The sequence below is a fragment of the Nonomuraea pusilla genome (assembly GCF_900109355.1).
Lineage (GTDB): Bacteria > Actinomycetota > Actinomycetes > Streptosporangiales > Streptosporangiaceae > Nonomuraea > Nonomuraea pusilla.
This window is the reverse complement of sequence record NZ_FOBF01000002.1, coordinates 400751-455444: the sequence shown is the minus strand read 5'-3', so window position 1 is coordinate 455444 and position 54694 is coordinate 400751. Positions and strand designations below refer to the sequence as shown.

The window sequence follows — 54694 nt, the reverse complement described above, 5'->3', positions numbered from 1 at the left end:
CCACCCCCAGCCGCGGCTCCCGCCGCTCGGAGGCCGCGCCGGCCTCGGGGGCCGCGAATGCGGTGAATGTGGTGAGCAGGGTTGCCGAAATCGCGGTGACGACAATGGGCCGGGCGAATCCTAAAAGTTTCATCTGAGCTCTTCCCCTTGAGTTCCGATGCTCAGATCATAAACGTTCCCTCTCGTTCACAAATGGTTTACGACCCGCTTTCTCGACCTTTGATCAAGGAGAGTCCTCACCGTTGCGCGACGCGGAGGCATATAGTAAGTGAGGTGACTGACTCGAAGGGTTCCCGGGCGAGGACGGCGAGCGAGAAGCGGGAGCGGCTGATGGCCGCCGCCGCCCGGGTCGTCCATCAGCAGGGGGCCGAGCGCACCACCATCGCCGACATCGCGCGCGCCGCCGACGTCCCCGTCGGCAACGTCTACTACTACTTCAAGACCAAGGACGAACTCGTCGCCGCCGCGCTCGGCGAGCACGCCCGGCAGCTGCAGCTCCTCACCGGCCGCCTCGACCTGCTGCCCGACCCGAGGGAACGGCTCAAGGGGCTGGTGGAGGCGTGGGTCTCGCAGCGCGACCTGGCCGCCCGCTACGGCTGCCCCACGGGGACGCTCGCCGCCGAGCTGGACAAGCGCGACGACGGCGGGCTCGACGTCGAGGCGGGCAGGGTCATCAGGCTGCTGCTCGACTGGGTGGAGCGGCAGTTCGCCGCGCTCGGCATGCCGGGGGCCGACGGGCTCGCCATCACCCTGGTGGGCGCCTACCAGGGGATGTCCCTGCTCGCCAACGCCCTGCGCGACCCGGCCGTCATGACCCGCGAAGGCGACCGCCTGACCGCCTGGCTCGACTCCCTCACCCCGCCCGCCGCCACGGCGTAGGAGCGGGTGTCGCGGCGGCGATCGGGGGCAGGCCCAGGGTGTCCCGAACGCAATCGGTCGTGGCTGGGAGAATCATGGGCGACATCGCGACGCTGTACCGGCGCTGGCTCGGCGAGGTCTGGCAGGGTGACCTGGACGTGCTCGGAGAGCTGCTGGCCCCCGGCTTCGTCGGGCACTGGCCCGACCGCGAGGTGCGCGGCCTCGACGAGACCGCCGAGCAGATCAGGCAGTCGTTCGCGCTGTTCGGCGACGTGCGCACGGCCGTGGACGTGGGGCCGGTCGTCGACGGCGACACGGTGGCCGCGCGCTGGACGTTCACCGGCGCCTACCGCGGCGGCCTGCCGGGGGCGACGGCCGCGCCCGGCACGACGGTGTCGTTCTCCGGCATGGACATCATGCGCGCCGAGGACGGCAGGTTCGCCGAGTACTGGGTGGTCTCCGACGCGCTCGGCCTCATGACCCGCCTGGGGGCGCTGCCGGGGTGACGGGGCACGCCGTCGACGGACCCGTACCTCGCTTGCGGCTCCAGCAGGGGGAGGCGGGAGGCTTGGGCGCATGGACGGCGAGACGCTTCACCCCATCGGCGAGCTGGCGCGGCGCACCGGGCTGACGGTCAAGACCATCAGGTTCTACTCCGACCGCGGCCTCGTCCCGCCCGCCGGGCGCAGCGCCGCCGGCCACCGGCTGTACGGCCCGGACGCCGTCGCCCGCCTGCGCCTGGTGCGCACACTGCGCGCCCTCGGGCTGGACCTGCCGACGATCGGCAGGGTCGTGCGCAGGGAGGCGACGCTGCCCGAGGTCGCCGCCGCGCACGCCGCCGCGCTGGAGGTGCGGATCCGCACGCTGCGGTCGCGGCAGGCGGTGCTCGCGATGGCCGCCAGGCGCGGTTCGACCCCGGAGGAGATGGATCTCATGCACGAACTGGCCGAGCTCTCGGAGGACGCCCGCCACCGCCTGGTCGCCGGCTTCCTCGACGCCGCCCTCGGCGGCCTGGACCTGGCCCTGGACGGCGTCGGCCGCTCGCTCACGCCCTGCCTGCCGGACGACCCCGCCCCCGAGCAGGTGGAGGCGTGGGTGGAGCTGGCCGGGCTGCTCCAGGACGACGACTTCCGCGCCGCCCTGCGCCGCACCGCCGAGCGGTTCACGCAGGAGCGCCGCGCCTCGGGCGGCGGCCCGCCCCGCCGCCACCTCGCCGCGACGGCACGCGACGTGCTCGCCCCCGTCCTGGCCGCGGGCACCGCTCCCGGCTCGCCCGAGGCGGGGCCGGTCGTCGCGGAGCTGATCGCCCGCTACGCCGCGGCCTTCGGGCGGCCTGACGGCCCCGGGCTGGAGGACGAGCTGCTGGACTGGGTGGAGACGGTCAACGACCCGCGCCGGGAGCGCTACCTGCGGCTGCTCGCCGTCGTCAACGGCTGGACGCCGCCGGACACCGACCCGGCCCCCGCCCTCACCTGGCTCACCCGGGCACTACGCCGAGGCGGGAGGCCAGATAGCATCCATGAAGCGATGCTTCCTCCATCTCTCGCGTGAGCGCTTGGGAAGGGGCTCGGCCTGACCGGCATGCGGGTGCGTACGGAAGAGGGTGAACGGCAGGTGGAGCATCGAGGCGACGCCGCCGCTGTGATCCGCGTCGTCCTGGCCGACGACGAGCAGCTGATCCGTTCGGGATGGACGGCCATGCTCGCCCTGCACGACGACATCGAGGTCGTGGGCGAGGCGGCCGACGGCCGCGAGGCCGTCGAGGCCGGCACGGGCGCGGACGTCGTGCTGATGGACATCCGCATGCCCCGGCTGAACGGCTTGGCCGCCACTCAGGAGCTGGCCCGCCGTTCCCCGGCGACGCGGGTCATCGTGGTGACGACGTTCGAGAACGACCAGCTCGTCTGGGGCGCTCTGCGCGCCGGTGCCGCGGGTTACGTGCTGAAGCGGGCGCCCCTGGACGAACTGGTGGAGGCGGTCCGGCTCGTGCACTCCCGCAGCGCGGTGCTCTTCCCCGACGCGCTGCGCCGCATCGCCGGCCCGCACCACGGCAGGTCGAAGCCACGCGTGCCGGTGGAGCTGACTCCGCGCGAGCACGACGTGCTGCGGCAGATCGCGCTCGGGCGGAACAACGCGGAGATCGCGGCGACCCTGTACGTGTCCGTCGAGACGGTCAAGACGCACGTCCGTCACGTGCTGGACAAGCTGGACGCTCGCGACCGCACGCAGGCGGCGGTCATCGCCTACGAGCTCGGTCTCCTGTTTCCCGGTGCGGAGGAGCCTCTCATGAGAGCGGGCCCTTGTCCTTGAGGACGTAGCCGCCCCGGGTCAGCGGCGCGTCGGCGGCGGGGGCCATGCACTTGGTCAGCGGCGGCTGTCCCGGCGCTGTCGCCCCCGACAACCCGATCCGGCTGGGACCCTTGCCCTTGCCCTTGCCGGCGACGTAGAAGCTCACGCCCATGCGGACCTTCCGCTTCACCAGATCCTCCCACGGGCCGCCCGGGCTGGCCCGGACGAGGATTCCTGTGACGGTCGCCGTCGGGCCGCCGGTGGTCAGGCAGTCGACCTCGAGCTCTCCCCAGTTCACCAGCTGAGGCTTCCCTGGTTCGTCGACGGCGTGATAGATGCGCAGGCTACCCCAGGCGCGGGTGGGGAAGGCGGGGCTCTGCGCGGAGTACTCACCATGCGCGTCGACGGTGACCTGGACGTCGTTTCCCGGCGCCGGGAAGTACATCCGCGCCCATCCCTTGATGGAGGCGGTGGTGGTCGGGGCGGCTGGGACGTTCTCGGCCGGTGCGGCGGCGGCGGGGGCGACGGGGGCGACGCCCGTCGCGACCGTGGCGGCGGCCAGCAGCAGGGCTCCCGCCGCGCGATGCCAAGGGTTGATCATAGGAATCCCCCAACTGATGATTGTCTGAACCGATGCCACGACTGTCGTGGATGGCCGGGCTTCTCACCTCACTCGCCCGAGGGAGATCCGCGCGCCAACGTGGACGCGGCGCTCGAAGGGGGTCGGCTGCTGTGCATGCTGCGCGTCGGCCCGACGAGGATCCCGAGGATCCGGACGTCATCCAGTCCTGGCCCGAGGAACCGTGGCTGCGGGCGGCGGTGAGGGAACGTCCTGACGACACGCCCCTCCTGCCGATCCCACCCTGCAGCTGTACTGCGGCGGCGAGGCAGAGGAGGTCATCAAGCTCGAAGGCGTCGCCGACCTGGGCGCCGTGACGATCCCGGGCTGATCAGCCGGGGGAGTTCTCGGCCGGTGAGGCCCCCGCCGGCTGGCCGGGGGCCGGTGGTCCGCCGCCTTCAGGAGGGGCGGGTTCAGGCGGCGGGAGCGCTCTTCTCCTCGTCACGGGGGAAGAAGGGGAGCTCGACGCGGACGCGGTCGGCGGCCGCGAGGATCTTCTCCGCGTCGTCGACCGGCGGGTGGATCGCCTGGTTGATCCGCGTCTTGATCTCCTTGCCGTCGGCGCCGGAGGCCATCACCCTTCGGTCCCAGCCCCGGGTGAAGATCCCGCCGGCGCCGCCCAGGTCCAGGCAGGTGACGTACGGGCCGGGGGTGAAGTCGCGCAGTGGCACGCCGAGCAGGTCGGCCGCCGCGTTGTACCCGGCGACCTTGCCGAGCGGGGTGGCGTGCTGGCACGCCTGCATGACCGTGTGCTCGGCGTCGAACGCCGCCGCGGCGGTGTCCCCGGCGGCGAACACCTCGGGAAGGGCGCGCAGCCGCCGATCCACCGGTATCCGGCCGAGATGGTCGAGCTCGCCGCAGATCTGCCGGGTGAGCTCGCTGGCCCGCATCCCCACCGACCAGACCACCGCGTCCGCTTCGACCTCGGTGCCGTCGGACAGGACGGCGCGCCTTTCGCCGACCTCGGTCACCGTCGTCCCGAGACGGCGTTCGACGCCCAGCTCGTCCAGTGCCGCTTCGATCTCCTCCCGCGGGCCCGGGCCGAGCTGGTCCGCGACCACCTGCGACCGGTCCACCAGCAGCACCCGCCCCCGGGCGGCCAGCGCGGTCGCGGCCTCCAGCCCGGTGAACCCGGCGCCGACGACCACGGCCGTGTAGTTCTCCCGGCCGCGCAGACGGTCGGTGAGCCGCCGGGCCCCGTCGAGGGTGTCGATGTCGTAGAGCCTTTCGACGCCGGGCAGGTCGCGGGGCCGAACGAGCCGGCTGCCGGACGCCAGCACCAGGCGGTCGTAGCCGATCTCCTCACCGTCGGCCACCACGATGCGGCGGTCGGCGTCGATCGTGCTCACCGAGGCACGCAGGTGCCGGGCGCCGATCGGCCCGAGGATCCTGCGCAGCTCCACCTTGGCCAGGTCCGGCTCCGGCTCGTACAGGCGCGGCCGCAGGACCAGGTGCTCGTCCGGCGCGATGAGCGTGATGCGCAGGTCCGCGTCTCCGTCCGCCCGCTCGCGTGCCAGCGCCGCGCCCGCCGCGCTCCACACGCCCGCGAAACCGCCTCCGATGATCACAACGTGTGCCATCGTCTCGTCCTCCCTCAGCCTCACCCCGGGGGATCCGGGGGCGGCAGGGAGACAAGACAGCGGGCTCAGATGTGACCGATGTGGGCGAACTTCTCGGGATTGGCCAGTCTCCGCCACGTCGTGATCCGCCCGTCGGCGATCTCCACGGTGTCGAGCCAGACCAGCTCACCACCGCGGTAGGTCGCCAGGGCCGGCTGCCCGTTCACCTCGATGATCTGGAACGCGTCGGGGCGCCTGAGCTCGATCTGCCTGACCGCCAGCAGGGCGATCGGCTCGGCGCCCCGGACCGGCCTGCGCGCGGCGGTCACCTTGCCGCCGCCGTCGGCGACATAGACGGCCTCGGGATGCAGCAGCTCGACGAGCTCAGCCATGTCTCCCGCATCGGCGGCCGCTTTGAACGCCTTCAGCAGGCGTTCGGTCTCGGCCCTGGACGCCCGGGGCCGCTCCTTGACCGCGGCGACCCGCGCCCGCGCGCGGGAGGCGAGCTTGCGGCCCGCGGCGGGCGTGCCGCCGAGCACCCCGGCGATCCGGTCGAACGGGAAGTCGAAGACGTCGTGCAGCACCAACGCGACGCGCTCGGCCGGGGTGAGCGTCTGCATGACCACCAGCATCGCGGTGCTCACCGACTCGTCCATGAGCACCTGGGCGGCGGCGTCGGGCCCGGTCAGCAGCGGTTCGGGCAGCCAGGGCCCGACGTAGGACTCCCGCCGGACACGCGCCGACTTGAGCACGTTGTAGGACGCCCGGGCGGCCAGGGTCACCAGCCAGGCCCGCACATCGCGCACCTCGGACAAGTCCGCGGCGGCGGCGCGCAACCAGACCTCCTGCGCCACGTCCTCGGCCTCGGCCACACTGCCGAGGATCCGGTAGGCGGCCCCGAACACGGCGGGGCGATGCGATCGCCAGTCGGCCTCCGCCAACGGACCGGTCGCCTCCACCCCTCGGCCTCCCGCCCTTCTCGCATCAGCGCTCGACCGCCGATTCTAGACGCGTGGGCCCGAAGTGATCAGCGGAGATGATCCATCACGTACCGGGCACGTTCCTCCACGGTCACGCGGGGAAGTCGCACCAGCTCGTAGCCGTACTCGGCGTAGGTGGCGACCATGGACTCGTAGGTTCGTTCTGCCTCGGCGAGTGACTGCTTGCGTTCGGAGTCCTGCCGGTAGATCTCCGGCCAGGGCGGGGCGATGAACACGCGCGGATGGTAGCGGAACGTGCGGGCGGCGGTCTGAAGGTGGGCGGGGACAGGCCGGCCCTCAAGACGGAGGTAGCCCACGATGTCGGGGATGCCCCGGTCGAAGAAGACGGGCGCCGCCCGCGCCGCCGCGCTGCGGTACGAGCGCAGTTCCCAGCAGAGCATCAGCTCGGCGAACAGATCGGGATCGTTCCACGGCAGCGCGCGTCCTCCGATGGCCGTCTGGTCCTGGATGACGCCCCGCCCCGCTTCGTACGACCGTGAGAAACCCGCTTCCTCCAGGTGATCGATCAAGGTGGTCTTCCCGGACCCCGGCCCTCCGGTGATCAGGATGAAACGTTCCGCGTCCGCCGGCATGACGGGTGCAGCCCTCCTCGGATTCATGGGATCGACGTCCCGGAGGACGAAGGACGCGGCTCGGGTCTTCAGCGCTGACGACGGGCTGGTCACAGCCGGGCGGCCCACTCGTCGCCCGTGAGGACGTCGGCGCCCCTGGCCGGGAAGACGCGGTTGACGAGGAAGTCGTGCACGTCCGGTTCCCCGTCGGCGCAGGCGTCGCTGAGCACGGTCAGGCGGTAGTCGCGGTCGGCGGCGTCGTAGAAGGTCGCGGCGACCATCGCCCCGGTCGCGACACCGGTCAGCACGATCGAGTCGATGCCCTGGGCGCGCAGGAGCCGGTCGAGGTCGGTCCCCGAGAACGCGCTGGCGCGGCGCTTGAGGACGACGGGCTCACCCGGCAACGGCTCGATGCGCGGGTGCACGAGCGTCTCGGGGGTTTCCTCGTGGAACAGCGTCCCCGCCCCGTGCAAGGTGCTGATCAGCTGGTTTCCCGCTGGAATGTCGAGGCCTGAGGCACGGAGCCCGAACCGAATGAAGATCACCGGGATTCCGGCGGCTCTGGCCGCGGGGAGAACCCTTTCCACAACGGGGAGCACGCCGGCAGCGAAGGGGTAGTTGTCCACGATGCCCGTCTGCATGTCGCCGACGATGAGCGCGGTGGTGGTCATACGGACTCCTTGACTGTACGGCGTGCCATCGGCGATCTTCGCGGTCGCACCCTTGGCGCTGTTGTCGATCTCGTACGACGATAGTGGGGCAGATCCACATGGAGGACATCAGCCGCCTCGCAGGCGGCCGGAACCCCTGTGCGACGCCCGCGACAGGCGCCGGGTCAGCGCCCGGTCGAGCCGTCGATCAGTTCGCGGAGGATGTCGGCGTGCCCGGCGTGACGGCCGGTCTCCTCGATCATGTGGGTGAGCGCCCAGCGGACGCTGGGAGCGGGCCGTCCGTGCCGCGGCCGGGGGACCGGCGCGCCGAGCTCGACGCACCCGTCGAGCACGTCGTTCGCGCGCTCGACCGTCTCCCGGTAGCGGGCCACGACGTCGGCCACGCTGTCCGCAGGAGCGGCCTGGAACGTCGCCTGCCAGTCGGGGACGTCGTCGCCGAGGAAGATCGCGCGTTCGACGGACGTCAGGTGGTTGAGCAGGCCGAGCAGGTTCGTTCCCGACGGCACCGCGGCCGTCCGCGCCTGCGGTTCGGGTGCGCCCTCGACCTTGGCGGCGACCGAGGTTCGGAGGTAGTCGAGGAATCCGCGCAGGGTCTCGGTCTCGCCGCTCCCGGTCCGGGGCGGCGGGGTGTCGCCGCGGCGGTCGCGGCGCGGGATGCTGGGCACGGTGGGCTCCTTGCTTCGGCGGTCGCGGCGCGGGCCGCCGGGTCAGGCGGTGCGGCGGATCAGGAGGACGTGGTCGGTGACCTCGGCGGTGCGCCCGCCCGGTCCGGTCGCGACGCGGCGGGGCGCGTCGGCCCGCTCGACCGTCCAGGCCGTCGGGTCAAGACCGACACCGGCGGCGACCTCGTACGGGCCCGGGTACCTGACGTCGGGACCCTGGTTCCACGACCACGGCGCGGACGAGCCGTGGTCGACGACCAGCAGCCGCCCACCCGGGCGCAGCGCGTGCGCGGCGGAGCGCAGGACGGCCGCCCTGTCCAGGTCGAAGGGGGTGTGCAGGTAGTGGGCGCTGACCAGGTCGAACTCGCCAGGTGGGAAGGACTCCCGCAGGTCGTGCCGTACGGCGACGACCCGGTCGTCCAGGCCGCGTGCGCGGGCGAGGGCGGCGAGCCGCTCGACCGCCACGGCCGAGATGTCAGTGGCGGTGACGTGCCACCCCTGCCGGGCGAGCCACAGCGCGTCGCCGCCGTCGCCGCAGCCGAGGTCCAACGCGTCGCCGGGCGGCAGGTCCGTGATCGTCTCGGCGAGGCGGGCGTTCGGTCGCGGGTCGGCCGCCGCCGGCCGGGCCGCGTGGACGCCGTCCCAGAACGTGACCGCATCGGTGGTGCTCATCAAGACTCCTCCGCAGGTGTCGGTACGCGCTCAGTCTTGCCGGCCACGCCGAGATTTGGCACGGAAACTTGCGGTTCTGGCAAGATGGCCCCATGGACCGCAAGCCGGACGACGACATCCTCGAAGCGGTGGGGCCGCGGCTTCGCGCGCTGCGTCGCGACCGCGGCATCACCCTCGCCGACCTCGCGGCGACGACCGGCGTGTCGGAGAGCACGCTGTCCCGGCTGGAGAGCGGGCAGCGCCGGGCGACCCTGGAGCTGCTGCTGCCGCTGGCTCGTACGTACGACGTCCCGCTGGACGACCTCGTCGGAGCCCCGCGCACCGGCGACCCCCGGATCCACCTCAAGCCGATCAGGCGGTCCGGGATGATCTTCGTGCCGCTGTCCCGGCGACCGGGCGGGGTGCACGCGTTCAAGATGATCATTCCCGCCCGGCCGGAACCGCTCGAACCGACCCCGCAAACACACGAAGGCTTCGAATGGCTCTACGTGCTCGACGGCCGCCTGCGGCTCGTCGTCGGCGAGCGCGACCTGACGTTGCCGCCCGGCGAGGCAGCCGAGTTCGACACGTCCCTGCCGCACTGGCTGGGCACCGCCGACGGCGGCGCGGTGGAGCTGCTCATCCTGTTCGGCCAGCAAGGGCTGCGTTCGCACGTACGCACCGACCGGCCGTCCTGGCACGCCAGTGACGCTTCGCGATCTTGAGGGATCAAGGTCACATGGCGACGGCCACCGCCTGATCATCCGGAGTTTGTGAAGACAACCAAGGATCGTGCAGTGGCCGGCCGGTTCGGCCGCGTCGGACCACGTCGCGCCCGCCGGTGCGTACGTGCAGGGGCTGCTGCCACGCTGGACGCCGATCAGGTACGCGACGACGTCCGGGACTTCGTTGTCGACCAGTTCGGCCTGGACGCCGTGCTGATCGCAACTTCATGGCGGCCGGCCACATCTGTCACTGCAGGCAGCCGTGTCAGCCATCGGCGGGCGTTCGTGTTACTGGTTGTCCTCGAGGAGCTGCCGTGTGCGGGCGAGGAATGCCTGGCGGACCTCTTCTGGGTGCAGTATCTGGAGTGGTCGGCCGAGGCTGAGCAGGTAGCGGGCCAGGCCGTCGGCGTCTGGCCCGCCGATGTCGATGATCGTGGCGTCGTCGCCGTCCGGCTGGTGGACGCCGACCGTCAGTGGTACCAGCCTGCGGGCCTCATCGGCCGGTACGGCCAGGCGGATGGTCACCCGCACCGGGTAGGGCCTCAGCGCGACGCCCGTGCTGACCATCTGTGCCGGATCCGGCGGGTCGGGCAGGGCAGTGGCCTGCCCGGTGGCCGTGGCATCGATGATGCGATCCGTGCGGAAGGTGCGCCAGTCCTGCCGCGTCAGGTCGTAGGCGAGGAGATACCAGCGGCGGCCGGTGTAGATCAGCCGGTAGGGGTCCACTCGGCGGGTGGACGTCGTTCCGGCCCGGTCGCGGTAGGTCAACCGGGTGCTTTCGCCTCGCCGGCACGCGGTGGCCAGGTCGAGCAGCAGCGCGGGGGAGATCTGGCTGTCCTCGGGTCGTGCGGTGTGGGTGAACGCGGCGTCCAGCTCGCCGAGCCGGTCGGCGATCCTGGCCGGCAGCACCTGGCGTAGTTTCAGCAGCGCCGACAGGGCTGCCTGGTCGCTGCCGGAGACTCCGCTGAAGGCGGCGGTGCGCAGCCCGACAGCGACCGCGAGCGCCTCCTCCTCGTCAAGGATCAGTGGCGGAATGCTGGTTCCAGGCCCGAGGTGGTAGCCGCCCCATGGGCCCATCTCCGATTCGATGCCGTAGCCGAGTTCACGTAGCCGGGCGATGTCCCGGCGAACCGTCCGTTCGGCGACCTCCAGCTGGACGGAAAGATCAGCGCACGTCCAGGACCGCCGCGTTGACAGCAAAGACAGCAGCCGTAGCAGCCGTGCCGAGGTGTTGACCACGGCCAACAGTCTGCTCGATGACCAGGACCGTTTCTGACCGGGTCATCCCGTAACGTCGCCGGCACGGCCGAGAACTCCTCGGCCGAGAAGTCCATGACGACGACGATGACCTCCGCCAAGGTGCGTCAGATGACGGGCCCGGATGGTCGCACGTAACCGACGAGGGGCAGGACCCATGGAAGCACGCATGAAGAGCGTGGCGAATCCCGACGTGATCACAGCGATCCAGCATCTCCAGAAGGCGATTCACGCAGGTGGCGTCGACCCGCTCGTGCTTGAGCTGGTCCATCTGCGGGCCAGCCAGATCAACGGCTGCAGCCCGTGTGTGTTCGCCGGCGTCCAGTCGGCGAAGAAGCATGGGGAGACCGAGGATCGACTGCACAACGTGGTCACCTGGCGCGAGACCCCGTTCTTCACCGAGGCGGAGCGGGCGGCGCTCGCGCTGACCGAGGCCGCCACCCGGATCCAGGACGGCGCTCCGGGCGTGACCGACGAGATCTGGGACGCTGCTGCCACCCACTTCGACGAGAAGCAGATGTCCGCGATCATCCTGAACATCGCAATCACCAACTTCTTCAACCGGATCAACCACACGATCCGGGAGCAGGCCGGCAAGACCCGGTGAAGGCGGGCGGGCGTCATCCTCTCCAGAGGCAGCGGTGGCGAAGGACCTGATCGGCCGGCTCCACCGCTGACCGATCCAGCGCCACTTCCGGAGAGCCCCGTCCGGGGCTCCCACCTTCGGGTAACCGCCGACCACCATCCCTTCGGTGATCATCAGGGGCACATGACGATGAGCGACGAACTACTGGAACTGACCGTTACCGATGCCCGAGCCTGGCGGGAGTGGCTCAGCAGGCACCACGACAACTCGGCAGGGGTGTGGCTGGTCCTCGCCAAGCAGAACACGACCCGGCCCACCAGCCTGACCTATGACCAGGCGCTCGACGAAGCCCTGTGCCACGGCTGGATCGACGGTCGGCTACGACGGCGGGATGAGATCACCTTCTGCCGGCGCTTCACCCCTCGCGGAAGGCGAAGTGCCTGGTCAGCGCGGAACGTCTCCATCGTCACCCGCCTGATCAGCGAGGGCCGGATGCGTCCGGCCGGAATGACCGAGGTCGAACGCGCCAAGGCCGACGGCCGCTGGGACACGGCCTACGCGGGACAGACCGGCATCGAGGTACCAGCCGACCTGGCCGCCGCATTGGCCGCGAACCCCCAGGCGCAAGCCATGTTCGACATCCTCACCTCCCAGAACCGCTACGCCGTTCTCTATCGGATCGCGAACGCCAAACGCGCCGACACCCGAGCCCGCCGTATCACCCAGTTCGTTGACATGCTCGCCCGCGGCGAGGCGATCCACCCGCAGAAGCGCGCCCTCGGCAGTTGAATGCGGGCCCCTCCGATCCCACAGCTCAAGAACCCGTCATGGGCGCAGGCTCGGCTCACCAGCGGCAGTGCAAGAACAACGGCGGAGTTCACCGCGCCGCGGTCGAGTTCGAGGTCGTTGGCGAGGCCGTGCAGGTGGGGCACGGGTCAGGCAGCGCCACTACCTCGCCGCCACCGACTCCTCATCGGGCTGCATCTTCGCGCCGAGGCCCCCTGGACGCGTCGGCAGAGTGCCGCGCGACGAAATCTCAGAACCGGGTGCACAGGGCCGTGTCGAGCGCCCTCTCGACGTGCTCGTGGGCGGGCAGCGTGGCGGGCAGGTGGGTGACGGCGATGGCGGCGGCGCGCCCGTCCTCCGTCACCCCGTTGGAGGTGTAGTAGCCGGGGATGGCGCCGCCATGGCCCCACGCGGTGCCGCCGCAGGTCAGCTTGATGCTGCTCAGGCCGAGACCGTACCGGCTGCCGGCGCCGAGCTGCGGGGTGTCGACGGTGGTCCGCATCTGCTTGAGCTGCTGCGGCTTGAGCAGTTTGCCGTCGAGAAGCGCGGCGAAGAAGCGGTTGAGGTCGCTGGGGGTGGAGATCATCTGCCCGGCGGTCCACGCCTGGGACGGGTCGAACGTGGTGACGTCGGTCATCGGCTTGGCCGGGTCGTCGCGATGGTAGCCATTGGCGTGCGGCGCGGGAACGCCCTGGTCGCCGACATTCGGAAAGAAGGTGTGGCGCAGGCCGATGCGGTCGATCGTACGCTTGGTGATCTCCTCGACGGCCGGACGGCCGGTGACCTTCTCGATGAGCAGGCCGGCCACGATGTAGTTGGTGTTGGTGTACTGCCACTTGGCGCCGGGGGCGAACTGCGCCTTCTTCTTCAGCGCCATGTCCAGCAGGTCGCGGGGCTGGAAGTAGGTGTGCTGGAAGGGGAGGAAACCTTCGGCCATGAAGTCGGTGTACTCGGGCAGGCCGCTGGTGTGCTGCAGGAGCTGCCGAACGGTGATGCGCCGCCCGTCGATGCCTTCCCCGCGGAGCAGACCGGGCAGATACGTCTCGACCGGCTCGTCCAGCTTGACCTTGCCCTCGCCGACCAGTTGCAGGACGGTCACGGCGGTGAAGGTCTTGGTGTTGCTGCCGATGCGCACGTACCCGTCGGCCGGCGCCTTCTCCTTGCTCTCCAGGTCGGCGACCCCCGCGGCGTAGTCGTCCGCACGCCCGTCGCGGTCGCGCACGGACGCCAGCGCGGCCGGGAACTTGTCCTCGCTCACCAGTTTGTTCAGGGTGAGCTGGACGGGGTCCGGGCCCGGCGCCGCCTGCGCGGCCGGAGCTCCGAGGACGGTGGCGGCGACGGCGAGGGTGAGCACGGAAACGCCGGTCCGCCGACGGGAACGCGAAGTCATCATGCGGTAACGCTATGGGTCCTCATGGGGCCGCATCGATCCCGTAGGCCGCCGTTCCCCGATAGGGCCAGCACTACCGTGGACCCTCCGGCCGGCAGGCGCCGACTGCCGGGAACGGCTCACCCTCATCCGCGTCACGCATCCGCCGCAGGGCCCGGCGGCCATGAGCATGAGGGCCGGTGCCCGTCGGCACGTCTGATCTCGGCCAGTACGACGTGGGGCAGCCGCGTTTCGCGGACGTCGTCGCCCAGGGGGCCCGCATGATGGTCTCCGCGGGTCTCGATCGCTTGGTCGACGCATCCCAGGTACGCCAGCCGCAGGCCGATGCCAGGGCACGGCCGCTCACCCATGCCCAGGGTGAGCTCCAGGGCCGCAGCGCACTCGGCGATCGCGTCGTCCAAGCGGCCGGCGTCTCGCAGGACATGAGCGAGGGAGGCGCCCTGCAGGTCGGCGAAGGGCCGCCTGTGCCGGGAAACGCTCCCTTACGGCACGCGCCACCGGCACGACCAGCGTGATCGTGCCGGCACCGCCGGTGCCGGTCATGACCGTGAGCGCCCGCCCGGCTCGGGCCGTCAACGTGTCCGCCAGGCCGGCGACCAGTTCGACACGGCCGGTGGAGTCGGCCGGGCCGGGCGGCGACTGCGCCGGGACCTGCGTCAGCAGTGTCCGCAACCGCCACAAATAGCCCGAGTCAGAACGAGCGAGCGTAGCGGGTGGAACCGACAAGGCTCGCACCACGCAAGGATCTACGCTCGGGGCAGGCGCACTACCGCCCGTCCAACCCATCCGCGCCGAGATCGACGCCTTGTTCACCTGAGGCCGTGACCTGGCCGATGTCATCGAAGACCCTGCCCGGCCAGGCGCCCGCCTGATCGTCCGGACCGCCGTCGAAGCCGACGCGGACGCCTTCCTCTGCCGGGCCCCCTACCAGCGCTGCCAGTTGACGCAGGACAGCCGAAGCGAGTGCTGCGTCGAGCGCGCCGACACCGGTGAGATCCGCGACCGTGATCGCCCCAGCCGGCCGATCGACGGGCTTTTCGAGCAGGAGGCCCGCAGGCGTGTCGCCGGTGCCGGCGACGGACCCGGCGCGCACGGCGTGGCCGAAGTCCCCGTGGTCCAAGCACTGCTGGTGGTCGTCTGTCGCGATCAGTGCCGCGCGGGCGAAGAGCGCCGGTGGCAGCTCGTTCTTGTGCGGCATGTCGGTGCCGATGCCGGTCACGTGCGCGCCCTCGCGGACCTGGTCGGCCTGCAGGACCGGGACCGTGGCCGGCGTGGTGGTGATGACCATGTCAGCCGCGGCCGCCTCGGCGGCCGAGGCGGGCCGGGCGTGATGCCCGAGTGCCGTGAACTTCTCGCACAGCGACCGGGCCCTGTCCCGGCTGCGGCCGTGGACGAGCACCCTGTCGACGGGACGGAGCCTGGCCAGCCATTCGACCTGGAGGCGGGCCTGTTCGCCAGTGCCGAAGACGGCCAGGGTGGCGGCATCGGGCCGGGCCATGGCATGGGTGACCAGCGCGCCCGCTGCGGCGGTGCGCCAGGCGGTCAGCAGGCCCCGGTCGTCGAGGACCGCGCGGATCTGGCCGGTGCGGGCGCTGACGACGCAGACCAAGCCGTGGTTGGTGGGCAGGCCGGCTGCGGTGTTGCGGTAGAAGCCGGTGGCGACCTTGACGGTGAAGTCGGGCGCGCCGGTGACCCAGCCGGCCTTGACGTGGCAGTCACCGTCGTCGTCGGGGAACTGCAGGTGCAACGGTGGTGGCACCGTGGTGCGGCCGTAGGCGTGGGCGATCAGCGCGTCGCGGACGGCGGTGAGGACCAGTTCCGGGGTGGCGGCGCGCCTGATCGCGGCGGTGCCGAGGACGGGTGGGGTCATCGGCCCGCTCGCAGCCACCGGGCGAAGGCGTCCAGGCCCGCTTCGGGGTCGGCGCGGCCGACGCCGATACGGAACCGGTCGGTGGGGGTGAGGGTCAGCTCGGAGCGGTAGATGCCGGCGGGCAGCAGCAGGACGCCGGCCTCCTCGACCAGGCGGACGCAGAACTCCTCCACCCCTTCGGGGCCGAGGTAACGGGGGTAGGCGACGCAGCCGCCGTCCGGGGCCTGCCACTCGAAGAGACCGGCGAATTCGGCGAAGAACGCGTCGAACAGCGGCAGGTTGGCCGCGATGAGTGCCCGGTTGCGGTCCAGGATCGTCGCGCGTGCCTTGAGTGCGATGCGGGCCAGGACCTCGCTGGGGGCGGCGTTGCAGATGGTGGTGTAGTGCTTGGCCCGCTCCAGCCGGGACAGCAGTTCCCGGTCTCGGCAGGTGATCCAGCCGATCCGCAGGCCCGGCAGGCCGAGCGCCTTGGAGGTGACGTTCAGTGACAGGGCGCGCTCGGACAGGTCGGCGGCCTGCGGCAGAGTGCGGGCCGGGTCGCGTTCCAGGCCGCGGTAGACCTCGTCGCTGAACAGGTGGATGCCGCGCTCGTCGCACATGCGCGCCAGCTCGGTGAAGTCAGCCGCGTCGATGACCTTGCCCGTGGGATTGTTGGGAAAGTTCACCGAGACGACTCGGGTGTTGGGGCGGATCGCCGCTTTCACCTGGTCGAGGTCGAGGGCCCAGTCGCGGTCGGGGTCAAGGGCGACGCCGGTTACCTCGCACAGGGCGAGCGGCACGGTCTCGGCCGACTGGTAGTTCGGGGTCACCACCACCGCGTGGTCGCCCGTGTCCAGCAGGACGTTCATCGCAAGGTACAGGGCCTCCTCGGCGCCGGCGAAGCAGATCACGTCGGCCGCGTCCGCCCGCTCGTACATCCCGGAGATCACCTCGCGCAGGGCCGGGTCGCCGAAGGTCTCGGTGTAGCCCAGCGACAGGTTCTCGAACGCGGCGCGGTCCTCGTCGCCGGCCAGGGCGAGCAGTTCGCCGAGGGACATGGTCTGGACGTCGGAGGCGGTCATGTGGTGGCGCGCGGTGAACTCCCACCGGGAGAAGTAGGTCTCCAGGCGGAAGTCGGGCAGTCGGGTCATGCTGTGTGGTCCTTTGCGCTGGGTGCTCTGAGTTCGGCCAGCAGGCCGTAGAGAGTGGATCGGGAGATCCGCAGCGCGCCGGCGACGGCGGGGGCGGCGCGGCGCACGGCGAAGACCCTGGCCTCGTCCAGCCGGGCGAGGACGGCCAGGCGATCGGCGCGGGTGAGCCGCTCGACGGGACGGCCGCACTCGCGTACGTACGCGCCGACGATGTGCTGGACGCGCTCGTTCCAGTCCTGCTCGAACAGCGGCTCCGGCCGGGGCGTGGTCGGGGCGCCGAACGCGGACAGCACGGCTGCGGCCTGCTCCAGCGGCGTGCGGTCGAGATTGACGCACAGCACCGCGGTGGCCTTGCCGTCCGGGTCGCGCAGGACGGCGCTGACCGACGACAGGCGACGGCCGTCGGCGAGCAGTTTCTCGTAGGGCCCGAACACGTCTCGCGCCGATGGGTCCAGCGCGTCCAGTTCGCCCAGCAGCGAGGGATCTCCTGGACCGCGCGAGCCCATCGGATTCCAGATCGCCAGGATCCGGTCGGCGTCCGGGTCATGCAGCACCACCTCGGCGTAGGGGCCGAGCAGCAGTGCGACGGCCTGGCCGACGGGCCCCCACGTCCGCACCCTCGGATCCACGCTCTCTTCGACATCCTCCACGCCGTGGACTATATGTCCATTCTGGACCAAGAGTCCACGGCGGCACCCTCACGAACGTACAGTTGCGAGAGAATCCGGGCATGGACCATGGGCCTGCGCCACGACGCCGGACTGAAGGACCGCACCGCGTCCACGCCGGTCCCTTCAGGCGCCTCACCACCGGGGCGAACCGGTGACCGCCGGCGGCGCCCCTGACCGCACCTCGGTGCCGGCGCTGGTGTTCGTCGCGTTGGTCGTCGCGGTCGTCGGCAGTCTCGGGGCGCCGCTGATCACCTCGGTGGCGGGCGCGTTCGACGTCTCGCTGGCGGCTGCCCAGTGGACGCTCACGGCCCCGCTGCTGGTCGGCGCGGTAGCGACGCCGGTGCTGGGTCGCCTGGGCACGGGCCCGCGCCGCCGCCGGGTCGTCCTGGCCACTCTGACGGTCGTGGTGGCGGGCAGCCTGCTGACGGTGGCGCCGCTGCCGTTCGGCTGGCTGCTGGCCGGGCGGGTGGCCCAGGGTGCGGGGCTGGGGCTGATGGCGCTGCTGATGGGCGTGGCCCGCGACCACCTGCCGCCGGTGCGCTCCGGCCCGGCCATCGCGTCGCTGTCGGTGGCCTCCATCGCCGGCGTCGGCGTCGGGTACCCGCTCGCCGGGCTGCTGACGGACGTGGCGGGGCTGCGCGCGGCGTACGGGCTCGGCCTGCTGATCACCGTGGCCGCGCTGGCCGCCGCCTGGTGGTCGGTGCCGCAGCCGCCGCCCGGCCGCTCGGCGGCGGTCGACGTGCCGGGGGCGGTGCTGCTGGGCACCGGTCTGGCCGCCCTGCTCCTGGCGATCAGCCAGACCTCGGTGTGGACCCGCCGTCCCGAGCTTGCCGTGGCGCTCCTGGCGGCCGCGGCCGTGCTGGTCGCCGCCTGGGTGCGCCGCGAACGCCGATGCGCGGCCCCGCTGGTGGATCTGGCTCTGCTGCGGGATCCCGCCGTGGCGGGCGCGAACGCCGTCATGCTGCTCGGCGGCGTCGGCATGTACCTGCTGCTCACCCTGGTCACCCGGTACGTGCAGACGCCCGGGTCGGCGGGTCACGGGTTCGGCGTCGACGTGTTCGTCGCGGGCCTGGTGCTGGTGCCGTTCTCGGCACTGGGCTTCGTCGGCGGCAAGCTGGTGCGTCCGCTGCGCCGTCGGCTGACCGCGGCGGCGGTGCTGGCGTGCGGCGGCACGGCGGTGCTGGCGGCGCTGGCGCTGTTCGCGCTGGCCCGCGGCCAGCTGTGGCTGTCGTTCGCGGTGATGGGCATGCTCGGGCTGGGCGTCGGCGTCTTCTCCGCGGCCATGCCCGCCGTGATCCTCGCCGCCACCCCGGCGGAGGAGACCTCCAGCGTGATGAGCTTCAACCAGGTGGTCCGCAGCGTCGGATTCTCGATCGGCAGCGCTCTGGGCGGCCTGACCCTGGCCGCGAACACCCCGGCCGGCTCGGTGTTCCCCACCGACGCCGGATACACGGCGGCCTCCTGGCTGGGTGCGGCGGCGATGGCCGTCACCGTCGCCGCCGCGCTCGCCCTCAGCGGCGTCAGGAGCTCGTGAGGATGACGAGTCGCTGGGTCGCGCGGGTCATCGCGACGTAGCGGTCCACCGCTCCTTCGACGCCGTCGCCGAACGCCTCCGGGTCGACGAGGACGACCAGGTCGAACTCGAGCCCCTTCGACAGCTCAGGAGTCAGTGACCGCACGCGGGACGTCGGCCGGAACGTCGGATCGCCGATGACGCAGGCCACGCCGTCGGCGTGCTCGGAGAGCCAGGCGTCGAGGACGGCGTCCAGGTCGGAGGCGGGCCGGTGCGCGACGGGTACGCCGCCTCGGCGGATGGAGGTCGGCACGTTGGCGTCCGGGAGCACGGCCCGGATGACCGGCTCGGCCTCCGCCATGATCTCTTCGGGTGTCCGGTAGTTGATGGTCAGGGACGCGAGGGTGATCCGGTCGAGCCCGATGCGTTCGAGCCGTTCCTGCCACGACTCGGTGAACCCGTGCCTGGCCTGGGCGCGGTCCCCGACGATGGTGAAGCTCCGTGACGGGCAGCGGTGCAGCAGCATCTGCCACTCCGCGTCGGTGAGCTCCTGGGCCTCGTCCACGACGATGTGCGCGAACGGGCCGGCGAGCAGGTCCGGGTCGGCGGCGGGCAGCGCGGTCTCGTCCACGAGGGAGTCGCGCAGGTCCTGCCCGCGCAGCATCGTCACCAGGCCCTCGCCGTCGTCGTCGGCTTGGAGCAGGTTGTCGACGACCCGCGTCATGTCCTCGCGCTGGGCGGCGAGGGAGGCCTCGCGCCGGCGACGGGCCCGCGACGCCTCCGGGTCGCCGAGCCGCCGGCGGGCCGCGTCCAGGAGCGGCAGGTCGGACACCGTCCAGGCCTGGGCGTCCGCGCGCTGCAGCTTCCTGACGTCGTCGGGGCCGAGCCAGGGCGCGCACATCCGCAGGTACGCGGGCACCGACCACAGGTCTCCGACGAGGTCCGCCGCCTCGATCAGCGGCCACGCGCGGTTCAGGGCCGTGAGCAGTTCCCTGTCGCGCAGCAGCGACGTGCGGAGCAGGTCGGCCGGGACGTCCTCGTCGTGCTTGTCCCGCAGGATCGCGACCAGTTCGTCCAGGATCCGGTCGCGTGCCTCGTTGTGCGGGGTGCCGGGCTCCGGCGCCTCGAACGCCTCGGCCCAGTCGTCGGCGCTCAGCCAGACGTCGGACCAGGGGGTCGTGACCGTCATGCCCTCGGCGGGCGGGTTCTCGTAGAACCTGACGGCCGGCTCGATCGCCTTCACCAGGTCGGCGGACGCCTTCAGGCGGGCCACGTCCGGGTCGGTCTCCGTCGCCGCCGTGGCTCCTTCCTGGACGAGGTCGCGCAGAGTGCAGGTGCGCACGCCCTCCTCACCGAGGCTGGGCAGGACGTCGGCGACGTAGGCCAGGTAGGGCTGGTGGGGGCCCACGAACAGCACGCCGCCCCGGCCCCGGCCGACGCGGGGGTCGGAGTAGAGGAGGTAGGCGGAGCGGTGCAGGGCGACGACGGTCTTCCCCGTGCCGGGGCCGCCGTCGACGACGAGGGCGCCGCGCGACCCCGCGCGGATGACGGCGTCCTGGTCGGCCTGGATGGTGGCGAGCACGTCCCGCATCCGGGGCGAGCGGCTGCCGCCCAGGGTGGCGATGAAGGCGGACTGGTCGTCGAGCGCCGCGTGCCCCTCGAACCCGTCCGGGGTGAACACCTCGTCCCAGTAGTCGCTGATCCGGCCGCGGGTCCAGCGGTACCTGCGGCGGCTCGCCAGGCCCATCGGGTTGGCGTGGGTCGCGCCGAAGAACGGCTCGGCCGCGGGGGAGCGCCAGTCGAGCAGCAGCCGGCGGCCCGCGCCGTCCGTGAGGCCGAGCCGGCCGACGTACACGGGTTCGGGGTCGTCCGCGAGGACCATCCGTCCGAGACACAGGTCCAGGCCGAAGCGGCGCAGCGCGCGCAGCCGGCCGGACAGCCGGTGGATCTCCAGGTCCCGCTCCAGCGCCTGCCGGCCCGCGCCGCCGGGCGCCCTGCGTTCGGCGTCGAGGCGGGCGGACAGCTCGGCGATCGTCTGTTCGAGACTCTCCGCGACGGCCGTGAAGTGGCCCTCGTCCCCGGCGATCAGCGCCGGGTCGGCCTTGGGGGAAAGACGTTCGGGAAGGTCGAACGCGCTGGTGGTCAGGGGGTTCATGTGATCAGCTCCGATATGGGGTCGCTCGCGACCCGTCACGCGCGCGAAGGCGTCGGTTTCCGCAGGTGGTGGGCTCGGCCGACGATTGTGCGGCACGACCAGGGTCTTGCCGCAAGCCCCCCGGTGCGCTATAGCTTGAGAGTGGAAAGGAGCGGACATCCCCTTTCCCCTCGCCAGGCGGTTCCCGCGGCCACCACGGTGACCCCGGCCCGCACCGGGCCCGTCCGGTCCTCCGTCACACCGGACCCCTCGCGTGATCATCGCTCCCAGGAATTGTCGATATCCTCTTGCCTTCGAAGTAGGCGACGGGGAAGACTTCGGGGCCGGATCAACATGGAACAAACGCCAACTCAACGTCGCCCTGCGCACACTTCTCCCAGTCCGGCCCGAGAGGAAGAGGTGTCAGCCATGACGGGCACCAAGAAGATCACCCCGCCGGCGTGCGCGCTGGCCCAGGAGCTCGAGACGTACGCCGGCCAGTGGTCCGAGCGCACTGGCATCGCGCTGGAGACCTGGGCGCTGCCCGCCGCCGACGTGCCCGAGCGGGTCACGCGGGGCGTCCTGGCCGTGCTGCACGAGGCCCTCGCCAACGTCGAGCGGCACAGCGGCGCGAGCAGCGTCTCGCTCGCCGTGACCGTCGGCAAGAGCGGGCTGCGCATGACCATCAGCGACAACGGCGCGGGCTACACCAGCGCCGACTCCGGCAGCGGCTTCACGGCGATGCGCGACGCGTTCGCGGCGATCGGCGGGAACCTGTCCATCCACAGCGTCCCCCGCGAAGGCACCACGATCAGCGGCACCGTCTCCGACCTGCGCTGACCGGGCCGGTCGGAGATGAGGCGGCGCAGCGCGGGCACCCCGGCGGCCCGGCCGCTCCCCAGGCCGGGAGCAGCGGCGCCAGGCAAGGTCAGGGCGGCGGTCGCCGTCCTGATCGCCGCCTGCGTCGCCGTGTCCGCCTGCGGCGCGGGCTCACCGCGCCAGGGCGGCGCGTCCCCGGCGGCGTCCCCGTCGGTGTCCACGGCCGCGTCCACCCCAGGGCCGCTGGCCACCACGACCGCCCCCGCGCTCGTCACCACTCCCGCGAACTGCCCCGTGACGTCCCGGCACGACGACGGGTTCCGGGCCGCCACCGCCTCGTCAGGGTGGGAGCTCGCGTGGCTGGACGACGCCCCCGAGGAGACGTCGCTGCGCGCGGGCGCCGCCACCGCCGACGGCGCCCTCTGGGCGCTGTTCGTCCGGGCGAGTGGCGCGATCGAGCCGCGCCGTTGGCACGGCGGGGAATGGCGGGCGCCGCCCTCGGCTCCCTCCTCCCAGGAGGTCAGAGCGCTCGGCGCCGCGTCCGCCGACCGCGCCTGGGTGGTGGTCACCGCCGACGGCGCCCCCGCCCTCACCGTCTGGGACGGCACCGCCTGGCGCGCCACCCCGCTCGGCCTCGGCGCCTACACGGGGGCCGGCCCCGTCGCCGCCGGCCCCTGGCTCGCGCTGAGCACAGGCTCGACGCGCTGGGACGGCGCCGCCTGGCGCTCCGCGCCGCTGCCCCTGCACGTCAACGCCCTGACCGGCCCCGGCGACGAGCCGTGGGCGATCGGCTTCGCCGACCCGATGGACCCCGACGCGTCGTCCGCGCTCGCCCGCTGGACCGGCGCCGCCTGGCAGTCCGTGCCGGTGCCCGCGCTCGGCCTGCCGCCCGACGCCGAACCCGTGCACGCCGACCAGGGCCGGACCGTGGTGAAGTCCGTCGTGCGCACCGGGCCGCAGGAGTGGTGGGCGCTCGGCTCATTCCAGTGGATGGAGCACGAGCACATGGACGGGGAGGACATCTTCCCCGGACGGTCCGTCGCGCTGCGGCTCGCCGGCGGGACGTGGACGTGCGTGGTGGGCGCCTCCTGGCCCGACGGCTGGAAGGGCTTCACCGCCGCCGCCCCCGACGGCAGGGGCGGGCTGTGGGCGGTGAGCGTCCCGGACGAGCTGTGGCACCTGTCGGAGGGCCGCTGGACGCGCGAGCGGCCGCCGGTGCGGAGAGGCGGGCGGGCGAGCGTCGAGGACCTCGTGGCCCGGCCCGGCACCGGCGAGCTCTACGCGCTCGGCTCGATCGGCACCCAGCCGTACGGGGAGGACTCCCGCGCCGCCCTCTGGCGCCTGCGCCCCTGACGAGCCCATGACGCTTACCCGGGCTCACCTGGGGGAACGCCAAGCCCAGGCTGCTTACCCGGCCCCGCCTGCGGGAACGACCCCGAGGAGCGGCAGGGGGAGGGAACCGTTGAGGCTGGCAGGTGCACGCGTGCTCGTCACAGGGGCGTCGTCCGGCATCGGGGCGGCCACGGCCAGGGCGATGGCGGCGTCCGGCGCGCGGCTGCTGCTGACCGGACGCGACCCCGGCAGGCTGGCCGCCGTCGCGGCCGAGGTCGGCGGCGAGGCGCTGACCGCCGACCTCGTCACCGAGGCCGCCGCGCTCGCCCGCTGGGCGGGACCGGTGGACGTCCTGGTGAGCGGCGCGGGGGCGGGCTGGGCCGGCCCGGTCGCCGCGATGCCCGACGGGGCCGCCGCCCACCTGATCGCCGCGAACCTGACCGCCCCCGTCGAGCTGACCAGGCTCCTGCTCCCCGCCATGATCGAACGCGGCCGGGGCCACCTCGTGTACGTCTCCTCCATCGCCGGGGCCGTCGGCGTGCGCGACGAGGCCGTGTACTCCTCGGCCAAGGCCGGGCTGATCGCGTTCGCCGAGAGCCTGCGCTACGAGCTCGACGGCATCGGGGTGTCCGTCGTGCTGCCCGGCGTCGTGGACACGCCGTTCTTCGCGCGGCGCGGCGTCCCGTACGCCAGGCGCCGGCCCGCGCCCATCCCGGCTGAGCGGGTGGCCCGCGCCGTCGTGGCCGCCGTGGAGCGGGGGCGCGCCGAGACGTACACGCCGGGCTGGCTGCGCTTCCCGGCCCGGCTGAGAGGGGCCGCGCCGGGGCCGTTCCGCGCCCTGGCCTGTGTCTTCGGCGGCTCCGGCCGCCGCTAGCGGCGCGGTGGCACGAGGTTCACCCCGCGGACGCCTCGCTGCCCACGACGGGAGAGTCGGCCGTCATGTCGGCGTGTCCCCATAGGCGCGGGACCTCTCCAGGGAAGGACGCGCCCCCCATGACGATCTCTCTCACCACCGGCACTCCCGGCCCCTACAGCGTGGGCCTCGCGGTGAGCCCCGCCGACGTGCGGGCCGCCCAGCGGCTCAGGTACCGGGTCTTCGCCGAGGAGATGGGGGCGCGGCTCGACAGCCCCGTCTCCGGGCTCGACGTGGACCGGTTCGACGCCTACTGCGACCACCTCCTCGTCCGCTGCGGCGACGAGGTGGTCGGCACGTACCGGCTGCTCCCGCCGGGGCGTGCGGACCGGCTGTGCTCCGACGGCAGGTTCGACCTCGGCAACCTCACCGCCATCAGGAAGGACCTGGTGGAGGTGGGACGCGCCTGCGTCCACCCCGGCCACCGGAGCGGCGCGGTGGTCGCCCTGATGTGGGCGGGCATCGCCCGCTACATGGTGGACGGCGGTCACCGGTGGCTGGCCGGCTGCTGCTCGGTGCCGCTGGACGACGGCGGCGCCGTCGCGGCGGGCGTGGTCGAGATGGTGCCGCAGGGCCCCGAGGAGCACCGGGTGCGCCCGTACGAGCCGTGGCGGGGCGGCGCCGCGCCGCGTCCCGACCGGTTCGTGCTGCCGCCGCTGCTGCGCGGCTACCTGCGGCTGGGGGCGTGGGTGTGCGGGGCGCCCGCCCACGACCGCGACTTCGGCACGGCCGACTTCTTCGTCCTGCTGTCCATGGACCAGGCCGACACCCGCGACCCGCGCCACTTCCTCGGAGAGCCGCTGTGAACCCGGCCGTCGCCCCGCTCGCCCGGTGCGTCATTCAGGGGTGGTCACCGGCGAGGACGGCCGCGCGGGTGCGCCCGCCCACCGCGCCAGGGCGTCGGCGAGGCCGGAGACGTCGGCGACCGAACCGGCCCAGCAGACGTAGCCGTCGGGCCGTACCAGCACGGCGTCCGCACCGAGCTCGGCCTGCGCGTGCGCCCGGCCGATCCTGGCCGACCACGGCTCGGCGGCCTTCGCGAACGTGGCCTCGTCGGCGGTCGACAGCAGCAGGCCGCGGCCGTCGCGCAGCAGCCGCGCCACGCGCTCGGGGCCGGACGCCGTCACCAGGTCGAGGTTGGGGACGTGGCGCCCCAGCAGGTGGTGGGGGCGACCGGGCAGGTCGTGGCGGATGTCCAGCCCCGAGATCATGCCGGCGACGATCCGGTTGGCCTCCGGCACCCGGAGGAGCTCCTCCATGATGCCGCGCAGGGCCAGGTTCTCCTCGTCGTGGACGAGCAGGACGGCTTGGGCGCGGGTGTTGGCGAGGACGCGTGCGGCGACCGGATGCCGTTCGGAGTGGTAGGTGTCGAGCAGTCCGTCGTGCGCCCACCCGGCGGTCTCCGCCGCGAGCTTCCACCCGAGGTTGAACGCGTCCTGCAGACCGAGGTTGAGTCCCTGCCCGCCGGAGGGCGAGTGGATGTGCGCGGCGTCTCCGGCGAGCAGGATGCGCCCGTGACGGTACCGCTCGACCTGGCGCGAGGCGTCGGTGAACCGGGAGGCCCATCGCACGCCCGTGAGCCTGACCCCCGGGCCGAACTCGTGCTGCAGGGCCCGCCGCACCTCCTCCTCGGTGATGGGGGCGTCGCGGGAGAGTCGCTGCTGCTCGGCCCCATAGAACAGGAACCGGTGGACGCCGTCGCCGATGGGGGCGATGTACCCCTTGCCGGTCTTGTCGGGCGTCATGACGGGCAGGGTCCAGGTCTCCGGCACGGCGCCGTCCGGGTCGGAGATCGTGATGTCGGCGACCACCGAGAGCAGCTTCCCGTCCAGGCCGGGAAAGCCGATGCCCAGCAGCCGGCGGACGGTGCTGCGCCCGCCGTCGCAGCCCACCAGGAAACGGGCCGTGAGCCGTGACTCGCCCCCGGGCCCGAGCAGAGTCGCCTCGACCCCGTCGGCGTCCTGCGACAGCGCGGTCACCTCGTGTCCGCGCAGGACCTGAACGTCCAGCTCGCCGAGCCGTTCCTCGAGCAGCGCCTCGACGCGCCCCTGGGGGATGCCGATCGAGTACGGGTGCCGGGTGTTCCAGGCGGTGTAGTCCAGCCGAAGCCCGGCGAAATGCCCGCCGTCCACCCGCTGGATCGCCCGGTCCATGAGGGGTTCCAGGAGGCCTCGCAGGTCGAGCGCCTCCGCGGAGCGGGGCTGGATGCCGAGCGCCTTGGACTGCCCGCTGCGCCGCGCCAGCCGTTCGACGACCACGGCGCGCACGCCGGCGAGGCCCAGTTCCGCGGCGAGCAGGAGCCCGGTCGGCCCGGCTCCGACGACGATCACATCGGCGTTCATCACGGATGCTCCGTTCGACGGGGCCGGCGATGACGTCACCGGCCGCTACGCAGACGGTAGCGGCGGGGGTGCCGGTTCCCGCAACGAAACGAATCCCGGAAGTAATGGCGCAGGATGCGACCGGCTCTCCCGCGCCTGCCCCCGAGCGGGAGGGGTTCAGCCGCCTCTGATCGCCCGCAGCGACTCCTTCAGCGACGACAGCGTGGCGAACACGGCCGTCGGCTCGTAGCCGCAGTGCGCCATGCAGTTGGCGCAGCGCGGGTCGCGCCCCCGCCCGTAGGAGTCCCAGTCGGTGTCCTCGACCAGCTCGCGGTAGCTCGCCGCGTAGCCGTCCGCCATGAGGTAGCAGGGCCGCTGCCAGCCGAACAGCGAGTACGACGGGATCGCCCACGCCGTGCAGGCGAAGTCGGCCCTGCCCTCCAGGAAGTCGAGGAACAGCGGCGTGTGGTTGAACCTCCACCTGCGCCGGTTCCCGCCCGAGAACGCCTTGCGGAACAGCGCCCTGGTCTCCTGCACGCCCAGGAAGTGCTCCTGGTCGGGCGCCTTCTCGTAGGCGTACCCGGGGGAGATCATCATCTCGTCCACGCGCAGGTCGTCGTTGAGGTAGTCGAGCACGTCGATGACGGTCTGCGGGCTGTCGGTGTTGAAGAACGTGGTGTTCGTGGTGACGCGGAAGCCGCGCCTCCTGCACTCCCTGACGGCCTCCACCACCTGGTCGAACACGCCCTCCTTGCACACCGACGCGTCGTGCCGCTCCCGCAGGCCGTCGATGTGGACGGTCCAGGCGAAGTACGGCGACGGCTCGAACTGGTCGATCTTCTTCGGGATGAGCAGGGCGTTCGTGCAGAGGAACACGTACCTCTTCATGGCGACGAGGCGGCGTACCATCTCGCCGATCTCCGGGTGCATGAGCGGTTCGCCCCCGGCGATCGACACCATCGGCGCGCCGCACTCCTCGACCGCGGCCACGGCCTGCTCCACCGGCATGCGGCGCTTCAGCACGTCGGCCGGGTGCTGGATCTTGCCGCAGCCGGCGCACTTCAGGTTGCACGCGAACAGCGGCTCCAGCTCCAGCAGCAGCGGGAACTTCGCGCGCCCGCGCACCCGCTGGCCGAGGATGTAGCCGCCGATGCGCAGCGCCTGGCGGACGGGCATGCTCATATGCTCCGCACCTCCTCCTGGTGGGCCCCGGCCGCGCCGTCCGCGCCTGCCGGGGTGATGAGCTGGGCGAGCGCCCAGCGGGCGAGCGGCCTGCCGGCGCGACGCAGCGTCCGCAGGGCCCGCGCGCCGCCGCGCAGCGTCGCGGGACGCAGCAGCGGGACGTCCGGGGTGTCGACGACGATCCGTACCGCCGCGAACGGCAGGCCGCCGCCGGGCGCCGCCTCGGCGCAGGCGGCCGCGACGGGGCCCGACTCCATGTCCACGACGAGCGCCCCGCGCGCCGCCAGGCCGCCGCGTTCCGCCCCCGAGACGAGGTGGCCGGACGTGACCAGCGGCCCGGTGACGACCGGCACGCCCGCGCGGGCCAGCTCGGCCTGCAGCAGGCGGGCCGACGGGCAGGGCAGCGTCTGCCCGTCCCACCAGACCTCGCTCGCCACCACCACGTCGCCGGGCCGCAGCCGCCGGTCGAGCGCCCCGCCGACCCCCGCCACCGCCACGGCGCCCGGCCGCCCGGCCACCGGCTCGCGGGAGGCCGTCAGGGCCCGCGCCGCGTAAGCCGCGGCGTTGCGCGGGCCCATCCCGGTGCGGACGACCTTCGCCCCGCCCGGCATGGACGGCAGGCCCTCCCGCAGGGCCCGCGCCTCCAGGCCCAGGGCGGTGAAGACCAGCAGCCCGCTCACGGGGCGACCGTCCGCGTCCCGCCGGCCTCGCTGTGCCCGGCCTGCTCCGCCACGGCCGTCTCGTGAGGCTGCGCCGTGGCGCCCACCGCGGCGACGTACCGGCCGAGTGCGCTGATCGGGAAGACGAGGCGGTACAGGTGGTAGTTGATCGAGAAGTCGCCGGGGAACCCGGTGCCGGTGAAGAACGGCTCGTCCCAGGTGCCGTCGGGACGCTGGTGGGAGACGAGCCAGGCGACGCCGCGCTCCACCGCCTCCGACCGCTCTCCCGCGGCCAGCAGGGCCAGCAGCGCCCAGGCGGTCTGCGACGGCGTGGACGCGCCCCGCCCGATCCAGGAGGGGTCGGTGTAGGAGCGCATGTCCTCGCCCCAGCCGCCGTCGTCGTTCTGGTGCGACTCCAGCCAGGCCACGGCGCGGCGCACGCACCGGGCGTCCGTGCGCACCCCGGCGGCGACGAGCGCGGGCACCACGGCGCCCGTGCCGTACACGTGGTTGGCGCCCCAGCGGCCGAACCACGAGCCGTCCTCCTCCTGCGCCTTCAGCAGCCAGACGACGGCGCGCCGCACGAGGTCGGGCCGGGCGGGCGGCGCGGGCGGCTCCGCGACGAGCGCCTCGACGGTGTGCGCGGTGACGTCGGCCGACGGCGGGTCGATGACGGCCCCGAAGTCGCAGAACGGCAGCCGCGTGCACAGGGTGCGGGTGTTGTCGGCGTCGAAGGCGGCGAAGCCGCCGTCGCGCGAGACCATGCCCGCCATCCAGGTCACGGCCCGCTCGACGGCCGGGCGGACGTCGGGGTGGTCCACGCGCCGCAGCGCGAGCACGGCCTCGGCGGTGTCGTCCACGTCGGGGTAGACGTCGTTGTCGAACTCGAACGCCCACCCGCCGGGCCGCAGCCCCGGCCGCCGCACGCTCCAGTCGCCGGGCCCCCTGATCTCCTCGCCCAGCACCCAGCCGGCCGCCTTGACCAGCGCCGCGTGGTCGGGCGGGAGCCCGGCGTCGCGCAGCGCGTTGATCGCGAGGACGGTGTCCCAGACGGGCGACTGGCACGCCTCCAGCCTGCGTCCCTGCTCGTCCCTGATGATGAAGCGCTCCAGACCGTCGAGGCCCTTGCGCATCACCGGGTGGTCGAGGCCGTAGCCGCACAGCCGCAGCGCGATGAGGGAGTACACCCACGGCGGCTGGATGCCGCCCCAGGACCCGTCGCGCTCCTGCCGCGCGACGATCCACTCGGCGGCGCGCCGCACCGCGGCGCGCCGCAGTCCGGGCACCGGGCGGCGCTCGTAGCGGTGCAGCGCCCGGTCGAGCGCGGCGAACGCGGCCTCCCAGCCGCCGCGCGGCGCCCGCCGCACGCGCCGTCCCGTGCGCAGCTCGTCCAGTGTGAACGGCAGCGGCCGCACCGGGCGCGCGGCGCTGACGATCGTCAGCGGGACGATGGTCTGCCTGGCCCAGCACGCCCAGTCGTAGACGTTGAGCGGGAACCACGGCGGCAGGAACATCATCTCGGGCGGCAGGACGGGCAGGTCGCGCCAGCTCCACTGGCCGAACAGGGCCAGCCAGATGCGGGTGAACACCCTGCTCGCCTCGATGCCGCCCGCGTCCAGGACGAACCGGGCGGCGGCCCGCATGTGGGCGGCGTCGGCCGGGTCGCCGGCCAGCCGCAGCGCCGCGTACGCCTCCACCGTGGTGGACACGTCGCCGGGACCGCCGTGGAAGGTGGCCCAGGTGCCGTCGTCGCGCTGCTGGGAGCGGATCCAGCGGGCGGCCTCCTCGGTGTCGCGCGGCCTGCGCACGCCGAGGAACTCGCGCAGGAGGAGGTCCTCGGCATCCATGGTGACGTTCGTCTGGAGCTCGCCCTTCCACCACCCGGCGGGCTCCTGGAGGGCCAGCAGGTGGTCGCAGGCGGCGTCGAGGGCGAGCGCGGCCGAGGACGGTGCGGCGGCTGTCGTCATGTCAGTGACCTCGCGAGGTGAGGAAGCGGGCGATGTCGAGGAGGTCGGCGTGCACGGCGGGCGGCAGCCCGGCGGCGGCGAGGTGGCGTCCCGCGGCGTCGAGCCGGTGCTTGGCCTCCGCCTCGGCCCAGGCCCGCCCGCCCGCCTCCTCGACGAGCGCGGCGGCCTGGCGCAGGGTGGCCTCCGGCAGCGGCCCGGGGGCCGCCAGCAGGGCGGCGAGCCGGTCGCCCGCCCGGGTGCCGCTGGTGAGGGCGGCGACGATGGGCAGCGACTTCTTGCGGGAGCGCAGGTCCGACAGCACGGGCTTGCCGGTGGCGGCGGGCGCGCCCCAGATGCCGAGGAGGTCGTCGGCGAGCTGGAAGGCGAGCCCCACCTCGGCGCCGAACGCCGAGAGCGCGCCGGCGAGCGGGACGGGCCCGTCCACGGCGACGGCGCCGATCGAGCAGGCGCACGCGATGAGCGAGCCGGTCTTGCCGGCCGCCATGCGCAGGCATTCGTCGAGCGTCACGTCGTCGCGCCGCTCGAACTCCAGGTCGAGCGCCTGCCCGGCGATCAGGTCGCGGACGGTGACGGCCAGCAGGCGGGCGGCGCGGGCGTGACCGGGGCAGTCGTCCTCCAGCAGCAGCTCCCCGGCGAGGGCGAGCAGCGCGTCGCCCGCGAGGATGGCGGCGGGCTCGCCGAAGACGGCCCAGGCGGCGCGGCGGTGCCTGCGGGTGGCGTCGCCGTCCATGATGTCGTCGTGCAGCAGGGAGAAGGCGTGGACGAGTTCGGTCGCGGCGGCGGCGTGCAGGCAGTCCGCGGCCGCGGCGGCGCGGGCCGACAGCACGGCGAGCGCGGGACGCAGCGCCTTGCCCCCGCCGGACGGGGCGGGCCTGCCGTCGGCGTCGGCCCAGCCGAGGTGGTAGGCGGCCACGCGGGCCGTGACCGGGTCGAGCCTGGACACGGCGGCGCGCAGCACCGGCTCCACCAGCTCGCGGGCGGCCGTCACGGAGGGCGGGACGATCACGCCCGGCCTGCCGCTCATCGGACCGCTTCCTCGGCCGCCCAGGCGCGTCCCGCGCCGTACGCCCGCAGGGGTCGGCGCGCCGGCTCCCCGCTGGTGTGCCCCCTGCCGCCGCTCAGGTGGCGGCGGACCAGCCTGGCGGCGGTGAGCCCGCTGCGCACGGCGCCCTCCATCGTGTCGGGCCAGCCGGTGGCGGTCCACGAGCCGGCGAGGAACAGGCCGGGCCAGCGGGTCGCCGCGAGCGGCCTGAGCGCGCCGCTGCCCGGCCCCTGCAGGAACGTGGCCCGCCGCTCCCTGGTGACGAAGAAGTCCACGACCCGGGCGTCCCGCGCCCCGGGGAGGAGCCGTTCGAGCGCGGGCAGGAACGTCTCCCTGGCCCGCGCCGTCGGGACGTCGATCCAGTCGCCCGCGGCCGAGACCGAGACGGCGAGGTACTGGCCGCCGCGCACCCCGGCGACCCGCGTCTTGTCGAACACCCACTGCACGGGCGAGCCGACCGCCGCCGCGAACGGGAGTTCGGTGACCCGCCCGTCGTAGACGACGTGGACGTTGACGATGGGGCTGGCCGACAGGCCGCTCCACGCCTCCCGCTCGGGCGCGGCCGACGCGGGCAGCAGCCGGGCGGCCTGCTCGTGCGGGACTGCCAGGATCACGGCGGACGCCTCCACCCTGGAGCCGTCCACGACGACGGCCGGTCCGGGCTCGACGGCGGTGACCTTCGCCGACAGCCGCACGTCGCCGCCGAGCCGGACGACCGCGGCGCGGGCCGCCGTGTGGTGCAGCCGGCCGAGCGGCACGGCGGGCACGCCGATGTCGGCGGCGCCGGCCCGGCCGAGCAGCGCCGTCCTGAACACCATCGCGGCGGGACCGAGCGCGGCGTCCTGCGCGCGCACGTTCAGCGCGGCCACCGCGAACAGGTCCCACAGCGCGTCCTTGGCGGCCTCGCCCTGGCCGTGCGCGGACAGCCAGGCCGCCAGGTCCACGCGGTCGAGCTCGGGGTCGGCGGGGTCGAGGCGGCGCAGCGCGAGCGAGCCGCGCACCGCGCGCAGCCGGTCCGCCGGGCTCAGCAGCGGGTACGCCGCCAGCGCGGGCAGGAGGTGCAGCGGCCCGGGCAGCGGAAGGCGGCGCAGCCGGCCCCGGCGTCCGTCGGGGGTGAGCACGCTGATGTCGAAGCGGTCCTGCAGCGGGGCGTCGCCCGGCGCGCCGAGCCGGTCGAGCAGGCCCCGGTAGGCGGTGCAGCAGCGCAGGAAGACGTGCTGGCCGTTGTCCACCACGAGGTCGCCGCGGTGGAAGGAGTGCGCGGCGCCGCCGAGGCGGGGGCGGGCCTCGTACAGGGTGACGCGGTGGCCGGCCTCGCCGAGCGCCACGGCGGCGGCCACGCCGGCCAGCCCGCCCCCGACGACCACGACCGGGGCCCGCCCGCCCGTCGGCGCGCTCGCCGCGCCGTTCATCGGGCCGCTCGCCGGGCCGCTCGCCGGGCCGTTCATCGGGCCGGTCATCGGGCCGCTCCCGCGAGGGCGCGGGCGGCCACGGCGGCCTTCTCCCAGCCGGGCAGGGACAGCCTGGCGGTCAGCGCGGCGTCCGGGTCGGCCACGATGCGCTCCAGCAGCCGCCGGTAGATGCCCGCCATGGCGGCGGTGCAGGCGGCGCTGCGGCCGTCGAGCATGGGCAGCAGCCTCATGCCCGCCGCGAACCAGTCGCGGGCCCGCGCCGCCTCGAACCTGACGAGCGCGGCCAGCCGGTCGGGCGGGTCGGTGAACCGGCCGTGCCCGTCGACGTCCAGGGTGCAGCCGAACCTCGCGAGGTCCTCGGCCGGCAGGTAGACGCGGCCTGACAGGCGGTCCTCCCTGAGGTCCCTGAGGATGTTGGTGAGCTGGAGCGCCACGCCGAGCGCGTCGGCGAGGGGCGTGGCGGTCTCGTGGTCGTCCGTGCCGAACACGCCGAGCGACAGCCGGCCGACCGAGCCGGCCACGCACCGGCAGTAGCCCACGAGCTCGCCCAGGGTGGCGTACGAGGTGCCGCGCACGTCGGCGGCGCAGCCGTCGATGAGCTCGGCGAACGCGGCGAGCGGCACCGGGTAGCGCCTGGCGGCGTCGCGCAGCGCCACCAGCACGAGGTCCGGCCGCCCGTCCCCGTGGCCGCCGTGGCCATCGGCGCCGCCGTCGCCGCCGTCGCCGCCGTCGTGGGCGGCCCGCGCGGCGGCCTCCAACGTCTGCCTGGCGGCGGCCAGCGCGGCCAGCCGGTCGTGCGGCGTTCCCACGCCGTCGGCGATGTCGTCGATGCGGCGGGCGAAGGCGTACACGGCGCTCAGCGCCCTGCGCTTCGGGCCGGGCAGCAGCCGCAGGCCGTAGGAGAAGTTGCGCGCCCGGCTGCGCATCACCTGCTCGCAGTGCCGGTACGCCTCAGCCGCGCCTGTCACAGGACCTCCTTCACGTCGTGGTCATGGCGTCCGCCCCGCGCCAGGAGGCGCAGCCACGCCGCCGCCAGCACGGTCCTGCGCGGCCGGACGGACCGGCCGAGGACGTCGTGCCCGGCCCGCCGCAGGGCGGCGACCGTGGCCTGGCCGCCCGCGACGTAGCCGGAGACGGCGACGCGGGCGAGGCCGGTCAGCGACGCGGTGAGCGGCTCCCCCGCGCGCAGCAGCCGCTCGGCCCTGTCCACCTGCAGGGCGACGGCGAGGCGCAGGCGCCGCGGCGTGCTCGCCGCGCGCAGGTCGGACTCGGAGCAGCCGAACCGCCGCAGGTCCTCTGCCGGCAGGTAGACGCGGCCGCGCGCGTGGTCCTCGGCGACGTCCTGGCAGTGCTCGACGATCTGCAGCGCCGTGCAGATCCGGTCGGACAGCCGCAGGTGCTCCTCGGTGGCCGCGCCGAACACGTGCAGCACGATGCGGCCCACCGGGTTCGCCGACAGCTCGCAGTACGCGAGCAGGTCGTCGAAGGTGCGGTACCGGCTGACGGCCTGGTCGAGCCGGTTGGCCTGGACGAGGGCGAGGAACGGCGCGACCGGGATGGAGCAGGCGGTGACGACGGGCGCCAGCCCGCGGACGACCGGCAGGCGGGGGGCGTCCCCCTCGTAGAGGCGGCGCAGGTCGTCCTCGACGGTGTCGAGCAGGCGCAGCGCCTCGTCGCGCGGTCGTTCGTCACCGACGTCGTCCACCCAGCGGGCGAAGGCGTACACGGCGAGCAGACGGCTGCGGTGGACCCGGGGCAGCAGCCGGGAAGCGACGGGGAAATTCTCCTCGCGCGCCCTCGTCTCGACGGTCATATGCGCCGTCCGGCCCGTTTCGGCATGCATCCAAGGCTCTCCGTTGCACGCGTCCATAAACGCGCACACGCCGCCTCATGGGTGTTTAACGGGCGCCTGCTGAGTGAATATTGAGATTCGGAATAAGTGCTGTTCGGAGCCGATGTCCGGGTCATCCGTCGCGCTGTCGGAAAGGCAAAACCCGGCCGACCGAAAAAGGCCGGTAAATGTCTTTAAAGGGCAACCCTGTCGTCGTTCCGGAAATTTCGGTTAATTGTTGGGAAAGTGGGGGGGCGGCGTTGGCGCACGTCCGGCCAGTGGTCGCGCAGCGGCCCCACCCGCAGCCCGGCCTCCCGGCAGGCGGTCACGACCGCCGGCAGGGCCCCGAGCGCGGCGCGCCACGAGCCGGGCGCGGAGGTGCAGTCGGAGTCGTGCAGCAGCAGGGTCGCCCCGCCGCGCAGCCCGGGCGCCAGCGCAGCCAGCACCGAGCCGGGGGTGGCCGACCGCGTCCAGTCCCGCCCCCAGGCCGTCCACAGCACCGGCCGCAGCCCGGCCCGCCGGGCGGCGAGCACCGCCTCCGCGCTCAGCACCCCGTACGGCGGCCGGTACCAGACGGGAGCGGCGCCCGCCACCTCGGCCACGAGTCCCGCCGCGCGCCGCAGCTCGGCGGCCGTCCTGCCCGGGAGGACCGTCAGCGCGTTGCGGTGCCGCCAGCCGTGCACGCCCAGCTCGTGCCCGTCCCGTACGATGCGGCGGCCGAGCGCCCGGTGCCGCTCCAGCATCTCCCCGAGGACGAAGAACGTCGCCCGGCAGCCCAGGCGGTCCAGCTCGTCCAGGAAGCGCGGGGTCGAGCGCGGGTCGGGCCCGTCGTCGAAGGTGAGGGCGACGTGCCCGTCCGTCCCGACGCCGGACAGGCGGGGCAGCAGCCGCCTGACGGGCGGCAGCCACGTCGCGGCGGGGGCGGCGTGCGCGAACCCCAACGCGGCCGCCCCCAGCACCGCCCCCAACGCGTTTCCCCTGGTAACAAGGCTGGTCGTGCGGCTGGTCATGCGGCCCAGTCTGGGAGAGAGGGGCGGCCATGCCAACGCGGCGCGCGGTGCTGATCCTGAGCGCGAGCATGGGCGCCGGCCACGACGCCGCCGCCGCCGAGCTGGCCAGGCGGCTGACCGCCGGGGGGATCGACGCCGAGGTCGCCGACGTCCTCGACCTGCTCCCGCTGCGGCTCGGCCCGGCCCTGCGCGGCTGGTACGGCTGGACGATGCGCTCGGCGCCCTGGCTGTACGCGCTGGTGTACCGGGTCTTCTTCGCCGCGCGCCACGCGCCGCCGGCCTCGCCCCTGACGTCGCTGGCCGCCCGGCGGCTGCTGCGGCTGCTGCGGCGCCGGCGCCCGGACGAGGTCGTCTCCACCTTCCACCTCGCCGCCCAGGCGGCCGGCACGCTGCGGCGGCGCGGCCTGCTCACGGCCCGCAGCACGGTGCTGCTGACGGACTTCGCGGCGCACCGGCTCTGGCTGCACCCGGGCAACGACCGCTACCTGTGCCCCGACCCGGCCACCGCGCAGGAGGTGCGCGGCGTCACCGGCCGCCCCGCGTCCTGCTACGCGCCGCTGGTCCGCCCCGCGTTCCTGGACGTCGCCCCGCGCGGCCCCGGCGCGGGCCGGCGCCTGGTGCTGGTGGCGGCCGGGTCGTGGGGCGTGGGGGACGTGGAGCGGACCGCCCGCGTCCTCGCGCGGACCGGCCGGTACCGCCCGGTCGTCCTGTGCGGGCGTAACGCCGCGCTGGCCGCGCGGCTGCGGAACGCCGGCGTGGAGGGGCTCGGCTGGCACGACGACCTGCCGGGGCTCATGGGGCGGGCGTACGCGCTGGTCGACAACGCGGCCGGGATGACGGCCAGGGAGGCGATGGCTGCGGGGCTGCCCGTCGTCACGTACCTGCCGATCCCGGGGCACGGCAGGGACGGCGTGCTGGCGATGGAGCGGGCGGGCGTGAGCCTGCACGCCCGCTCGGCGGGCGGGCTGGTCGCCGCGCTCGACCGGCTGGAGGACGGCGAGCGGGAGCGCCTGCGCGCCGCGGCCCGCGCGCTGTTCGCGGCCCCGCCCGCGGAGGCGTGCTTCGCGACCGGCGCCGGGCGCCGGACGCTCAGCGGCTTGGGCGCGTGATCCCGTCATAGGTGACGTACGGCGACTGGGAGAGCCTGAGGCTGCCGAAGAACAGCAGCGCGATCCCGGCCAGCTCGGGCACCGCCCACAGGCCGAGCCTGATCGTGTCGCCGAACAGCGCGACGCCGAAGCCGATGCTGGCCACCGGGTCGGTGACGGTCAGCGACGGCTGGACGACCACCAGGGTGCCGTGGTGCAGGGCGTTCTGCAGCAGGTACAGCGCGGCGATGCCGGCGGCCACCATGGCGTACACCTGCCAGGTGCGCAGGACGGCGGCGGGGCTGGCGGAGAGGACGTCCACGCTGTCCTTCATGAGCGCGGCGGTGAAGGCGAAGCACAGGCCGGACGCCACCCCGAGCAGCGCCGCGCGCCGGCCGTCCGCGCCCAGCCGGGACGCGGCGACGAGAGCGGCCACGAGCAGGACCGTCGTGAGCGCGGCCGCCACCCAGCCGGCGCGGTCGGGCGACTCGATGCCCGTCTCCGCGCCGGTGGCGACGAGCAGGAGGGCCAGCCCGCCGGTCAGGCTGAGGATGGCCGTCCACTCCCGCGCCCTGAGCCTGACCTTGAACATCAGGCGGACGATGAAGAGCGTGAACGGCAGCTCGATGACGAGGATGGGCTGCACGAGCGTCAGCCCCGCGAGCCCGAGCGCCGCGGCCTGCAGCAGGAACGCCACGATGAGCACGCCGATGGCGGCGATCCACACCGGCTGCCTGACCAGGCTCAGGAACAGCCGTGCCGAGAAGTCCTTGTCGGGCGAGGCGGCGCGGGCGGCGCGGCGCTGCAGCACCGAGGACAGGGCGTTGCAGGCGGCGGCGCACACGGCCAGCACCACCGCGACGGCGGTGCTCAGCGCCCACCGGCCTTCCGCCGCACGCGCCCGCCAGGCAGGCCCCGCGTCCCGGGCAGGTCGTGCGTGCCGTCGCCGGCCCGGCGCGGGGCGCGCGGCGCCCGGCGGCCCCGCCCGAGCGGGCCTGGGAGGACGTCGGCCGGCATGCACGACCCCTTCCGCTGCTCTGGCCGGGCGTCCCCGCGACGACCGGCAGCACGAGCATGGGCGAACCGGGCGTGTCCCGGCGGCCCTCCACGCCGCTCGCTGCGCAGATCAGGGACGTCCTTTGCGCTTCCGAGAAGGGCGCCGACGGCGGCCGCCACAAAAATGCAGTGGACTTCAATTTTGGATTCCAGTTAACCTTTGGCCCATGACGGAGGGGCTGCGGGAGCGCAAGAAGCGGCAGACACGGCGGCGCATCGCCGACACCGCCGTGCGCCTGTTCGTGGAGCGCGGATTCGACCAGGTCACGATCGCCGAGGTGGCGGCCGCCGCCGACGTGTCGGTCAACACGCTCTACAACTACTTCCCCGCCAAGGAGGACCTCGTCCTGCCGCCCGAGGAGGCGTCGCCCACCCGGCTGGCCGACATCGTGCGCGAGCGTCCGCCCGGCCGGTCCGCGGCCCACGCCGTGCTCGACAGGCTGCGCGCCGAGGTGCGCGGCCGGGAGCGGATCGTGGGGCTCACCGAGGGGTTCGGACGGGTGCTGGAGATGATGCGCGCCGCGCCCACCCTGACCGCCCGGCTGGAGGACCTGGCCGGGCAGATGACCGACGCCCTCGCCGAAACGCTCGCCGAGGAGACCGGGGCGGCGCCCGGCGACCCCCTGCCCAGGGCGGTGGCCTGGCAGCTCGGCTGCTGCCACTCGCTCGTCTACGCCGAGATCGGCAGGCGCACCGCCGCGGGCGAGCCGCCCGCCGCGATCGCCGCGGCCGTGCTCGACCTGCTCGACACGGTGGAGAGCCTGCTGGGCGAGCGCCTGCTGACCTATGCCGTACGGAAGGACCGATGATGTTCAGGGTAGTGATCTCCGGCGCGTTCGAGGAGCTGGACGACGCCGGGCGGGCGGCCGTGCTGGCGGCGGGCGGCGCCGCGTTCACCGAGGCGGGCACGTTCACGCACGACGGCACCCTGCGGTCGTTCACGTTCCGCTGCCAGGTGCCCGCCGGGCCGCAGGACGGCGAGCGCGAGGCGACCGAGCGGGCGCTCGCCGCACTCGGGGCCCACCGGGTGCCGCACCGGGTCCTGCGTGTCGCCATGACGGACCTGCGCGACATCAAGATCCGTCGCAAGCGGCGCTAGTCTCCCGAATCTGGGATAGATTCCCGGATGTGAGAGATGACTTGGAGGTCCGGCTGGCCGAGCGGCTGGCGGAGCTGCGCGGCGAGCACGGCTGGTCGCTCGACGAGCTCGCGGAGCGTTCCGGCGTGAGCCGTTCGACGCTGTCGCGCCTGGAACGCGGCGAGATCAGCCCCACCGCGGCCGTGCTCGGCCGGCTCGGCGCCGCCTACGGGCGCACCACCTCACGCCTGCTCGCCGAGGTCGAGGCGGAGCCGCCACAGGTCGTACGGGCCGGCGAGCAGCGGGTCTGGCGCGACGACGAGACCGGCTTCGCGCGCCGGTCGGTCTCCCCGCCGCACCCCGGGCTGCGGGGCGAGCTGGTCGAGGGCACGCTGCGGCCGGGCGCCGACATCGCGTACGACACGCCGCCCGTGCCCGGGCTCGAACAGCACATCTGGGTCCTCGACGGCAGCGTCGAGATCACCGCGAACGGTCAGGCGCACGAGCTGCGCGCCGGCGACTGCCTGCGGTTCCGGCTGTGGGGAAGCTCCAGGTTCCGCTGCCCGGGGCCGGAACCGGCCCGCTACGTCCTGGCCGTCGTCCTGCCATGACCGAGCAGGCCGACCGAAGCAGGCCGACCCGAGCGGGCCGACCCAAGCTGGCGACCGAGCGACTGCGAACCCTCCCGCCCCGAGCTCGCCCGAGCCGTATCGCCCCGAAGGCGCCCGATCCCTCCTGATCCCTCCCGCCCCGAAACCGCCCGAGCCTTACCGCCCCCCAACCGTCCTGTCCTGATTCGTGCCAGCCGAGGAGTGCGTCCCGTGCCCGCCATCGAACGTCTGCGCCCCGAGGAGTTCGCCGCCCACGTCGAGGGGCTCGCCGACGTCCTGGCCGACGCCGTGGAAGGAGGGGCGTCGCTCGGCTTCGTCGCGCCGTTCGACCGGGTCGCCGCGGCGGCGTGGTGGCGCGACCAGGCCCCCGCCGTGGCCGACGGCGCGCTGATCGTCTGGGCCGCCCGCGACGCCGGGGGCGTGGCGGGCACCGTCAGCCTGGCCCTGACCACCAAGCCCAACGGGCGCCACCGCGCCGAGGTGCTCAAACTGATCGTCCACCGCAGGGCCCGGGGCCGCGGGCTGGCCCGCGCCCTTCTGGCCGCCGCGGAGGGCGCGGCGCGCGAGGCGGGGGCGAGCCTGCTCCTTCTCGACACCGAGTCGGACAGCACGGCGGAACGCCTCTACGTCAAGGAGGGCTGGACGCGCTTCGGCGTCGTCCCCGGCTACGCCTCTACCCCCGACGGCGTCCTGCGCGACTGCAGCTTCTTCTACAAGCGTCTCGGCCCGCGCGGTGGCGCGCACCGGAGCGCGGCGGTGGCGGAGCGGGCCTGACCGGCTCTGGAGCCGGCGGTCAGGAGGACGGCGGGGAGCGCAGGGCCCGGATCGCGCCGTCGATCGCGGCGGCGCTCAGTCGCGCGGCTTGCGCCAGACGATGCTGTACCGCAGCAGGAGGTGGCGGCGGTACTCGGAGCCGGGCAGCAGTTCGGCGGCGAGCGCCCGCATCTGCGGGTACGTCACCGGCGGCGGCCACACGGTGGGTGACGGGTGCTCCCAGTGGCCCTTGACGGCCCGGTGGAGGGTGCTGACGGCGACGGCCGCGAGGTCGCGCGGCAGGTCGCGCGGCATGGTGCTGCGGGCGAGGCCGACGACGGCCAGGACGCCGCCCGGACGCAGCAGGTCGCGCATCCGGGCCAGGCCGGTGGCGGCGTCCATGTGGTGCAGGGTGGCCACCGACGCGACGACGTCGAACGAGGCGGGCTCGAAGGGGTGGGTGAGGAAGTCGCCGACGACGTAGTGGACGTCGCCGGGGTGCTCGCGGGCCTGCTCGACGCTGGGCGCGTGGAGGTCGATGCCGGTGACGTGCGGCACGGCCCGCCGCAGCGCGCGGGCGAGCGTGCCCTCGCCGCAGCCGACGTCGAGGGCGCGCCGGGCGCCCGCGGGAACCGCGTCCAGGATCCGGGGGTGGTAGTGGATGTTGTGGTTCCACCGCCTGCCGTTCGTCCCTGCCATGTGATCATCCTGCCGCACCGGGGCCGGGCCCGTCCCGGAATCGGGCCGGGCCCGGGGCGGCGGCGAGCCTGTGGTGGGGCCCGCCCCCGCCCGGGTGCGGGGTCAGGCGCCGACGTAGGCCGCGAGGTGCTCGCCGGTGAGGGTGGAGCGGGCGGCGACGAGGTCGGCGGGCGTGCCCTCGAAGACGATCCGGCCGCCGTCGTGCCCGGCCCCGGGGCCGAGGTCGATGATCCAGTCGGCGTGCGCCATGACGGCCTGGTGGTGCTCGATCACGATGACCGACTTGCCGGAGTCGACGAGCCGGTCGAGCAGGCCGAGCATCTGCTCGACGTCGGCCAGGTGGAGGCCGGTGGTGGGCTCGTCGAGGACGTAGACGCCGCCCTTGTCGGCCATCTGGGTGGCGAGCTTGAGCCGCTGCCGCTCGCCGCCCGACAGCGTGGTGAGCGGCTGGCCGAGGCTGAGGTAGCCGAGCCCGACGTCGGCGAGCCGGTCGAGGACGGCGTGGGCGGCGGGCGTGCGGGCCTCTCCGGAGCGGAAGAACTCCTCGGCCTCGGTCACCGACATCGCGAGCACCTCGCTGATGTCACGGCCGCCGAGGTGGTACTCCAGCACCGACGCCTGGAACCTCTTCCCGTCGCACTCCTCGCAGGGGGTGGCGACGCCCGCCATGATGGCGAGGTCGGTGTAGATGACGCCGGCGCCGTTGCAGGTGGGGCAGGCGCCCTCGGAGTTGGCGCTGAACAGCGCCGGCTTCACGCCGTTGGCCTTCGCGAACGCCTTGCGGATCGGGTCGAGCAGCCCCGTGTACGTCGCCGGGTTGCTGCGCCGGGAGCCGCGGATCGGGGTCTGGTCGACCGACACCACGCCGTCCCTGCCCGAGACCGAGCCGTGGATCAGGGAGCTCTTGCCCGACCCTGCCACGCCGGTCACGACCACCAGCACGCCGAGCGGGATGTCGACGTCGACGTCCTGGAGGTTGTGGGTGGCGGCGCCGCGCACCTCCAGCACTCCCGACGGCGTGCGCACCGACGGCTTCAGGGAGGCCCGGTCGTCGAGGTGCCGCCCGGTCAGCGTGCCGCTGGCGCGCAGCGCGTCGACGGTGCCCTCGAACATCACCTCGCCACCGGCGGCGCCGGCGCGGGGCCCGAGGTCGACGACGTGGTCGGCGATCTCGATGACCTCCGGCTTGTGCTCGACGACCAGCACCGTGTTGCCCTTGTCGCGCAGCCGCAGCAGCAGGTCGTTCATGCGCTGGATGTCGTGCGGGTGCAGCCCGACGGTGGGCTCGTCGAACACGTACGTCACGTCGGTGAGGGCCGACCCGAGGTGGCGGATCATCTTGGTGCGCTGCGCCTCGCCGCCCGACAGGGTGCCCGACGACCGGTCGAGGCTGAGGTAGCCGAGGCCGATCTCCACGAACGAGTCGAGCGTGTGCCTCAGCGCCGTGAGCAGCGGCGCCACCGACGGCTCGTCGAGGTCGCGCACCCACGCGGCCAGGTCGCTGATCTGCATCGCGCAGGCGTCGGCGATGCTGACCCCCTTGATCGTGGAGGACCTGGCCGCGGCGCTCAGCCGCGTGCCGCCGCAGTCGGGGCAGGCGGTGAAGGTGGCGGCCCGCTCGACGAAGGCGCGGATGTGCGGCTGCAGCGCGGTGACGTCCTTGGACAGGAACGACTTCTGGATCCGTGGGATCAGGCCCTCGTACGTGGCGTTGATCCCCTTCATCTTGACCTTGAGCGGTTCCCTGTGGAGGAAGTCGTGCAGTTCCTGCTCGGTGTAGTCGCGGATCGGCTTGTGGGGGTCGAGGAAGCCGGACTCAGTGAACGACCGCACCATCCAGCCGTCCGCCTTGTAGCCGGGGACGGTGATCGCGCCTTCGGCGAGCGACTTGGAGTCGTCGTACAGCTGGGACAGGTCGAGGTCGGTGACCGAGCCCATGCCCTCGCAGCGCGGGCACATGCCGCCGGTGATCTTGAAGTCGCGCCGCTCGCTCACGGTCTTCCCGTCGCGCTCCAGCGTGACCGCCCCCGCCCCGCTGATGGAGGCGACGTTGAAGGAGAACGCCTGGGGCGAGCCGATGTGCGGCTGCCCCAGGCGGCTGAACAGGATGCGCAGCATCGCGTTGGCGTCGGTGACGGTGCCGACCGTGGAGCGGGGGTTGGCGCCCATCCGCTCCTGGTCGACGATGATCGCCGTGGTCAGCCCTTCGAGCACGTCGACCTCGGGCCGCGCCAGCGTCGGCATGAAACCCTGCACGAAGGCGCTGTAGGTCTCGTTGATCAGCCGCTGCGACTCGGCGGCGATCGTGTCGAACACCAGCGAGCTCTTGCCCGAGCCGGACACGCCGGTGAACACCGTCAGCCGGCGCTTGGGGATCTCGACGTCGACGTCCTTGAGGTTGTTCTCGCGCGCGCCGTGCACGCGGATCACATCGTGGACGTCGGCGACGTGCGGCGCGGACCGCTGCGCGTCCTGGCTCGTGGCAATGCTCATCTGTGTCTCCATCGATGGGGGAGGGCCGCCTTCGGCCGAAGCGGGGTGGGCAGCGGTGGACCGGACGGCTGCTCAGCGCCGCTGCTGGATGCGCACCATGTTGCCGGACGGATCGCGGAAGGCGCAGTCGCGGACGCCGTACGGCTGCTCGGTCGGCTCCTGGACGACCTCGGCGTCGCCGGCCTGCAGCTTGTCGAAGACGCCGTCGAGGTCCTCGGTGGCGAGGACGATGATGCCGTAGGTGCCCTTGGCCATCATCTCGGCGATGGTGCGGCGCTCGTCGTCGGTGATGCCGGGGCTGGCCGCCGGCGGGTACAGGACGATCGACGTCTCGGGGTGCTCGGCGGGGCCGACCGTGATCCAGCGCATGCCGTTGTAGCCGACGTCGTTGCGGACCTCGAAGCCGAGGACGTCGCGGTAGAAGGCGAGGGAGGCGTCGGGGTCGTCGTGCGGGAGGAAGGTGGAGTGAATGTTCATGTCCATGGCGTTCACGCTAGCCGGGGCTGCTTGACCTGCGCTTCTCGATTCCTGACCGGTCGGGTCACCTGCTTGGCGACGCACGAGGGGATGCCCGCCGCGGCGCTCGCGGCCTGCCGCCGGTAGGCGCTGGGCGGCATGCCGACCAGTTCGGTGAAGCGGGTGCTGAACGTGCCGAGCGACTGGCAGCCGACGGCGAAGCAGACGTCGGTGACGCTGAGGTCGCCGCGGCGCAGCAGCGCCATGGCGCGCTCGATGCGCCGGGTCATGAGGTAGGAGTACGGGGACTCGCCGTAGGCGCGCCGGAACTCCCGGCTGAGGTGGCCGGCCGACATGTTCACCCCGCGGGCGAGCGCCTCGACGTCCAGCGGCTGCGCGTACTCGCGGTCGATCCTGTCGCGGACGCGGCGCAGCCGTGCGAGGTCGCGCAGGTGCTGTTCCTGGGCAGATGTGCTGGTCACCTCGGCATCGTACGTCGCCGGGAGCCGCCGGGGTTCTCCGGCGAGGGCGGCGGGAGCCCTACTCGGGCCGGGTCAGGGCGTGGGTGAGCGCGTCGAGGTCGGCCAGGCGGGCGGCGGGGGCCAGGCGGGACGCCGTGGCGACGAGCAGCAGCTCGGTCACGGCGATCTCGTGGGTGAGCGGCGCGATCGGCCCGGCGGCCTCGCGCGGCAGCCGCACCAGCGCGTGCGCCTCCGGCGCCAGCGGGGACTCCCAGGCGTCGGTGACGAGCACCAGGCGGGCGCCCCGCTCGCGCGCCGCCAGGACGAACCGGGCGGTGCCGGGGGAGTAGCGGCGGAAGTCGTACGCGACGACCAGGTCGGACGGGCCGACGTCGAGCAGGGCGCGGGCCCGCGCGGACGGGCTCTCCGGCACCCGGTGCGCGCCGGAGCGCAGGCCGGCGAGCTGCCTGACGAGGTACTCGGCGGCCAGTTCGCTCAGCGGGCCGCCGAGCGCCCACACCGAGCGCGACTCGGCGAGCAGGGCGGCGACCGTGGTGACCAGCGGCCCGGTGACGGCCTCCAGGGTGACGTCCAGGCCGCGCCGCAGGTCCTCGGCGGCCCCGAGGACGCCGGCCGGCCCGCGCAGGGAATCGCGGCCGGTGTGACCCGCCCGCGCGGGCTCCTCGGTGGGCTCCTCGGTGGGCTCGCCGGTGCGCTCCTCGGCGGGTTCCCCGGCCGCGGCGACGAACTCGTGCAGGCGCGAGCGGTCCTGGAGGCGGGCGTCGGCGCGGACGGCGGACTGGAAGTCGGCGAAGCCGCCGAACCCGAGCCGGTCGAACAGCCGGGACGCGGTCGGCGGGCTCACCCCCGCCCGCTCGGCCAGGGCGCGCAGCGAGCCGAGCGCCGCGTACGGGTAGTCGTCGAGCAGCACGCGGACGACGGCCCGCTCGCCGGGCGGCAGCTCGGGGTAGACGGCGCCGAGCCTGGCCGCGACCTGTTCGTTTCCCACAATGACAAATGTTACACCAACAGCCGGTTGCGGCGTTCGACGAAACGAATGTTACGGTTGCTGGCATGAGCACCTGGCACGGCCTCATCGACAGCCGCTACCGGCGCTGGCTCCCCGTCACCGCCGCCACCCCGTCCGTCTCACTCAACGAGGGCAACACCCCGCTGCTGCGCTCGGCCCACCTGTCGGAGCTGACCGGCTGCGACGTCTGGCTGAAGGTGGAGGGCGCCAACCCCACCGGCTCGTTCAAGGACCGCGGGATGACGGTCGCGATCAGTCGCGCCGCCGAGGCCGGGGCCGGCACGGTCGTGTGCGCCTCCACCGGCAACACCAGCGCGTCGGCCGCCGCGTACGCCGCCAGGGCCGGCATGGGCGCGGCCGTCCTCGTGCCGAGCGGCCAGGTCGCGCTCGCCAAGCTCAGCCAGGCCGTCCGGTACGGCGCCACGATCGTCGAGGTGGACGGCACGTTCGACGACTGCCTGCGCATCGCCCGCGAGCTGGCCGCCCACCACCCCGTCACGCTGGTCAACTCGGTCGGCAACGAGCTGCGCCTGGCCGGGCAGCGCACGGTCGCCTACGAGGTGGTCGACGCGCTGGGCGAGGCGCCCGACGTCCACTGCCTGCCGGTGGGCAACGGCGGCAACATCACCGCCACCTGGGGCGGCTACCTGGCCTACCGCGAGGCCGGCCTGTCCGCACGGCTGCCGCGCATGTGGGGCTTCCAGGCGGCGGGCGCCGCCCCGCTGGTCACGGGCGCGCCGGTCGCGGCGCCGCAGACCGACGCGAGCGCGATCCGCATCGGCAACCCGGCCACCTGGGACGGCGCCGTCGCCGCCCGCGACGACTCCGGCGGCCTCATCGCCGCCGTGACGGACGAGCAGATCTTCGACGCGTACCGGCTGATCGCCCGCAGGGACGGCGTGTTCGCCGAGCCGGCCTCGGCGGCGGGCGTCGCGGGCCTGCTCGACCGGCACCGCAGGGGCCTGCTGGAGCCGGGGCTGCGGATCGTCGTCACGCTGAGCGGCAACGGGCTGAAGGACCTGGACGCCTCGCTGCGCGGCGGCTACGAGCCCGTGGGGACGTCGGCGGCGACCACCGACGTGGCCCGCGCCCTGCGCCTGGCCGCCTGACCGGCCTGGGCGTCCTCTCGCCGCCGGGTCCGCGCCGATGGGCGGCTGCGACGATCGCTCTCCAGAGGTGGAGGCGGAAAGTTGTCGGATACCTCCATGACTGCACCGCCGCTCGTGGTGTGGGATCGACCCCATGAAGGATGAAGCTCACCGGCAGGTCCGCCGGTTCCCCACCTCCGACCTGGCCCGCGTCGCGGTGTTCGCCGCGCTGATCGCCGTGCTGGGGCTGCCCGGCTCGATCAACGTCTTCGGGAACGCCGTCCCCATCACGTTGCAGACGTTCGGCGTCATGCTGGCGGGCGCGATCCTCGGCACCTGGCGGGGCGCGCTCGCCGTGGCCGTGCTCCTCGTCCTCGTGGCGGCCGGGCTGCCGCTGCTCGCGGGCGGCCGGGGCGGGCTCGGCGTCTTCGCGCTGCCCTCGGCCGGGTTCCTCATCGGCTGGCTCCCCGGCGCCGCGGTGACGGGATGGCTGGTCGAGCGCGGCGGCCGGACGCCGGGCCTGGTGCGGCTGGTCGCCGCCTGCCTCGTCGGCGGCGTCGGCGTGATCTACCTGTTCGGCATCCCCGTGCAGGCCGCGATCACCGGTCTGTCCCTCGGCAAGACCATCCTGCTCAGCGCCGCCTTCCTGCCCGGCGACATCGCCAAGGCCGTGATCACGGCCCTCGTCGCCAGGGGCACCCAGCGGGCCTACCCCGACGCGGTGCCCGCGGTGCACCGCGAGCGGGTGCGCGCGGCGGGTGGGCGCTGACCAGCCGATGCCCGTAGCAGCACACGTCATGCGGCACGCCAGGGAGCGTCCGCACCGGCTCGCCGTGCGCGGCCCGGCGGGCGGGCTCGACTACGCCGCGCTCGCGGAACGGGTCCGCGGCGCCGCCGCCCGCCTGCGGCGGCGCGGCGCGGCGCCGGGCGCGCTGGTCGCGCTCGGCCTGGCCGACCCGGTCGAGCTGGTGACCGCGGTCCTGGCCGCCGACCTGGCGGGCGCCACGCCCCTCGTCGGCGACCCCGCCTGGGACCCCGCCCGCTGGGCCCGCGTCGCGGGCGACGCCCCCGTGGCCGTCCTGGTCCGCGAGCCCCTGCCGGCCGCGCCCGGCCCCCTCGCAGGAGCCTTCCCCGGCGCCGATCCCGCGCCCTCCGACCTGGCCTGGGCCTGCTTCAGCTCCGGCAGCACCGGCAGGCCCCGCGCGGTGCTGCGCACCCGCGCCTCGTGGACGGACTCCTTCCCCCACCTGTCGGAGCTGGCCGGCATCGGCGGCGACGACGTCGTCCTCGTGCCAGGACCGCTCGTCTCCTCGCTGTACGCCTTCGCCGCCCTGCACAGCCTGGCCGTGGGCGCCACCGCGCTCCTGGCGGGCGGGCGGCCTCCCGCGTCCTGGGTGGGGGAGGCGACGGCCGTCCACACCGTGCCGCACCGCCTGCCGGCCCTGCTGGAGCGGCCGGGACGGCTGCGCGCGGCGGCCGTCGGCGGCGCGGCGCTGCCGCCCGGGGCCCGCGGACGCGCCCGGCGCGCAGGGGTGCGCCTGCTGGCGTACTACGGCGCCACCGAGCTGTCGTTCGTCGCCGCCGACCCCGACGGGCACGGCCTGCGTGCCTTCCCCGGCGTCGAGATCCAGGTCCGCGGGCGCGACGGCGACCGGCTGGGCGAGGTGTGGGCCCGCTCGCCCTGGCTGGCCGAGGGCTATCTGGCGGGCGCCGGCGGCCCGCTGCGCCGCGACGGCGACGGCTGGACGACGGTCGGCGACCTGGCCGAGCCGTACCACGGGGGAGGCGTGCTGCGGGTGCGCGGGCGCGGCGACGGCGCGATCCAGACGGGCGGCGCCACCGTGGTGCCCGAGGACGTCGAGGAGGTCCTGAGGACCGTGCCCGGCGTGGGCGACGTCGTCGTGGTCGGCGCGCCGCACCCCGAGCTGGGAGCCGTCGTCACCGCGATCGTGGAGAGCGCCGGGTCGCCGCCGCCGCGCGCCGCCCTGGAGGCCACCGCCAGAGCGGGGCTCGACGCGGCCCAGCGCCCCCGCCGCTGGTACGCGCTGCCCAGCCTGCCCCGCACCCCCACCGGCAAGCCCGCCCGCGCCCTCGTCGCGGCCCGGCTGGCCGGCGGCGACCCCGACCTGAGGCGGCTGACGTGACCCGCATCGCGCGCGGCCCGCACCCGGCCGCCGATCCGACCCTGGACGTGATCTGAGATGGAGCGGCACAGCATGGACAACCGGCCGGTCGTCGTCGCCGCCGCGCGCACGCCGATCGGCACCGCCGGGCACGCGTTCCGCGCGCTCACGGCCGACCGGCTCGCCGCGCCGGTCGTCGCCGCCGTGGCCGCCGGGGTGCCCGGCCGGACCGTGGACGACGTCGTCCTCGGCAACTGCATGGGGCCGGGCGGGAACGTGGCGCGCGTGTCCGCTCTGGCCGCCGGGCTGGGCGACGCCGTGCCGGGGCTCACCGTGGACCGGCAGTGCGGCAGCGGCCTGGCCGCGGTGCTGGTCGCCGGGCAGGCGGTGCGCTCCGGCGAGATGGACCTCGTCATCGCCGGGGGCGTCGAGAGCGCGTCCACCGCGCCGCTGCGCAACCTGCGGGGGGCGGCGGAGCCGTACGCGCGCGCGCCCTTCGCGCCCCCGGGGCACCCCGACCCCGACATGGGCCCGGCCGCCGACGCGCTGGCCGCCGCCCGCGCCGTCACCCGCGAGCGCCAGGACGCCTACGCCTGCCTCAGCCACGCCAAGGCCCTGAGGGCCCGCGAGCTGGGCCGTTTCGACGAGGAGATCGTGCCGGTCGCCGGGCGCGCCGACGACCAGCGGCCCCGCCCGCTGCGTCCGGCGTTCCTGGCGCGGCTGCCCGCGGCGTTCGTACCGGAAGGTACAGTTACGGCCGGAAACTCCTCCCCGATCAGCGACGGCGCGGCGGCCGTGGCCGTCGTGCCGGAACGGCTGCGCGCCGGGCTGCCGGGGCTGCGGCTGGTCGCCGGGTCCGTGGTCGGCTGCGACCCCGGGCTGCCGGGGTGGGGTCCGGTGCCGGCCGTGCGGCGGGTGCTGGAGCACGCCGGGGTGGACATGGCACGGATCGAGGCGGTGGAGATCGTGGAGGCTTTCGCGGCGCAGGTGCTCGCCGTCACCGACGCGCTCGGCCTCGACCCGCTCGGCGCCGACTCCGGCCGGGTGTGCGCCGACGGCGGGGCGCTCGCGCTCGGCCACCCGTGGGGCGCCTCCGGCGCCGTCGTCGTCACCAGGCTGTTCAGCAGGCTCGTCAGGGGCGGCGCGGAACCGGGCACGCTGGGCCTGGCCACGGCCGCCGTCGGCGGCGGGCTCGGCGTCGCGGCCCTGTTCGAGGTGGTCTGAGTGATCGAGCTGGCCGACGTCCACGTCCGCCTCGGGCAGCGGGACGTGCTGCGCGGCGTCACCGCCACCCTCGCCGAGCGCCGCGTCGGCGTGATCGGCGCCAACGGCTCCGGCAAGAGCACGCTCGCCCGGCTGCTCAACGGCCTGGCGCTGCCCACGTCCGGCCGCGTGACCGTGCTCGGGCTCGACACCCGCCGCCAGGCCGCCAGGGTCAGGCGCTCGGTCGGGTTCCTGTTCACCGACCCCGACGCGCAGATCGTCATGCCGACCGTGGCCGAGGACGTCGCGTTCTCGCTGCGCCGCAAGGGCCTGCCCAGGGACGAGGTCGAGCGGCGCGTGCGCGAGGTGCTGGCCAGGTACGGGCTCGGCGGGCACGCCGACCACCCCGCCCACCACCTGTCGGGCGGGCAGAAGCAACTGCTCGCCCTCTGCTCCGTCCTCGTGCTCGAACCCGAGATCCTCGTCATGGACGAGCCCACCACCCTGCTCGACCTGCGCCACTCCCGCCAGGTCGCCGAGCTGCTCGGCGAGCTGCCGCAGCAGGTCGTGGCCGTCACGCACGACCTCGACCTGCTCGCCGGCTTCGACCGGGTGCTGGTGCTGGACGAGGGGCGGGTCGTGGCCGACGCCGCGCCGGGCGACGCGATCGCGCACTACAGGAAGATGATGGCGTGAACGGGCTGACCGGCGCGTACGTGCCGGGGTCGTCCGCGCTGCACCGGCTGCCCCCGGGTGCCAAGCTGCTCGGCCTGGCCGTCGCCTGCACGGGGCTGCTGCTCCTGCCCACGCCCGCCGCGCTGGCCGGGGCGGCGGCCGTCGTGGCGCTGCTGTACGCGCTGTCGCGCGTGGGCTGGGCCGCCGCCTGGGCGCAGGTCAGGCCGGTGCGCTGGTTCGCCGTCGCGCTGTTCGCCGTGCAGCTCGCCTTCTCCGGCCCCGAGGGCGCGGTGACGGCCACGCTGCGCGTCGTGCTCGCGGTGGCGCTGGCCGGCCTGGTCACGCTGACCACGCGGACGTCCGACCTGATGGCCTGCCTGGAGCGGCGCCTGGCGGTCGCGAGGGTCGTCGGGCTCGACCCGTTCCGGGTGTCGCTGCTGCTGTCGCTGACGCTGCGCAGCGTGCCCGTGGTGGCGGGGCTGGCGGTCCGCGTCAGGGAGGCCCAGCGGGCCAGGGGCGTCGAGCGCAGCGTGCGCGCCTTCGCCGTGCCGCTGGTGGTCGGCGCGCTGCGCCACGCCGACGCTCTCGGCGAGGCCCTCAGCGCCCGCGGCCTGGACGACGCCGACTGAGCCCTTCCCGGAGCTTTAGGGTGGCCTGATGATGATTCGTCCGAGAAGCGCCGCGGACCTGGACGGATGCGTGGAGGCGCTGCGCCTGGTGCACGCGGCCGACCGCTACCCGGTGGACTGGCCGCAGGACCCGGCCCGCTGGCTCACCCCTGCCGGGCTGGGCGGGGCCTGGATCGCGGTGGAGGAGGAGGCCGTGCTCGGCCACGCCGGGCTGACGGCCGACGGCGAGGTGACCCGGCTGTTCGTCGCCCCCGCCGGCCGTGGTCGCGGCCTCGCCGGGCGGCTGCTCGCCGCCGTCCGCGCCGCGGCGGGCGGCCCGCTGCGGCTGGAGGTCTCCTCGGAGGGTGTCGCGGCCATCGCCCTGTACGAGCGGATGGGCTGGCGCAGGATCGGCAGCAGCCGCGCCGACTGGCGTGACAGCTCCGGCGAGCCGGCCCTGCTCCACCACTACGTCAGCCCCTGAAATACCAGCCTTGACTTATATAAGCGAATACTGAGAGAGTGAGTCGTGCACGCGTTCGACGTCCTCGGCGATCCGGTGCGCCGCCGGATCCTGGAGGTGCTGGCCGACGGCGAGCTGAGCTCGGGTGAGGTGACCGGCGTGATCCAGCGGGAGTTCGGCATCTCGCAGCCGGCCGTGTCCCAGCACCTGCGGGTGCTGCGCGACAACGGGTTCGCCCGCGTGCGGGCCGAGGGCACCCGGCGGCTGTACACCGTCGAGCCCGGGCCCCTGCAGGAGGTCGACCTCTGGCTGGACCGCTTCCGCGGCTTCTGGAACCAGCGGCTCGACGCCCTGGCCACCGAACTGGCGCGCGGAAGACGCGGGCGCCGCAGCACACCCGAGGAAGCCTGATGGACCTGATCGACGAGATCCACCGCGCCGTGGAGCGCGGCGAGCCCACCGCCGTCGTCCTGCGCCGCCGCTACGACGCCCCGCTGGAGGACGTCTGGGACGCCTGCACCGACCCCGAGCGCGTCGGCCGCTGGCTGGCCCCGGTCTCCGGCGACCTGCGTCCCGGAGGCACGTACCAGCTCCAGGGCAACGCGGGCGGCCGGATCCTCGTCTGCCGCCCGCCCGGCCTGCTGAAGGTCAGCTGGGTGGCGGGGGAGACGCACGGCCACGGCCACTCGGAGGTCGAGGTGCGGCTGTCGGCCGAGGACGGCGGCACCCTGTTCGAGCTGCGGCACTCCATGACCGTCCCGCCCGAGCTGTGGGACGGCTACGGCCCCGGCGCGGTCGGGGTCGGCTGGGACCTGGCGCTGCTCGGCCTCCACCTGCACCTGACCGGCGGGCCCCTGCCCGGCCCCGGCGAACGCGAGACCTGGCACCTGACACCGGAGGGCCGCGACTACATCACCCGCAGCAGCCGGGCCTGGGACGAGGCGTCGAGGGCCGCGGGCACGCCCGCGGGCCAGGCGTCCGCCGCGGCCCGCCGTACCACGTCCTTCTACCTGGGAGAACAGGAGACCACGATGGCCGAGAAGATCACACCCTTCCTCATGTTCCAGAACGGCGACGCCGAGGAGGCGATGACGTTCTACGTCTCGCTCTTCACCGACGGCAAGGTGCTCGACGTCACCCGCACCGACGACGGGAAGATCAGGCACGCCACCTTCGCGCTGGCGGGCCAGGAGATCATGTGCATCGACAGCGAGATCCAGCACGGCTTCACCTTCACCCCGTCGATGTCGCTGTACGTCACCTGCGCCGACGAGGACGAGATCGACCGCCTCTACGCGGCGCTCGTCGAGGGCGGCGGGGCGCTGATGCCGCTCGGCTCGTACGGGTTCAGCACGAAGTTCGGCTGGGTCAACGACCGGTTCGGCGTCTCCTGGCAGCTCACCCTCCCCTGACGCCCGGTTTGTCGCGGGGCCCGGCACCCCCTAGCGTCCTGCCATGGTGAACATCGAGGTGACGACCCGTCACGGGCGGGTCAGGGGGACGCATGGCGACGGCGTCGCCTCGTTCAAGGGGATCCCGTTCGCGGCCGCCCCCGAGGGGCCGCTGCGTTTCCAGCCGCCCGTCCCGCCGCCGCCGTGGGACGGCGTGCGCGACGCCACCGCCTTCGGCACGGCGCCGCCCCAGCCCGCCCCCGCGCCCGGCGTGCCGGCCGCGTGGCGGCCCGGCGACGGCATGGACTGCCTCACGCTCAACGTCTGGACGCCCGACCCCGGCGGGGCCGGGCTGCCGGTCATGGTCTGGGTGTACGGCGGCCGGTGGATGATCGGCGCCTCCTCCATGCCGCAGTACGACGCCGCCAGGCTGGCCGCCTCCGGCGTGGTGGTGGTGACGTTCGACTACCGGCTCGGGTTCGAGGGCTTCGGCCATCTCGACGGCGTCCCCGGCAACCGGGGGCTGCGCGACCAGGTCGCGGCGCTGGAGTGGGTGCGCGACAACGTGGCCGCCTTCGGCGGCGACCCGGGCGACGTCACCGTGTTCGGGCAGTCGGCGGGGGCGGCCTCGGCCGTGTTCCTCGCCGCCGCGCCCGCCGCGCGCGGCCTGTTCCGCCGGGCGATCGCCCAGAGCGTCCCCGACGGCTGCCACGAGCAGGACCGGGCCCGCGCCGCCACCCTGGCGGTGGCCGGCGCCGCCGGGGCGCCCGCCACCCTCGAAGGTCTCGCCGCGCTGCCGCCCCAGGCGCTCCTCGCCGCGCAGCAGGCGGTGCTCGCCTCGGCCGGGCACGCCGCGCCCGCGTTCACGCCCGCGCCCGTCGTGGACGGCGAGTTCGTGACCGGCCCGCCGTGGACGGCGGCCGCGGCGGCCCCGGGCGTGGACCTGGTCTGCGGCCACACCGCCGAGGAGGCGCGCGGCATGCCCGGCCCCGACCTCACCGGCGCCGACCCCGACGCGGTGGCCGCGGCGCTCGGGCTCGGCTCCGCGGCCCCCTACCGGGCCGCGCACCCCGGCGCGCCCGACGCCGAGCTGTTCACCCTCATGCTGTCCGACGCGCTGGTCAGGCTGCCCACCCTGCGGGTGGCCGAGGCGCACGCCCGCGCCGGCGGCCGCACCTGGCTGTACGAGTTCGCCTGGCGCGGCCCGTCGCTGGGCGCCTGCCACGGCGTCGACGTGCCGTTCGTGTTCGGCGCCCCCTCCACCAGGTACGCCGCCCGGCTGCTCGGCTCCCCGCCGCCCGCCGGGTTCGAGGAGCTGTCCGGGCTGGTCAGGGCGGCGTGGACGGGCTTCGCCGCCACCGGCGACCCCGGCTGGCCCGCCTTCCACCCCGACCGTCCCGCCGTCCGCGTCTGGGACGACGTCCCCTCCGTGGAGTGCCCGGGGAGCCCGGCGACCGCCTGAGTGCCGTCAGCGCGGCACCTTCGCCACCACGGTCTCCTCGGGCGCCACGGGGCGGCCGTCGGCGGCGTGGACGCGCAGCTCGGCCAGCGGACGCCCGTCGCGGCGGTCCAGCAGCTCGGAGTGGGGCTCGCCGTCGTCGAAGAAGTGGCTCTCGCCCCACTGCCGCAGCGCGACGATGACGGGGAACAGGGCCCGGCCCTTGGCGGTGAGCGCGTACTCCTGGTAGGCGCTGCCGTCGGCGGCCGGGACGAGTTCGAGCACCCCGCCCGCGACGAGCGCGCGCAGCCGGGCGGACAGGATGTTCTTCGCCACGCCCAGGCTGCGCTGGAACTCGCCGAAGCGCCTGCTGCCGTCGAAGGCGTCGCGGACGATGAGCAGCGACCACCAGTCGCCGATGGCGTCGACCGAGCGCGCGACGGGGCAGTCGCTGTCCTCGAAGCTGGTCCTTCGCACCACGGCCGCGTCCCTCCTCGCCGACATCTGGTTGCAACATGCTACCAAATCCGGCTACGGTCTTTCTGGTAGCAAGTTGAAACCAGATGGGA

The 54694-nt window shown here is 74.1% G+C and carries 56 protein-coding genes and 2 pseudogenes (1 of these 58 only partly in view); 28 read left to right on the top strand and 30 right to left on the bottom strand.

Annotation, left to right across the window (positions count from 1 at the left end):
- Window positions 1-133, bottom strand: the 5' end (the start) of a protein-coding gene (locus tag BMX74_RS05020) for a hypothetical protein (protein WP_091098610.1). Its footprint begins 326 nt before the window's first position; 133 of the gene's 459 nt are visible here — the first part of the coding sequence; it begins with the start codon at window positions 131-133; its stop codon lies beyond the left edge, outside the window.
- A 140-nt stretch (window positions 134-273) separates the two neighbouring features.
- On the opposite strand from BMX74_RS05020, the gene BMX74_RS05015 reads away from it, so the two are divergent.
- The 4 genes from BMX74_RS05015 (at window position 274) to BMX74_RS05000 (ending at window position 3168) form a co-directional block, all read left to right on the top strand.
- Window positions 274-879, top strand: coding sequence for a TetR/AcrR family transcriptional regulator (locus tag BMX74_RS05015; RefSeq protein WP_091098607.1), 606 nt, complete (start codon window positions 274-276; stop codon window positions 877-879).
- Window positions 880-953: 74 nt separating this feature from the next.
- Window positions 954-1364, top strand: coding sequence for an ester cyclase (locus BMX74_RS05010; protein WP_055501820.1), 411 nt, complete (start codon window positions 954-956; stop codon window positions 1362-1364).
- 70 nt (window positions 1365-1434) lie between these two features.
- Complete coding sequence (locus BMX74_RS05005) at window positions 1435-2409, top strand: MerR family transcriptional regulator (protein WP_091098605.1); 975 nt, start codon at window positions 1435-1437, stop codon at window positions 2407-2409.
- Window positions 2410-2472: 63 nt separating this feature from the next.
- Complete coding sequence (locus BMX74_RS05000; RefSeq protein WP_236714594.1) at window positions 2473-3168, top strand: response regulator transcription factor; 696 nt, start codon at window positions 2473-2475, stop codon at window positions 3166-3168.
- Here the strand turns inward: BMX74_RS05000 and BMX74_RS04995 are convergent.
- The 7 genes from BMX74_RS04995 to BMX74_RS04965 form a co-directional block, all read right to left on the bottom strand.
- Window positions 3143-3748, bottom strand: coding sequence for a hypothetical protein (locus BMX74_RS04995; RefSeq protein ID WP_091098602.1), 606 nt, complete (start codon window positions 3746-3748; stop codon window positions 3143-3145). The two genes, BMX74_RS05000 and BMX74_RS04995, sit on opposite strands and share 26 nt — an antisense overlap.
- A gap of 431 nt (window positions 3749-4179) precedes the next feature.
- Window positions 4180-5346 carry an NAD(P)/FAD-dependent oxidoreductase gene (locus BMX74_RS04990; protein WP_091098894.1) on the bottom strand — a complete coding sequence of 389 codons (1167 nt, stop codon included), beginning with the start codon at window positions 5344-5346 and terminating at the stop codon, window positions 4180-4182.
- Between the two features lie 65 nt (window positions 5347-5411).
- Window positions 5412-6284 carry an RNA polymerase sigma factor SigJ gene (gene sigJ / locus BMX74_RS04985; RefSeq protein ID WP_055501816.1) on the bottom strand — a complete coding sequence of 291 codons (873 nt, stop codon included), beginning with the start codon at window positions 6282-6284 and terminating at the stop codon, window positions 5412-5414.
- A gap of 68 nt (window positions 6285-6352) precedes the next feature.
- Window positions 6353-6898 (bottom strand): AAA family ATPase, encoded by a 546-nt coding sequence (locus tag BMX74_RS04980; RefSeq protein WP_091098601.1) that lies wholly within the window; start codon window positions 6896-6898, stop codon window positions 6353-6355.
- 89 nt (window positions 6899-6987) lie between these two features.
- Window positions 6988-7548, bottom strand: coding sequence for a cysteine hydrolase family protein (locus BMX74_RS04975; RefSeq protein ID WP_091098598.1), 561 nt, complete (start codon window positions 7546-7548; stop codon window positions 6988-6990).
- 164 nt (window positions 7549-7712) lie between these two features.
- Entirely contained in the window at window positions 7713-8204 is a 492-nt protein-coding gene (locus tag BMX74_RS04970; protein WP_420538115.1) for a DinB family protein, read from the bottom strand.
- Window positions 8205-8255: 51 nt separating this feature from the next.
- Window positions 8256-8882, bottom strand: coding sequence for an SAM-dependent methyltransferase (locus BMX74_RS04965; protein WP_055501812.1), 627 nt, complete (start codon window positions 8880-8882; stop codon window positions 8256-8258).
- 92 nt (window positions 8883-8974) lie between these two features.
- Here BMX74_RS04965 and BMX74_RS04960 point away from each other — a divergent pair, with 92 nt between their 5' ends.
- Window positions 8975-9586 (top strand): helix-turn-helix domain-containing protein, encoded by a 612-nt coding sequence (locus BMX74_RS04960; protein WP_091098596.1) that lies wholly within the window; start codon window positions 8975-8977, stop codon window positions 9584-9586.
- Between the two features lie 288 nt (window positions 9587-9874).
- On the opposite strand, the gene BMX74_RS04955 is transcribed toward BMX74_RS04960, so the two are convergent.
- Window positions 9875-10825 carry a helix-turn-helix transcriptional regulator gene (locus BMX74_RS04955; RefSeq protein ID WP_091098892.1) on the bottom strand — a complete coding sequence of 317 codons (951 nt, stop codon included), beginning with the start codon at window positions 10823-10825 and terminating at the stop codon, window positions 9875-9877.
- 175 nt (window positions 10826-11000) lie between these two features.
- Here BMX74_RS04955 and BMX74_RS04950 point away from each other — a divergent pair, with 175 nt between their 5' ends.
- Window positions 11001-11450: a carboxymuconolactone decarboxylase family protein gene (locus BMX74_RS04950; protein WP_091098593.1), complete on the top strand. Its 450-nt coding sequence runs from the start codon at window positions 11001-11003 to the stop codon at window positions 11448-11450.
- Window positions 11451-11612: 162 nt separating this feature from the next.
- The gene (locus tag BMX74_RS04945) at window positions 11613-12218 is read left to right on the top strand and encodes a YdeI/OmpD-associated family protein (RefSeq protein WP_218153879.1); all 606 of its coding nucleotides are present in this window, start codon (window positions 11613-11615) and stop codon (window positions 12216-12218) included.
- Window positions 12219-12465: 247 nt separating this feature from the next.
- On the opposite strand, the gene BMX74_RS04940 is transcribed toward BMX74_RS04945, so the two are convergent.
- Window positions 12466-13608 carry a serine hydrolase domain-containing protein gene (locus tag BMX74_RS04940; protein WP_091098591.1) on the bottom strand — a complete coding sequence of 381 codons (1143 nt, stop codon included), beginning with the start codon at window positions 13606-13608 and terminating at the stop codon, window positions 12466-12468.
- A gap of 781 nt (window positions 13609-14389) precedes the next feature.
- On the opposite strand from BMX74_RS04940, the pseudogene BMX74_RS46585 reads away from it, so the two are divergent.
- Window positions 14390-14539: pseudogene (locus BMX74_RS46585) on the top strand (IS256 family transposase); the annotation flags it as partial.
- Between the two features lie 27 nt (window positions 14540-14566).
- Here the strand turns inward: BMX74_RS46585 and BMX74_RS04930 are convergent.
- From BMX74_RS04930 to BMX74_RS04920, 3 genes and pseudogenes are all read right to left on the bottom strand, one after another.
- Window positions 14567-15475: pseudogene (locus BMX74_RS04930) on the bottom strand (ornithine cyclodeaminase family protein); the annotation flags it as partial.
- Window positions 15472-16605, bottom strand: a complete 1134-nt coding sequence (locus tag BMX74_RS04925) for an aminotransferase class I/II-fold pyridoxal phosphate-dependent enzyme (protein ID WP_055501808.1) — start codon at window positions 16603-16605, stop codon at window positions 15472-15474. The pseudogene BMX74_RS04930 and the gene BMX74_RS04925, both read right to left, overlap by 4 nt.
- Window positions 16602-17255, bottom strand: coding sequence for a helix-turn-helix transcriptional regulator (locus BMX74_RS04920; protein ID WP_091098585.1), 654 nt, complete (start codon window positions 17253-17255; stop codon window positions 16602-16604). The genes BMX74_RS04925 and BMX74_RS04920 overlap by 4 nt, the downstream gene beginning before the upstream one ends.
- A 172-nt stretch (window positions 17256-17427) precedes the next feature.
- Between BMX74_RS04920 and BMX74_RS04915 the strand changes: the two genes are divergently transcribed.
- Window positions 17428-18810, top strand: a complete 1383-nt coding sequence (locus BMX74_RS04915) for an MFS transporter (protein ID WP_091098583.1) — start codon at window positions 17428-17430, stop codon at window positions 18808-18810.
- On the opposite strand, the gene helR is transcribed toward BMX74_RS04915, so the two are convergent.
- Window positions 18797-20944 carry an RNA polymerase recycling motor ATPase HelR gene (gene helR, locus BMX74_RS04910; protein ID WP_091098580.1) on the bottom strand — a complete coding sequence of 716 codons (2148 nt, stop codon included), beginning with the start codon at window positions 20942-20944 and terminating at the stop codon, window positions 18797-18799. The genes BMX74_RS04915 and helR overlap by 14 nt on opposite strands.
- 408 nt (window positions 20945-21352) lie before the next feature.
- Here helR and BMX74_RS04905 point away from each other — a divergent pair, with 408 nt between their 5' ends.
- The 4 genes from BMX74_RS04905 (at window position 21353) to BMX74_RS04890 (ending at window position 24793) form a co-directional block, all read left to right on the top strand.
- On the top strand, window positions 21353-21763 hold the full coding sequence (locus BMX74_RS04905) for a sensor histidine kinase (RefSeq protein WP_055501804.1): 411 nt from the start codon (window positions 21353-21355) through the stop codon (window positions 21761-21763).
- 15 nt (window positions 21764-21778) lie between these two features.
- Window positions 21779-23095 (top strand): hypothetical protein, encoded by a 1317-nt coding sequence (locus BMX74_RS04900; protein WP_091098578.1) that lies wholly within the window; start codon window positions 21779-21781, stop codon window positions 23093-23095.
- A 130-nt stretch (window positions 23096-23225) separates the two neighbouring features.
- Window positions 23226-23948 (top strand): SDR family NAD(P)-dependent oxidoreductase, encoded by a 723-nt coding sequence (locus BMX74_RS04895; RefSeq protein WP_236714592.1) that lies wholly within the window; start codon window positions 23226-23228, stop codon window positions 23946-23948.
- A 119-nt stretch (window positions 23949-24067) separates the two neighbouring features.
- Window positions 24068-24793, top strand: a complete 726-nt coding sequence (locus BMX74_RS04890) for a GNAT family N-acetyltransferase (RefSeq protein WP_091098573.1) — start codon at window positions 24068-24070, stop codon at window positions 24791-24793.
- Window positions 24794-24823: 30 nt separating this feature from the next.
- Here BMX74_RS04890 and BMX74_RS04885 read toward each other — a convergent pair whose 3' ends face one another.
- The 9 genes from BMX74_RS04885 to BMX74_RS04845 form a co-directional block, all read right to left on the bottom strand.
- Window positions 24824-26329, bottom strand: coding sequence for an FAD-dependent monooxygenase (locus tag BMX74_RS04885; protein WP_091098571.1), 1506 nt, complete (start codon window positions 26327-26329; stop codon window positions 24824-24826).
- 156 nt (window positions 26330-26485) lie between these two features.
- Window positions 26486-27490 (bottom strand): adenosyl-hopene transferase HpnH, encoded by a 1005-nt coding sequence (gene hpnH / locus BMX74_RS04880; RefSeq protein WP_091098569.1) that lies wholly within the window; start codon window positions 27488-27490, stop codon window positions 26486-26488.
- Window positions 27487-28170 (bottom strand): phosphorylase family protein, encoded by a 684-nt coding sequence (locus BMX74_RS04875; protein WP_063791953.1) that lies wholly within the window; start codon window positions 28168-28170, stop codon window positions 27487-27489. Before BMX74_RS04875 ends, hpnH begins: the two co-directional genes overlap by 4 nt.
- Window positions 28167-30116: a squalene--hopene cyclase gene (shc, locus tag BMX74_RS04870; protein WP_091098567.1), complete on the bottom strand. Its 1950-nt coding sequence runs from the start codon at window positions 30114-30116 to the stop codon at window positions 28167-28169. The genes BMX74_RS04875 and shc overlap by 4 nt, the downstream gene beginning before the upstream one ends.
- Before the next feature lies 1 nt (window position 30117).
- Entirely contained in the window at window positions 30118-31140 is a 1023-nt protein-coding gene (locus BMX74_RS04865; protein ID WP_091098565.1) for a polyprenyl synthetase family protein, read from the bottom strand.
- The gene (gene hpnE / locus BMX74_RS04860; protein WP_256256776.1) at window positions 31137-32618 is read right to left on the bottom strand and encodes a hydroxysqualene dehydroxylase HpnE; all 1482 of its coding nucleotides are present in this window, start codon (window positions 32616-32618) and stop codon (window positions 31137-31139) included. Before hpnE ends, BMX74_RS04865 begins: the two co-directional genes overlap by 4 nt.
- Complete coding sequence (locus BMX74_RS04855) at window positions 32615-33538, bottom strand: phytoene/squalene synthase family protein (RefSeq protein ID WP_256256775.1); 924 nt, start codon at window positions 33536-33538, stop codon at window positions 32615-32617. Before BMX74_RS04855 ends, hpnE begins: the two co-directional genes overlap by 4 nt.
- Window positions 33535-34383, bottom strand: a complete 849-nt coding sequence (gene hpnC / locus BMX74_RS04850; RefSeq protein WP_236714589.1) for a squalene synthase HpnC — start codon at window positions 34381-34383, stop codon at window positions 33535-33537. Before hpnC ends, BMX74_RS04855 begins: the two co-directional genes overlap by 4 nt.
- A 212-nt stretch (window positions 34384-34595) precedes the next feature.
- On the bottom strand, window positions 34596-35411 hold the full coding sequence (locus BMX74_RS04845; RefSeq protein ID WP_091098563.1) for a polysaccharide deacetylase family protein: 816 nt from the start codon (window positions 35409-35411) through the stop codon (window positions 34596-34598).
- 29 nt (window positions 35412-35440) lie between these two features.
- Here BMX74_RS04845 and BMX74_RS04840 point away from each other — a divergent pair, with 29 nt between their 5' ends.
- Window positions 35441-36520 carry an MGDG synthase family glycosyltransferase gene (locus BMX74_RS04840; RefSeq protein WP_091098562.1) on the top strand — a complete coding sequence of 360 codons (1080 nt, stop codon included), beginning with the start codon at window positions 35441-35443 and terminating at the stop codon, window positions 36518-36520.
- On the opposite strand, the gene BMX74_RS04835 is transcribed toward BMX74_RS04840, so the two are convergent.
- The gene (locus tag BMX74_RS04835) at window positions 36501-37355 is read right to left on the bottom strand and encodes a DMT family transporter (RefSeq protein WP_091098559.1); all 855 of its coding nucleotides are present in this window, start codon (window positions 37353-37355) and stop codon (window positions 36501-36503) included. The genes BMX74_RS04840 and BMX74_RS04835 overlap by 20 nt on opposite strands.
- Window positions 37356-37722: 367 nt before the next feature.
- Between BMX74_RS04835 and BMX74_RS04830 the strand changes: the two genes are divergently transcribed.
- The 4 genes from BMX74_RS04830 to BMX74_RS04815 all read left to right on the top strand — a co-directional run bounded on the left by BMX74_RS04830 (window position 37723) and on the right by BMX74_RS04815 (window position 40018).
- Entirely contained in the window at window positions 37723-38364 is a 642-nt protein-coding gene (locus BMX74_RS04830) for a TetR/AcrR family transcriptional regulator (protein ID WP_055501794.1), read from the top strand.
- A complete protein-coding gene (locus BMX74_RS04825; RefSeq protein WP_091098883.1) occupies window positions 38364-38654 on the top strand; it encodes a DUF6204 family protein in 291 nt (96 codons plus the stop codon). The genes BMX74_RS04830 and BMX74_RS04825 overlap by 1 nt, the downstream gene beginning before the upstream one ends.
- Window positions 38655-38683: 29 nt before the next feature.
- Window positions 38684-39244, top strand: coding sequence for a helix-turn-helix domain-containing protein (locus BMX74_RS04820; RefSeq protein WP_091098558.1), 561 nt, complete (start codon window positions 38684-38686; stop codon window positions 39242-39244).
- Window positions 39245-39454: 210 nt separating this feature from the next.
- Complete coding sequence (locus tag BMX74_RS04815; RefSeq protein WP_091098555.1) at window positions 39455-40018, top strand: GNAT family N-acetyltransferase; 564 nt, start codon at window positions 39455-39457, stop codon at window positions 40016-40018.
- 75 nt (window positions 40019-40093) lie between these two features.
- Here the strand turns inward: BMX74_RS04815 and BMX74_RS04810 are convergent, their stop codons facing one another.
- The 5 genes from BMX74_RS04810 to BMX74_RS04790 form a co-directional block, all read right to left on the bottom strand.
- Complete coding sequence (locus BMX74_RS04810) at window positions 40094-40696, bottom strand: class I SAM-dependent methyltransferase (RefSeq protein WP_091098553.1); 603 nt, start codon at window positions 40694-40696, stop codon at window positions 40094-40096.
- Window positions 40697-40798: 102 nt separating this feature from the next.
- Window positions 40799-43189, bottom strand: a complete 2391-nt coding sequence (locus BMX74_RS04805; protein WP_055501790.1) for an ATP-binding cassette domain-containing protein — start codon at window positions 43187-43189, stop codon at window positions 40799-40801.
- Between the two features lie 72 nt (window positions 43190-43261).
- Window positions 43262-43672, bottom strand: coding sequence for a VOC family protein (locus BMX74_RS04800; protein ID WP_055503827.1), 411 nt, complete (start codon window positions 43670-43672; stop codon window positions 43262-43264).
- A 5-nt stretch (window positions 43673-43677) separates the two neighbouring features.
- A complete protein-coding gene (locus tag BMX74_RS04795) occupies window positions 43678-44127 on the bottom strand; it encodes a helix-turn-helix transcriptional regulator (RefSeq protein ID WP_055501789.1) in 450 nt (149 codons plus the stop codon).
- Window positions 44128-44185: 58 nt separating this feature from the next.
- On the bottom strand, window positions 44186-45115 hold the full coding sequence (locus tag BMX74_RS04790) for a MurR/RpiR family transcriptional regulator (RefSeq protein ID WP_055501788.1): 930 nt from the start codon (window positions 45113-45115) through the stop codon (window positions 44186-44188).
- A gap of 65 nt (window positions 45116-45180) precedes the next feature.
- On the opposite strand from BMX74_RS04790, the gene thrC reads away from it, so the two are divergent.
- The 10 genes from thrC to BMX74_RS04735 all read left to right on the top strand — a co-directional run bounded on the left by thrC (window position 45181) and on the right by BMX74_RS04735 (window position 54149).
- Window positions 45181-46245: a threonine synthase gene (gene thrC / locus BMX74_RS04785; RefSeq protein ID WP_091098551.1), complete on the top strand. Its 1065-nt coding sequence runs from the start codon at window positions 45181-45183 to the stop codon at window positions 46243-46245.
- A 133-nt stretch (window positions 46246-46378) separates the two neighbouring features.
- Window positions 46379-46993, top strand: coding sequence for a biotin transporter BioY (locus BMX74_RS04780; protein ID WP_055501787.1), 615 nt, complete (start codon window positions 46379-46381; stop codon window positions 46991-46993).
- Between the two features lie 7 nt (window positions 46994-47000).
- Window positions 47001-48368, top strand: coding sequence for a class I adenylate-forming enzyme family protein (locus tag BMX74_RS04775; RefSeq protein WP_091098880.1), 1368 nt, complete (start codon window positions 47001-47003; stop codon window positions 48366-48368).
- Window positions 48369-48440: 72 nt separating this feature from the next.
- On the top strand, window positions 48441-49571 hold the full coding sequence (locus BMX74_RS04770) for a thiolase family protein (RefSeq protein ID WP_091098878.1): 1131 nt from the start codon (window positions 48441-48443) through the stop codon (window positions 49569-49571).
- Window positions 49572-50246, top strand: coding sequence for an energy-coupling factor ABC transporter ATP-binding protein (locus BMX74_RS04765; RefSeq protein WP_091098548.1), 675 nt, complete (start codon window positions 49572-49574; stop codon window positions 50244-50246). It abuts the gene before it with no gap.
- Window positions 50243-50854, top strand: a complete 612-nt coding sequence (locus BMX74_RS04760) for an energy-coupling factor transporter transmembrane component T family protein (protein WP_055501784.1) — start codon at window positions 50243-50245, stop codon at window positions 50852-50854. The genes BMX74_RS04765 and BMX74_RS04760 overlap by 4 nt, the downstream gene beginning before the upstream one ends.
- A gap of 28 nt (window positions 50855-50882) precedes the next feature.
- Window positions 50883-51317, top strand: coding sequence for a GNAT family N-acetyltransferase (locus tag BMX74_RS04755; RefSeq protein WP_201784442.1), 435 nt, complete (start codon window positions 50883-50885; stop codon window positions 51315-51317).
- A gap of 45 nt (window positions 51318-51362) precedes the next feature.
- Window positions 51363-51707: an ArsR/SmtB family transcription factor gene (locus BMX74_RS04750; protein ID WP_055501783.1), complete on the top strand. Its 345-nt coding sequence runs from the start codon at window positions 51363-51365 to the stop codon at window positions 51705-51707.
- Window positions 51707-52708, top strand: coding sequence for a VOC family protein (locus BMX74_RS45405; RefSeq protein WP_063791952.1), 1002 nt, complete (start codon window positions 51707-51709; stop codon window positions 52706-52708). The genes BMX74_RS04750 and BMX74_RS45405 overlap by 1 nt, the downstream gene beginning before the upstream one ends.
- Before the next feature lie 43 nt (window positions 52709-52751).
- Entirely contained in the window at window positions 52752-54149 is a 1398-nt protein-coding gene (locus BMX74_RS04735; RefSeq protein ID WP_091098546.1) for a carboxylesterase/lipase family protein, read from the top strand.
- A gap of 6 nt (window positions 54150-54155) precedes the next feature.
- Here BMX74_RS04735 and BMX74_RS04730 read toward each other — a convergent pair whose 3' ends face one another.
- Window positions 54156-54605 carry a winged helix-turn-helix transcriptional regulator gene (locus BMX74_RS04730; RefSeq protein WP_055501781.1) on the bottom strand — a complete coding sequence of 150 codons (450 nt, stop codon included), beginning with the start codon at window positions 54603-54605 and terminating at the stop codon, window positions 54156-54158.
- Window positions 54606-54694: the final 89 nt, after the last annotated feature.

What these genes read in the sequence shown, in the direction of transcription:
- BMX74_RS05010 (WP_055501820.1), top strand. Translation starts at nt 954, where the DNA reads ATGGGCGACATCGCGACGCTGTACCGGCGCTGGCTCGGCGAGGTCTGG.
- BMX74_RS05005 (WP_091098605.1), top strand. Translation starts at nt 1,435, where the DNA reads ATGGACGGCGAGACGCTTCACCCCATCGGCGAGCTGGCGCGGCGCACC.
- BMX74_RS04995 (WP_091098602.1), bottom strand. Translation starts at nt 3,748, where the DNA reads ATGATCAACCCTTGGCATCGCGCGGCGGGAGCCCTGCTGCTGGCCGCC.
- BMX74_RS04990 (WP_091098894.1), bottom strand. Translation starts at nt 5,346, where the DNA reads ATGGCACACGTTGTGATCATCGGAGGCGGTTTCGCGGGCGTGTGGAGC.
- BMX74_RS04980 (WP_091098601.1), bottom strand. Translation starts at nt 6,898, where the DNA reads ATGCCGGCGGACGCGGAACGTTTCATCCTGATCACCGGAGGGCCGGGG.
- BMX74_RS04975 (WP_091098598.1), bottom strand. Translation starts at nt 7,548, where the DNA reads ATGACCACCACCGCGCTCATCGTCGGCGACATGCAGACGGGCATCGTG.
- BMX74_RS04965 (WP_055501812.1), bottom strand. Translation starts at nt 8,882, where the DNA reads ATGAGCACCACCGATGCGGTCACGTTCTGGGACGGCGTCCACGCGGCC.
- BMX74_RS04960 (WP_091098596.1), top strand. Translation starts at nt 8,975, where the DNA reads ATGGACCGCAAGCCGGACGACGACATCCTCGAAGCGGTGGGGCCGCGG.
- BMX74_RS04950 (WP_091098593.1), top strand. Translation starts at nt 11,001, where the DNA reads ATGGAAGCACGCATGAAGAGCGTGGCGAATCCCGACGTGATCACAGCG.
- BMX74_RS04945 (WP_218153879.1), top strand. Translation starts at nt 11,613, where the DNA reads ATGACGATGAGCGACGAACTACTGGAACTGACCGTTACCGATGCCCGA.
- BMX74_RS04940 (WP_091098591.1), bottom strand. Translation starts at nt 13,608, where the DNA reads ATGATGACTTCGCGTTCCCGTCGGCGGACCGGCGTTTCCGTGCTCACC.
- BMX74_RS04925 (WP_055501808.1), bottom strand. Translation starts at nt 16,605, where the DNA reads ATGACCCGACTGCCCGACTTCCGCCTGGAGACCTACTTCTCCCGGTGG.
- helR (WP_091098580.1), bottom strand. Translation starts at nt 20,944, where the DNA reads ATGAACCCCCTGACCACCAGCGCGTTCGACCTTCCCGAACGTCTTTCC.
- BMX74_RS04905 (WP_055501804.1), top strand. Translation starts at nt 21,353, where the DNA reads ATGACGGGCACCAAGAAGATCACCCCGCCGGCGTGCGCGCTGGCCCAG.
- BMX74_RS04900 (WP_091098578.1), top strand. Translation starts at nt 21,779, where the DNA reads ATGAGGCGGCGCAGCGCGGGCACCCCGGCGGCCCGGCCGCTCCCCAGG.
- BMX74_RS04890 (WP_091098573.1), top strand. Translation starts at nt 24,068, where the DNA reads ATGACGATCTCTCTCACCACCGGCACTCCCGGCCCCTACAGCGTGGGC.
- BMX74_RS04885 (WP_091098571.1), bottom strand. Translation starts at nt 26,329, where the DNA reads ATGAACGCCGATGTGATCGTCGTCGGAGCCGGGCCGACCGGGCTCCTG.
- hpnH (WP_091098569.1), bottom strand. Translation starts at nt 27,490, where the DNA reads ATGAGCATGCCCGTCCGCCAGGCGCTGCGCATCGGCGGCTACATCCTC.
- shc (WP_091098567.1), bottom strand. Translation starts at nt 30,116, where the DNA reads ATGACGACAGCCGCCGCACCGTCCTCGGCCGCGCTCGCCCTCGACGCC.
- BMX74_RS04865 (WP_091098565.1), bottom strand. Translation starts at nt 31,140, where the DNA reads ATGAGCGGCAGGCCGGGCGTGATCGTCCCGCCCTCCGTGACGGCCGCC.
- hpnE (WP_256256776.1), bottom strand. Translation starts at nt 32,618, where the DNA reads ATGACCGGCCCGATGAACGGCCCGGCGAGCGGCCCGGCGAGCGGCCCG.
- hpnC (WP_236714589.1), bottom strand. Translation starts at nt 34,383, where the DNA reads ATGACCGTCGAGACGAGGGCGCGCGAGGAGAATTTCCCCGTCGCTTCC.
- BMX74_RS04845 (WP_091098563.1), bottom strand. Translation starts at nt 35,411, where the DNA reads ATGACCAGCCGCACGACCAGCCTTGTTACCAGGGGAAACGCGTTGGGG.
- BMX74_RS04840 (WP_091098562.1), top strand. Translation starts at nt 35,441, where the DNA reads ATGCCAACGCGGCGCGCGGTGCTGATCCTGAGCGCGAGCATGGGCGCC.
- BMX74_RS04830 (WP_055501794.1), top strand. Translation starts at nt 37,723, where the DNA reads ATGACGGAGGGGCTGCGGGAGCGCAAGAAGCGGCAGACACGGCGGCGC.
- BMX74_RS04825 (WP_091098883.1), top strand. Translation starts at nt 38,364, where the DNA reads ATGTTCAGGGTAGTGATCTCCGGCGCGTTCGAGGAGCTGGACGACGCC.
- BMX74_RS04810 (WP_091098553.1), bottom strand. Translation starts at nt 40,696, where the DNA reads ATGGCAGGGACGAACGGCAGGCGGTGGAACCACAACATCCACTACCAC.
- BMX74_RS04805 (WP_055501790.1), bottom strand. Translation starts at nt 43,189, where the DNA reads ATGAGCATTGCCACGAGCCAGGACGCGCAGCGGTCCGCGCCGCACGTC.
- BMX74_RS04800 (WP_055503827.1), bottom strand. Translation starts at nt 43,672, where the DNA reads ATGGACATGAACATTCACTCCACCTTCCTCCCGCACGACGACCCCGAC.
- thrC (WP_091098551.1), top strand. Translation starts at nt 45,181, where the DNA reads ATGAGCACCTGGCACGGCCTCATCGACAGCCGCTACCGGCGCTGGCTC.
- BMX74_RS04780 (WP_055501787.1), top strand. Translation starts at nt 46,379, where the DNA reads ATGAAGGATGAAGCTCACCGGCAGGTCCGCCGGTTCCCCACCTCCGAC.
- BMX74_RS04775 (WP_091098880.1), top strand. Translation starts at nt 47,001, where the DNA reads ATGCCCGTAGCAGCACACGTCATGCGGCACGCCAGGGAGCGTCCGCAC.
- BMX74_RS04770 (WP_091098878.1), top strand. Translation starts at nt 48,441, where the DNA reads ATGGACAACCGGCCGGTCGTCGTCGCCGCCGCGCGCACGCCGATCGGC.
- BMX74_RS04755 (WP_201784442.1), top strand. Translation starts at nt 50,883, where the DNA reads ATGATGATTCGTCCGAGAAGCGCCGCGGACCTGGACGGATGCGTGGAG.
- BMX74_RS45405 (WP_063791952.1), top strand. Translation starts at nt 51,707, where the DNA reads ATGGACCTGATCGACGAGATCCACCGCGCCGTGGAGCGCGGCGAGCCC.
- BMX74_RS04735 (WP_091098546.1), top strand. Translation starts at nt 52,752, where the DNA reads ATGGTGAACATCGAGGTGACGACCCGTCACGGGCGGGTCAGGGGGACG.